This window comes from Neorhizobium puerariae (assembly GCF_042429745.1).
In the GTDB taxonomy this organism is placed as follows: domain Bacteria; phylum Pseudomonadota; class Alphaproteobacteria; order Rhizobiales; family Rhizobiaceae; genus Neorhizobium; species Neorhizobium puerariae.
Map to the genome: position 1 here is coordinate 114,254 of NZ_JBHMAA010000077.1, position 53,736 is coordinate 167,989.

A 53,736-nucleotide genomic window follows, 5' to 3' on the forward strand; every position below is an offset into this window, starting at 1 on the left:
GAATACGACGCCCGTACCTCCTACAAGGCATCCCGCGACATCTGTCACGCGGCTGGTGACTATGTCACGATGAAGCTTTTCGAAGAGCTGCTGGCCGATGAGGAAGGACATATCGACTTCCTCGAGACCCAGCTCGACCTCCTCGCCAAGATCGGCGAAGAGAAATATGGCCAGCTCAACGCGGCTTCCGCCGATGAGGCCGAATAACCGGCATCATGAGATCCGGTGCGCCGAGCGCACCGGATTGCTCCCGTTGCGGTGAGTTCCCTTTCATTTCCGCTGACTGAAATGAAACTGCAGGCGCGGCGAACAGGTTCTCAGTCTCCAGACAGGTGCGCAAATTCCGCTACGACCTGATCGTAGACGGCGCGCTTGAAGGGTACGATCAGGCCGGGGAGATCAACCATCCGCTTCCATTCCCAAGCGTCGAACTCGGGTGCATGACCTCCGGGCGGCGGGTTGATGGCAATCTCGTCGTCGCGACCTTCGAAACGGAAGGCGAACCAGCGCTGGGTCTGGCCGCGATATCTTCCCTTCAGCCCGATACCGATCAGATGTGGAGGCAGGTCGTAGTTGATCCAGCCGTGCGACTGCGCCAGCAGCGACACCGAGCGCATGCCGGTTTCCTCGTAGAGCTCGCGGTAGGCGGCGGGAAGCGGGTCCTCGCCCTTGTCGATGCCTCCCTGCGGCATCTGCCAGAGCTGCGGAGACCCATCGTATTCGCTGTTTCCCTCGCTGATCCGGCGGCCGGCCCAGACAAGACCATCCCGATTGAGCACCATGATGCCGACGCAGGGGCGGTAGGGAAGGTCCTCTGCCCTGACGGGGTGTTTATCCTTCTTGCTCATGCACAAATCCGATCCTTCAGGGCTCGACGCTTTCGTTTGCGAGCGCCGATACGCCGACGATCTCGATGCCGCGCTGCGACGTTTTCTCGCTCCATTGCCTTATCGCATCGATGCTTTCATCGAAAGCAGAAGCGACGCCGATGGCCATACCCTTGCGGCTGGCAATCCGTTCCAGTTCGTCGAGCTTCTTCAGGATGGCATCCGACTGCAATTGCCCATCGAGCGTCACGTCGCCGAAAACATGGGGCATCTCGACGGTCTTCGCGATGATCTCGGTTTTGGATTGAGCAGATGTACCATCGTCGAGAAACAGAAGGCCGCGTTTTGAAATCTCGCGGAAGACCGGCTCCAGCGCGTTCGCATCGGCAAGATAGCGGCCGCCGAGATAATTCATGATCCCGGTGTAGTTGGTGATCTTGCCCATGGCTTCGTGCAATCTGCGCAGGTTTTCCTTGCCGGAATTCCTGGTCAGCAAAGTCCCGGGGCCGGGGTCGTTTGCCGGATAGTCGAAAGGTTCCAGCGGCACCTGGATCAGGATTTCATGGCCGTTGCGGCGCGCCTCCTGCATCCAGCGCTGGAGGCTGTTCCCACTTGCGGCGAAGGCAAGGGTCACGGTCGGCGGCAATTCCCTGATCGCCCGCTGCGTACCGGTCTGGCTGAGGCCGAGGCCGCTCACGACGATGGCCACCCGGGTGCCGCGCGCGCCGGACCAGGGGCGGGCATATTGATCCATTGGCCGCAAGCCGTCCGGACCGACGATCGGCAGCCTGCCATAGGGGCTATCCTCGAGCAGGGCTTCGTTGGGTTGCGCGGCCATGTGCGGGTCCTGACCTATCCGCTGGGCATCGATCAGAACCGGTCCGCCGCCGTCACGGGGCCGCGGCGTATATTTCGTGACGACCGATCCGTCATCCGTCAGTGTCCGTTCGACATTCGCGCCGGAATTGGGGTTGGAACGTGGCATGCCAACGGATTGCCGGGCGGCGGCGTCATGCTTGTCAATCCCGGAAGGTTGGCCTGCTGCGGGGGGCTGAGGCGTGACGGGGGTATCGGATGCGATCTGTCGGAGGGCCTCGTCGCCGCGCAACGCGTAGATCGAAAGGCCAAGCATGCTCGCGACGGTAAAACAGGCGAAAGCGATCGCGGGGGAAAACCTGGGTATCCGTCGGCGGGCAGACGGCCGGTTCTGTCCGAGCGGTGCATGGAGATCCGTGCCCAAGTTCAAGTCCGCGTCATGTCTGCAAATAAGAAGAACCGGCCAGCAAGACGTCTTTGCGACGCGTCATGCTGGCCGGCTCGGTTATGGGATTACTTCTTGACCGCAGCCGCGGCCTTGTTCGGGTTGGCCGGGAAGGAGGGGTCCGTCTTCACGCCATGCAGCAGGTCCAGCGCATAATTGAGCTGGATGTCGTCCTTGGCTTCCGGCGGCACATAGGCTACCGAGCCTGAACCTTCCTCGGTCTCGGCTGCTCCCTGGATGTGTCCGCGCAGGCTCGATTCGCCTTCTGCGCGGACCCTGCCCTGCAGTTCCGGCGGCAGCGGCTGCTCGACCTTGATGTCGGGCTGGATGCCGGTGCCCTGGATCGACTTGCCCGACGGCGTGTAATAGAGCGCCGTCGTCAGGCGCAGCGCGCCGGCATCGCCGAGCGGGATGATCGTCTGGACGGAACCCTTGCCGAAGGAGCGGGTGCCGACAACGGTGGCCCGCTTCAGATCCTGCAGCGCTCCGGCGACGATTTCCGAAGCGGAAGCCGAACCGCCGTTGACGAGCACGATCACCGGTTTGCCGTCGGTCAGATCGCCTGGGCCGGCATTGAAGCGGCGGGTCTCGTCGGCGTTGCGGCCACGGGTGGAAACCACCTCGCCGCGTTCCAGGAAGGCGTCGGAGACGTTGATCGCCTGGTCGAGAAGGCCGCCCGGGTTCAGGCGCAGGTCGAGGACATACCCCTTGAGCTTGTCGGCGGGCACGTCGGCCTTGATCTTCTTGATCGCCTTTTCGAGGTCGTCATAGGTTTTCTCCGTGAAGGAGATGACGCGCACATAGCCGACATCGCCACCTTCGACGCGGGACTTCACGGCGCGGACGGCAATGATGTCGCGCACGACGGTGATGTCGAGCGGCTTGTCGGCGCCCTGGCGGATGACGGTGAGCTTGATCGGCGTATTGACGGCACCGCGCATCTTCTCGACGGCTTCCTCGAGTTTCAGGCCGCGTACCGGCTGACCATCGATCTCGGAGATAAAATCGCCAGCAAGGATACCGGCCTTGGAAGCGGGCGTATCATCGATGGGCGCGATGACCTTGACGAGTTCGTTCTCCATCGTGACTTCGATGCCGAGGCCGCCGAATTCGCCGCGCGTCTGGGTGCGCATGTCCTCGGCATCCTTGGAATTCATGAAGCTCGAATGGGGGTCAAGCGAGCTCAACATGCCGTTGATGGCGTTTTCGACGAGCTTTTCCTCGTCCGGCGGCGTAACATACTGGGCACGAACGCGCTCGAACACGTCGCCGAAAATCGATAATTCCTTGTAGGTCGAAGGGCCGGCGGCCTGCGCCGGCACACCGGCCGAATAAATCACGCTCATCGCAGTCGCACCCATGAGTGCGCCAACGATGACAAGAGAAGCCCTACGAATCATTTCGTGCCCTTCCAGTTTCTTTCGCGGTCCACCACGGCTTGGAATCGACCGGGGTGCCGTCCTTTCGGAATTCAATGTAAAGCGTTGGACGATCTGTTTCCAGCGCCAATGCTGTTGCGCTTGCCACTCTTTTCTCACCCATCACGGCAATGGGCTCGCCGGCGAAAACGAACTTGCCCTGCCGCGCATTCACTTCGTCCATGCCGGTCAGAACGAGATGGTATCCATCTCCGGCATTCAGGATGATCATCTGCCCGTAACTCCGGAAGGAACCGGCGAAAACGACGAGGCCATCCGCGGGTGCCGTCACCACCGCGCCGGAATTCGAAGCGATGGTCATGCCCCGTGCCGTGTGCCCCGTGCCGTCGGCGTCGCCGAACCAACGCAATACGTCTCCGGCGACCGGAAGCTCCAGTTTCTGCTTGAGGCTCGAAAATGCATATGCGGGCGCAATGCGGTTTTTGTCGGGCACGCCGCTTTCGGCAAGCTGCTTTGCCCGCTCGCGTGCGGCCTCGGAAAGCATGCGCTGCCGCTCCTCTTCGGCGCGGGCCAGATCGATGGCCTCACGTACCGAGGCTATCTCGCCTTCCAGCGACTGAATGAGGCCATCGAGCGTGTTGGCGCGGTTGGCGAGCTCCTCGGAACGCCGCCGTTCGGCGTCGAGGTCGGCGGCATTGCGCTTGTTCAATTTTTCGTTTTCAGCCAGAAGCAAGTCCATGCGCCGGTCCTCTTCGAGGCTTGCGGCGATGGTTCCGGAGACATTCGTCTTTTCAGTCAGGGCGGCTGCCTGGAGGTCGGCGAGGGACTGGAGGTCGGCGACCAGCTTGTCCGCCTCGTGGCGCATGCCGGGAACGACGGCGCCAAGCAGAATGGCGCTGCGCACGGATGCAAGCGCATCGTCCGGCGTCACCAGCAGTGCCGGAGGAGGGTTGCGGCCCATGCGCTGGAGTGCCGCAAGCACCTCGGCCAGCACGGCGCGGCGGGTGCGCAGCGAAGCGCGGATTCCGTCTTCCCTGACCTTGAATTCGGCGATTTTCTTTTCGCTTTCCAGGATTTTTGCCTCAAGACCCTTGCGGCGCGTGGCGGCGTCGATCAGGGCTTGGCGGATATCGGCGCTGTTCTTCCGGACATCCGCGATATTCTTTTCGATTGCGGCGACCTTGTCGGCCGCAAGCTTCATGTTCTTGGCCAGGACTTCCAGCTCGCCGCGCGTCTCGTTGCGCCGGCGCTGCAGATCGGCGGTGGGATCGACCATGGGAGCCTGCTCGGCCTGCGGCGATGCGGGCAGGCTTGCGTCCTGCGCACGGGCCGAAATGGAGGGTTCGAGAGGAGGTATCAGGGCAAGCCCGAAACCCGCTGCCAGAAGCAGCGCGTGCCGGCACGATGTCATCCCTGTCACCTTCATTCCCGCTCCGATACCTGGCTGGATCGAGAAAGCGTAAGCTGATTTGCCCGATGAGGCCAGAAACAACATCGTGTTTGAAGGTAAACGATCTTTTAAATCCTGTGATAAGGATGGCCGGAAAGAATGGTGACCGCACGATAAAGCTGCTCGGCGATCAGGATGCGCACGAGCTGGTGCGGCCATGTCATGGAGCCGAGATTGAGCACGATATCGGCGCGGGCGCGCAATTCCGGATCGAGCCCGTCGGCGCCGCCGATCGCCAGCATCAGGTCACGCTTGCCGTTGTCACGGTAACGGCCGATGAGGTCGGCGAAAGCTTCGCTGTCCAGCGCCTTGCCGCGTTCGTCGAGAAGGATGAGGATTGCTCCCTCGGGCAGCGTTTTTTCAAGCGCGCCGGCCTCTTCGCGTTTGCGTGTCTCGGCGTTGCCCGCACGGCTCTCCTGGATTTCGGCGAGTCTGGACAATTCCAGTCCCACCGCCGGGCCAGCCTTGGCGAAGCGGTCAAGATAACGGGACGCAAGCTCCTTTTCCGGCCCGGCTTTCAACCGTCCCACGGCAAAAAGAGTTATCCGCATGTCCTGATCCGTTGATTTTGGCGATCAAAATCCCTTTTGGGCAGCGAGCGTAAACCCGGCCCCTGGATTTCGAACCTTGCCAGACGGTTCAGGACGCACCCGAACCCGTCAGTGCAGCAGTGTACCTTCCTCGATATCCGGAGCGGCCCACATCTTTTCGATGTTGTAGAACGCACGGATTTCCGGGCGGAACACATGGATGATGATGTCGCCGGTGTCAATCAGCACCCAGTCTCCGGCTTCCTGCCCCTCGACGCGGGCCGTTCCGAGGCCTTCGTCCTTCAGGTCGGAAATCAGATGGTCGCAGATGGCCTGGACATGCCGGTTCGACCGTCCGGAGACAACGACCATGTAGTCTCCAAGCGCTGATTTTCCGGTGATGTTGATGGTGACGATATCTTCGGCTTTGGAGTCCTCGAGGCTTGCGAGGACCAGTTCGAGAGCGCGGGCGGCGGCATCGGCGCCACCTTCCAGGCTCTGCGGGAGGACGGGGACCGTCTTTCCCTTGGCGTGTACTGTTGTCAGGGTCTGTCCTTTCTTCCAGGTAACAGCAACATGCACTTTCAGCGAATCCGACAAAGACTCGGTCGCTTCAAGAAAGGTGGCATTGAATGGTTAATCTTTCAAGGGAGAGGTTGAAAAGGTGATGAAGGAGCGTAAAAACTTCATGATCCCGTCATTTTGAGGAGGATTGCCTGTTTTCCGGCGGGGTTTTCCGGCCATTGACGGCGCGGATAGCCGTGGAGCTCAGCGCCGAGCGGGGACCGTGGATGAAGGTCCATGCGGGCGCCCGATGTTTCCACAACGAGCCTGCATCGTCCTCATCGACGCGCGCGTAGTCGAAGGTCCTGGCCATTTTCGAAGAGAGAAAGGACAGCGTCGACCCCGGCCGGTCGATGACGGCGATCGGAAAGGTCTGCGCGATCTCCTGCCATTTCTGCCAGAGATGAAAGGTTTTCAGGCTGTCGGCGCCCATGACCCAGACGAAATGCACATGAGGGTTCCTTGCCTTGACGAAAGCCAGCGTGTCGGCGGTGTATGAACCGCCGAGTGTCTTCTCGAATGCCGTGATCTTGATGCGCGGATCGTGGATCAGCCTTTTGCTCATTGCGAGCCGGTCGGGCAGGGAGGCAAGCTCCTTGCGGCTTTTCAAGGGATTGCCGGGGGTCACCATCCACCAGAGCTGATCGAGTCCCAGGCGCCGAAGCGCGATTTCGGCGACCAGTAGATGTCCCTCATGCGGCGGGTTGAACGAGCCGCCGAACAAACCGACGGCCATGCCGCGCTCCACATGCGGCATGGCGAGATAGCGTTGATCGACGGTTTCCTCGTGCACGTCGGACCAGGCTCTAGGGGCGGGTCTGGCCGGTGCCGCGCACCCGGTATTTGAAGGATGTCAGCTGTTCGACGCCGACGGGACCGCGCGCATGCATCTTGCCGGTCGAGATGCCGATCTCGCCTCCCATGCCGAATTCCCCGCCGTCGGCGAACTGCGTCGACGCATTGTGCAGCAGGATCGCCGAATCGATCTCGTTGAAAAAGCGCGCCACGACCTGCGGGTCCTCGGCAATGACCGCTTCGGTATGGTTCGACGAATAGGTGTTGATATGGCGGATCGCTCCGGAAATACCGTCGACGATTGCGACCGAAATGACCGCATCGAGATATTCCGTGCGCCAATCCTCCTCCGTCGCCGGTTTGAATCCCGGAAAGACCTTCAGCACCGCGGCGGAGGCGCGGATTTCGCATCCGGCTTCCGTCAGCGCTTCGAGGATCGGCATCAGGTGCGTGCCGATCGCGGCGCTGTCGACAAGCAGCGTTTCGGCCGCGCCGCAGACGCCGGTGCGGCGCATCTTGGCGTTGACGACGATCTTCCTGGCCATTTCGAGATCGGCGGAGGCATCCACATAGATATGGCAGAGGCCTTCGAGATGGGCGAAGACCGGGACACGCGCCTCGCTCTGCACGCGGGCGACGAGGCTCTTGCCGCCGCGCGGCACGATGACGTCGATCGCACCGTCGAGGCCCGACAGCATGGCGCCGACAGCGGCGCGGTCGGTGGTGGGTACGATCTGGATAGCATGCTCTGGAAGGCCCGCGGCCTTCAATCCGGCGACGAGACAATCATGGATCGCCTGCGATGAATGGGCGGAATCGGAGCCGCCGCGCAGGATCACCGCATTGCCGGCCTTGAGGCAGAGCGCGCCGGCATCCGCCGTCACGTTCGGCCGGCTCTCATAGATCACGCCGATGACGCCAAGCGGTGTGCGGACACGCTCGATCTTCAGGCCGTTCGGACGATCCCAGGCGGCGATGACCTCGCCGACCGGGTCCTTGAATTCAGCGATTTCGCGCAGGGCGCCGGCCATTCCGGCAATGCCCTTTTCGGTCAGCGTCAGACGGTCGATGAAGGACGGCAGCAGGTCCTTGCCCTCGACGTTTTTCAGGTCGGCGGCATTGGCGGCAAGGATCTTGTCCCTGGCAGCCAGAATGGCATCTGCCATGGCATTCAGCGCCCTGTTCTTCGCTTCGGTGGACGCGGTCGCCAGTTCCCGGGCCGCGGCTTTGGCGTTGCGGCCGATTTCGTCCATGATGGCGGCGACATTACCCGCCTTTCCGCTCCGATCCCCGGCAACCTTGTCAAGCATGGTCGGCATCCTCCTTGCGATTCTCTTTTCTTGGCCTGCGCCGTGCAGTATCGGTCATCACGAGGTCGTCGCGATGGACCATCGCGGCGCGGCCCGCATAACCGAGGATCGCTTCGATTTCGCCGGACTTGCGGCCGGTGATCTGCCGGGCCTCTTCGGCATCGTAGCTCACCAGGCCGCGGGCGATCTCGCGTCCGCTCATGCCGATGATCGCGACCGTGTCGCCGCGGTGGAAATGGCCTTCGATGCGCCGCACGCCCGCAGGCAAAAGGCTCTTGCCCGTTCCAAGCGCATTTTCGGCCCCCTCGTCGACAAGAAGTTCGCCGGCCGGCTGCAATTGTCCCGCGATCCAGGTCTTTCGCGCCGTCACGGGCGTGCCGGAGGGCGCGAACCAGGAGGAGCGCGTGCCCTGCTCGATGGCGCGCAGGGGATGCTCGGTCTTTCCCGAGGCGATGATCATGGCGCAGCCCGCGCCGGTGGCGATCTTGCCGGCATCGATCTTGGTGCGCATGCCGCCGCGCGAAAGCTCCGAAGCGGCGCCGCCGGCCATGGCTTCGATCTCCGGGGTAATCGCCGGTATGATATCCAGAAACCGCGCGTCCGGGTCGAGATGCGGAGGCGCGGTGTAAAGCCCGTCGATATCCGAAAGCAGCACGAGCAGGTCGGCACTGGTCATCGTCGCGACGCGCGCCGCCAGCCGGTCATTGTCGCCGTAGCGGATCTCGGTCGTCGCAACCGTGTCGTTCTCGTTGATGATCGGCACGGCGCCGATCTTCAGAAGCTGGTTGATGGTGGCGCGGGCGTTCAGGTAACGGCGGCGCTCCTCGGTGTCGCCAAGCGTCAGCAGAATCTGGCCTGCCACGATTCCATCACGCGAAAGGCTTTCCGACCAGGCACGGGCAAGCGCAATCTGGCCGACGGCCGCTGCCGCCTGGCTTTCCTCCAGCTTTAATGCGCCGGCAGGAAGGTCGAGCACGGTACGGCCCATGGCGATCGCGCCGGAGGAAACCACCAGCACGTCGATGCCTCCAGCCTTGAGCGCAGCGATATCGGCGCAGATGGCATCGAGCCACTGGGACCTCAGGCCTGTCTTCCGATCGACGAGCAGGGCCGAGCCGATCTTGATGACGATGCGTCGGTGGCTTGCGAGCGGCTTGCGGCCGGCCGTCATTCTCCATCCTCCTCATCGAAATCCTGTATGGGCATCGAACGATCGGGAAGCGCCGTCTCTTCGCCTTCGCTCGCTTCGACAATGACATCGCGCAGGGCGCGCAGAACCTCGGTCATGCCCTTGCCAGTAACGGCCGAGATCAGGAACGGCGTCTGGCCGCAGGCTTTTTCCAGTTCCTTCGCCTTTTTCTTCAGCTCCTTTTCGTCGAGCACGTCGATCTGCGACAGCGCGACGATCTCGCTTTTGTCGGTCAGGCCTCCGCCATAGGCTTCCAGCTCGGTCTTCACCGTCCTGTAAGCCTTGCCCACCTTCTCCTCGACGGCGGAGACGAGATGGAGCAGCACGCGGGTGCGCTCCACATGGCCCAGAAACCGGTCGCCGATGCCGATGCCTTCATGGGCGCCTTCGATCAGGCCGGGAATGTCCGCAAGCACGAATTCACGGCCGTCGATGGTGGCGACGCCGAGATTGGGGTGCAGCGTCGTGAACGGATAGTTGGCGATCTTCGGCCGCGCGCGCGTGACACTGGCGAGGAAGGTCGATTTGCCGGCATTCGGCAGACCGACGAGGCCGGCATCCGCAATCAGCTTGAGGCGCAGCCATATGGTCTTTTCCTCGCCTTCGAGGCCTGGATTGGCCCAGTTGGGCGCCTGGTTGGTGGAGCTCTTGAAATGCGTATTGCCGAAGCCGCCATTGCCGCCCTTGGCAAGCCTGAACTTCTGGCCTTCCTTGGTGAGGTCCACGATCAGGGTTTCGCCATCCTCCTCGAAGATCTGGGTTCCGACCGGGACTTTCAGCGTCACGTCGTCGCCATTGGCGCCGGTCCGGTTCCGGCCCATGCCGTGCGTGCCGACCTTGGCCTTGAAATGCTGCTGGTAGCGGAAGTCGATCAGCGTGTTGAGGCCGTTGACGGCCTCAACCCAGACGTCGCCTCCGCGCCCGCCGTCTCCGCCGTCCGGTCCACCGAATTCGATGAACTTTTCCCGCCGGAACGAGACCGCGCCCGCGCCGCCGTCGCCGGAGCGTATGTAGACTTTTGCCTCGTCGAGAAATTTCATCTTACTGCCGTCAGTCCTGTGTTAGTCGGGGCGCCTTGTTTACATATCAGGCGGCCAGTGGGTTTCGATATCGCCGGTTGGGGCAGAGGTCAAAGATAATCATGAAGTTCGTCAGCTATAACATTCAATACGGGATCGGCATGGACGGCCGGTTCGATCCCGAGCGTATCGCCGCCAGCATCGACGGCGCGGACGTCATCGCACTGCAGGAAGTGACGCGCGGTTTTCCCAAGAACGATTACGTGGATCTCGTTGCGCGTTTCGCCGATCTCTTCCCCGCGCATTTCCATGTCTATGCCGCACCCTGCGATCTTCTGCTCGATGTATCGGTCGAGAACGGTCACCGTGTCGAGCGCCGTTTCCAGTTCGGCAACATGATCCTGTCTCGCTGGCCGATCCTGGCTACCCGCCATCTCCTGCTGCCGCGCAGCCGCACGGTCGAGAAGCTCAACCTGCAGCGCGGCGCACTGGAGGCCGTCATCGTCGCGCCGGGTGGGCCGCTGCGTGTCTATTCCGTCCATCTGGATCACGTCTCGCCTGACGAGCGGTTCGGCCAGATCCGCTATCTGAAGGAACGGGTGCTGAATTTCGTCGCCGAGGGTGGTGCGCTGACCGGCGCTGCGGAAGAGGGATTTCCCGACCCGCCGCTGCCGGAAGACTTCGTCGCGATGGGGGACTTCAACATGGAGCCGGAATCGACCGAATATATCGCCATGATCGGCCAGCGGGATCGCTACTATGGCCGCGTCCTGCGCGCCAACGAGCCCGTCGACGTGCTGGAGCGCCTCGGCGCGCTGACGCCGGAAAGCTATACTTGGGCGAAGCCACCGGGAGACGGGCCAATGAAGATGCATCTCGATCATTGTTTCGTGAATTCCGGCCTTGCGCCGCGACTGAGAAGCGCCTGGGTGGATAACGGGGCGCTGGGGTCCGACCACTTCCCGCTTTGGGTCGAGATCGATTGAGAAGAGGCCGGCGGAGTTGCCTCCGCCGGGTATTTCATCCGTGCGTCACGGTCGGGCCGGCCGCCGGAAGTCCTCGGGCAACAGCATGGTTTCGATATGCGGCACCATCCTGTTGCGCGACATGCTGAAGATCTGGTTCGCATCGATGATGCGGAAACCGAGCTTCTTCTGGACATTCAGCGAGGCCAGGTTGTCGGCGAAGGCCCCGGAAAACACCTGTGTTTCCGGCATGCGCCGGAAGAAGCGTTCCAGCGTTCCGGCCACGGCTTCCGTCATATAGCCGCGATCCCAGTAGATCCGGTTCAGCCAGTAGCCGAGACGCCACTGGCCGTTCCTCGGCTCCAGCCCGACGACGCCGATATGGATATCGTCGCCGGTGGTGATAGCCAGGGTCCAGTCCGGCAGCAGGCCGGATGCGTGCGGCACGAGCCAGTCGAACGCATCCTGCCGGTCGTAGGGCTGGGGCACGCGCGACAGCATGCGGCTTACCTTGAAGTCGCCAAGCGATTCGGCGATCGCCGAAGCGTCGCCGATCCGGTGCGGGCGCAGCATCAAGCGCTCGGTCGTGATGACCGGGCAGGGCCCGGGCGTGGTTGCGAGCGAGTTCGTCTTCTGGAGGACGGCGGCGTTCATCGCATTTCTCCCCAGCTTCTAAGCGACATCCAGGTCTTGCGGTCCAGCCGGAACCACTCGACCGCGACCATTCCGCCGAGCGCCATGCAATCGATCATGCCAGAGCCCTGGAACTGGAAGCCGCATTTCTGGATCACCCGCTTCGACGGGATGTTAGTTACCCGGCAACGCGCATCGATGTAGTCGACGTGATTGCGTGTCCGGAACGCCATGTCGATCAGCACATGTGCGGCCTCGGTCGCGTAACCCCGGTTCCAGTGGGGTTCGCCCAGCCAGTAACCGATCTCCAGCGTTCGCTCGTCCTGATGGGGTTCCAGCGCGCAACAACCGAGGAAAGCGCCGTTGTCACCTCGCGTGATGGCATAGACGCACTTGCCGATCTCGCCGATTTTCGCACGTCGTACGAAATCGGCTGCGTCTTTTGCCGTGTAGGGATGCGGCATACGCGACACCATGGTCGCGACATTCGCATTGTTGGCGAGATGGGCAAGGGCGTCGATGTCTTCTTCATGGGGGGCGCGGAGAACCAGTCTCTGCGACAGTAAGACAGGGCAATCGCTTCTCGACCGATCGGGCCGCAACCGTTCCTCTGGCGGCCGGGATTGGCTCGCCCTCAGTAATTCGCCTTGCATGGTCAGTCTCCTCTCTGAGGTTAAAGAAAAAGGGGAGGTGGGTGGCGTCCCATCTCCCCTTTTCTTCTGACTGAACCTTGCGCTTCAGCCGGGTCGATGAGACGCCGGCTGTTTTAGAGCGCTACCGGCTTATTCCGCTGCTTCCGCTTTCGGCATTACGGACACGTATACTCGGCCGTTCGCCTTCGTGCGGAAGGACACGTTACCGGCGGCGAGTGCGAAGATCGTGTGGTCCTTGCCGAGGCCAACGTTCTGGCCCGGATGCCACTGCGTGCCGCGCTGACGCACGATAATGTTGCCCGGAACGACGGTTTCGCCGCCGAACTTCTTCACGCCAAGGCGCTTGGACTCGGAATCGCGACCGTTACGCGACGAACCGCCAGCTTTCTTATGTGCCATTGGTGTTCTCCTTTACCCTTCGAAACCCTGATTAGCCGAGAATGTCCGTGATGCGGACAACCGTGTGATGCTGGCGATGGCCGCGAATCCGCTTGGAATTCTGACGACGGCGCTTCTTGAAGGAAAGAACCTTCTTGCCACGGTTATGCTCGACCACTTCGGCCTTGACCGTCGCACCCTTGACGAACGGGGCGCCGATCTTGGCATCGGCGCCTTCGCCGACGACCAGGACTTCGTTGAATTCGATGACTGCACCAGCATCGGCTTCCAGCTTTTCGATGGTAAGCACGTCGTTGGCTGCCACGCGGTACTGCTTACCGCCGGTCTTGATGACTGCGAACATTTTTTATCCTTTCATGTTCGTTCCGGCTCTATCCCCGGAAGGATGGCCGTCTTTTTGTCAGTCGGGCTCTGGCAGGGTTACGAAAGAGGGGGGCTTCTGAAACTTGTCTGCCGGTGAAATCTGCGCGAAGGCTGCAAGCCTCCTCACAAACAAAGAGGCATGGAATGCTTTTCCACGCCTAACCGCGTGCGGAGATACGCGAGAGACAAAAAACTGTCAAGACAAAAGGATATAAAGTCTTGATATTCGCCCCTTGCCAGCCCCACCTTTCGCCGCTATGAGAACGCCGCGCTCAACTGCGCCGACCAGGAACCGGAGAGGTGGCTGAGTGGTCGAAAGCACCGCACTCGAAATGCGGCATACGGGCAACCGTATCGTGGGTTCGAATCCCACCCTCTCCGCCATATCTGCTTGATTTTATTGATGAATTTTCGTATTTCTGGGCGTGACCCCACCACCAACCCCACCCCGAAACGTGTATAAAGGTGGACATCTATGGGCGCGCTTTGACGCGCCTCACGTATCCAGCATGTCCCAATCGTCGCCGAGCACCCATCGGAGCGCGGATAGTTTCCCGTTGAGCATGCCCCATTCGAAGTCGTCCCATGGGCCAAGGTTCTCAACGCCGACTTCGTCTTCGGTGCGCTTGGCGGCCGCCAAGGCGCTTGCCCACACGCCCTCTAGGGTCTGATCGTTCCGATACGGGTTCCGGGAATATTGAGCCTCCGGCACAACGAAGTGCGTACCGTTCTCGATTTCCGTTCGCAGGTTCCAATGCCGATTGTACCAAACTTGCCGGAAAAGCAGATGCTCAGCCTCCATGATTTCGGACAGCCGCCGGGGCTCGACGGCGAAGTTGAGTTCAAAATCGTGCTCATCCACCAATTCGGGATCAAGGTCTTTCAGGCAATCGACCAACGAGGTCCAGTACGATGAGCGACCTTCCGGAAATAGTGGCGCCAAGTCCGGATGGGGAAGCCGGCGGTCGCCGTCTGGCGCGCTGAAGTCCTTGACGTTGTGGCTGACAAATGCGGCGGCGTCATCGGCACCAAGAGACGCGAGCACGTCCGCGAAGGTCTCGATCAGAATGGCGTCACCGACGCTGTTCTTTGTGCGATGGTACGGCGCGTATCCGGCCAGGGCGCGGTCGGTGACCCGCATTTTGATGGCATCGGTCGTTGGGATAACGGGTGCCGATGTGATGAGCGCGGTCACGCGGCCGAAGGACGGGGTGACTACATCACCCGTCACCGCAATCTTGTGGTCCAACTCTTCTAGAGCTTTCAGCGCCCCGCCCTTTTCCGCTTCGTCCGCCAGCCTCCGGATCGCATCCCGCACAAGCCGGAAATGCGTTCGAAGACCTTTCCGTGTCTCTTCCGCGACTTGATCTTTTCGCCGCTCAAATTCGTCCAGCACGATTTGCGGCATGGCAAGGATGACTTCCCCGGCCTTAATCAGGTCCTCAAGCGCGGATATCACCGGCTCCGCCCGGTGGTCGCGGGCGAGGTCCAACCAAACTGAAGTATCAACCACCAACTTCAGCACGCGCCGGGCTTTCTGTTGAGGATGCGCCGCAACGCCTCTATCCCGGCGATGAGTCGCGGGTCCTCACCGCCGTCGAATGTCTTTTCGATGAGCGCCAGGACAGCCAAACCGTCGCCTTCGCCAGCGGCACGAAGGAACGCGATGTCTTTGGCGACATCCTCTTGCGCCGCCCGGTCTTCCGCCGCGAGGCTGTCTTTTGTGACTTTCATGTTTCCCTCAAGGATCAATGGATTTGCAAGGTGCAATGATCCTTTGGGAGCCGTTTGCAATTTGTCAACGGTGGGGAGGTGCAGGACCCCGAAGGGGCCGCCCGGTCATGGGTAGCAACTCGGCTTCCGGCACACCTTCGCCGCCCAGAACTCGCAAGGCATCATGAATTCACCCTGCCCCATCCCCCACACATGCCAGGTCGCTCGACCTTGCCGATGAGCACGGTGCGAAGACACGGAAATTGGTGACGGCAACCATTTGCGGCGCATGTTTCTCCGATCGTTCAAAGGAGAAACGAAATGGACATTCCTATCCTTGAGATTGGCTACGTCGGCGCCGAAGGTCGCGTCGGCTATCACTTCGTCGCTTGGACTTCACCGGAGTGGAGGTGCATTCTGGAGCGTTTTCGGACCGCAGCGGAAGCTACGGAATATACGGCTTCGTTCTATTCGGCGCTAGGCTACCCGCAACTGTATCGCGGTGTACCCTGATAATGGCACCGTGCATGCCAATGGCATCCGGGCTAGCCATCGAGAGGCCCCCGGCGCGCGCCTCGTGTGATCCGCGCGCCGGGCCTCATGCCGTAAGGCGATACGGCGCGCGTGAATTGCAATTTGCTAAATGAACGATTGCTGAACAATCAGCAGTTTGTGTGTCACGACACCGCTCCGCGCATGCCAAGCCGCTGCAGCCAGCCCATGAGGATCGGCCTTCCGGTTGCTTCGTGGGTAATACCTATCGGGCGATCATGCCAGACCGCGAGATTCTGCCTGACAGCACGCGCGGCCGTGATCTGGTTTTGCACTTCGAAGACACGTCCTGGCACTACGATGTGGGCGGCCTCGCCGCTGTCACCGATGATGACCGTTTGCATCTCGTCCTCTTCGTCGTCCGGCATCCTCGCCATAGGCGGGAGGTCAAGTTCGGACGCCGGGCCAATCGCGCCACGGTGCCACGGCCGACCGGTGTACGGGTTCACGTCGGTCATGGGCATAACCACTGCGATGAGGACGCCGGCTTTGGCGCGCTCTATCGCCGCTTCTACTTGCGAGACCTCGCCGCTCACGAGAAGATCAATCGCAACGGTCCCGCCGCCTTGAACAGACGTTTCGAGAGCCACCCACGCAAGCGGGCCGCCGTTTTCGTCTTTCGCCGGATGAACGGCTATCACCTTCGGAGAAACAAGTGGTAGATGCATCGTGAACTCAATCGCTAAGACTGTCTTTGACTGCGGCGGCATTCCGCCGTCCAGCGGCCTCGACCTCGCGCCGGGCAAGCACCGCCACCGCGTTTGCGTCGAGGCCCGGAGGAGCATTGATCGTTACGCTCACAGGTGAGTTGACCGTGATGTTCTGCGGCTCATGTGCGATGAGCGGTCCCGGAAAATTCAGCGATCCGGCTTCGATGCTGCCCGCCTTCATCGATTGCACATCGCCCGACGCAGCAGGTGCTGCTGGCGGTGTTGCCGTTGGCACCGAGATACGGCGGACACCGAAGCCGAGATCGTCCTTAGCCTTGCCCGGTTCGGTTTCTGTGGTGCCGCCTAGACCGAACCGCCGCGCGCCGATTGCGCGATCAAGTTGAAGCTGTGCCGCCACGTTCGGCATCGCCGGCACCGTTATGGAGGGGGCCGCCGGTGTCATCGAAGAGAAATCGGGAAGCGAGTTTTTGAGGCCTTGCCAAAGTTCGCCGGGAGTAATGCCGGTGTCCTTTGCCTCCAACCCCATCTTGTCGCGAAGCCAGTTGTCGATGGGCGTGGTCAAGCCGCCCAAGTTGCCCTTTGGATCAACGACCTGTAGCGCCTCCATCGCCGCCGCAGCGACTCCGGCGATGATGGCGACGCGGGCTGCCAGTGCGAATGCCGCGCCATAGGCTCGGCCCGCCGTTGTGCCCGCTGCACCAACCTTCGCCGCCAATCCCTTGCCGGCGAAGGTGGCGATGGCGTCGCCAATTCCAAACAGCGCCTTCACGGAGAAGCCGAGAATTGCAGCGCCGAGTTTGAGGAACGCTCCCGCCAACATCGTGACGGCGAGGATGGCAGGCGCCAACGCCCACAAGCCGACTACCGCCAATGCGGCCTTCGCGGGACCACCCAAAAAATCGATGAATGGTTTGATCGCGCCGTACGCGCTGGTAACCGAATTCGCGAACTCATCGATTCGCTTCCTGATATCCGACGTCGGATTCTGCAAGTCCCTGATGAATCCGGTGAGGTTTTGAATCCATTCGTCAATAGTTGAATTGATGATCTTTTGGTTCGCATCATACCACCCGGCGAGTTTATCAACGATGCGAGCGACGACGGGGATCAACTTGGCACCGATGCGAAGCTTGAGACCGTCCAACCGGGCACCAAGAGAATCCATGGAGTCGCCGAGCCCGTCCGCCGCGTCGATGGCATCGGCGCCCATGACGAAACCAAGGCGACGTGCTTCCTCGCGGGTTTTGCGGATGTCGTCTGCGCTCTGACCGAAGATTTTTCCAAGCTCTACGCCAGATTTTCCGAACAACTTGAAGGCGATTTGATTTCGCTTGATCGGGTCCTGAATCGATGTGAGCCGCCCGGCCACATCATCAAGAATGTCATCGACCGACCGCATCTGCCCCTTGGCACCTTTGACGCGGACGCCGAGGGCCTTGAAGGCGACGGCAAGCTGCTTGTTTCCCTTGGTCGCCTCGACCGCGTTGACGCCGAGCTTTCCTATGGCGCCATCGAAGACGGACGATTCGACGCCGGCTTGCTTCGCCACCCATCTCCATTCTTGCAACGCCTCGACGCCAATGCCGAGCTTGCGGGCGGTATCGCCGATTTCGGAGCCTACATCCGACGCGTTTTTCACGAGGCCCCAGAGTCCAGCCGCCGCCGCACCTGCCGAAACACCGACCAGTCCGGCAGCCCCGGCGATGCGGGTGGCCGATGCGGCGACGCCGGTCGCGAGACCTCGAAAAGCGTTACCGACGTTGGCGATTTGCCGGGTGACTTTATCGAAACCGATACGCTGAGAAAGAGCACTGAGACGCGCGGAGATGCGTTTGACCACGCCGGAGATGCGGTCGACTGCCGTAAGAACTACTTGAGCTTCAGCCTGTTTCGCCATCACGCCGCCCCCTGCTTCTTCGCATCAAGGAAGGCGATTACGTCGGCCTCATACCAGCGGCGTCGCGAACGCCCCTTGCCGACTCGGAGCGGTGTAGGAAAGCGGCCCTCAGAAATCCAGCGGTGCAAGGTCCGGGGCGTAATCTTGAATTCCGAAACAATATCTTCGGAAGTGAGAAGCTTCGGCATGACAATCTCCATGTAAATTGAGCATCGCATGTCCGATAATGTCCGGAAATTACATAAACTGCGAAGTATTCATCACGCGTATTCTTATTTGAGCTTTCGCCGCATGATGACATCGAAGCCGAGCGCATCAGCAACGAAGACAAGCTTGCCGATGGTGGGGTCGCGGTATCGGCGAAGCCAGCTATAAAAGCTGGACATCGAAACACCGGACCGCTCCCGCAATTCCGTGGTGAACATCCCGCTTTCCTCGCGCGCCTTGTTCAGCGCTTGCATCACCTCTGCCGTCCGCGAAAGATCAAAACAAACGGCGGGGTTGTCCTTCTTCCGCAACAGCGTTTCAAACCCAAGCGTTTGCGCTACCGCCACAAAGCAACTGAGGTGCGCGCTTCGGTGCCCGTTCAGCCATGCGTGGCCGGCATTAAAACTAACACCTGATCTGTCCTCTAGTTCGTAGACGCGCAAACCGGAAGCGCGCCGCGCTTCATATAAGGCCTCCATGGCGGCCGGAAGGTCGCGCAGGTCCCATTCCTCGGACAGTTCGGCGGCGGCTTCCTCGACATCATCATCGTCAACGGCAAGGGCGGCAAGGCCGATGCGGTAGAGATCGTCATAGCGGGGCGCCAATTGCGTCATCAATTCTCCTCCTCGTCCAGTATTGACGGCAGCTTCGACAACTCACGCGCGGCGGCAAGGTTTGACTTCCCGCTGACGACGATCTCGTGCAGGGCTTTGCGAAGATGCGTTTCCATGGCGGCAGCGAGACGCGGGAAATCGGCCTCCGCCTCCGCCGCGATATCGGCGCCGTACCGCGCCGGGATCAAAAGGGCCTGATCGCGAAAATATCGCATAGTCGAGCGGATCGCGGCGGAAGCTTCGGCGCGTGGCATAAGCTCGCCCCGCTGCACCTGTAACGCCATTTCGGCCTTCTCGGCTTTGGCGATGATGAGCCTCGTCCTGGCCGCAGTGAGATCGGCGGCATCACCTCCACCGCCGCCGCCCTCCACAGAGCCAACCGGTCGACCGGGGCCGCTGCGGATGTTTTTGCGAATCCAGGCGAGGGCTAGATCAACCGGAACCTGACCATCTGGCGCAACGGGCAACCCCTGCTTCACGAGGTTCGAGACATAGCCAGGAGAGACGTTCAATCGCCGCGCAAATGCGGCTTTGGTTTCGATCAATGCTTCGCTCATTCGGGCTGATCCCTGTTCACATTTTCAATTGATTTCGAAGGGTCAGACGCTACGGACGCGCCGCGCCTCGTCCGTCCCCGCAGGCCCCGGCGCCCGACCAAGGACCCGTAAAAGTTGTCGCAACTTTCTTTTGGTTGCGCCGCCGACCCGAAGGGCATGAGCCGGCGGCGCGGGGTGGGCCAGGGTCGCCCACCGAACTCATTCATTCTTCCTGCCCCGCGCGAATGGCATCTCGCCACGACGCTTTCACCCGCTCGGCTTTCTTCTGGTCTGGAGCGGACTGCTCACCTGCTACCGGCTCGTCACCATGGAGAGCCCTCCGCCATGCTTCCTTGCGATCGATGCCATCGCCATGTGCAGTCTTGGTGTTCTTACCCGCCTTTGCCGCTCGCGAGGCTCGCGCGACGGCGGCTCGGAATTCGGAAGGCGTCATCTTGTCATCCATTACGTCGTCCTTCCCGGTCGCAGATGAATTTCTCAATTGCATCAATGGGCGTGCCGTCAGCGATCATCTTCCAGATCTCGGCACCGATGCCTATGCGTGTGATGCGCCGCGCCAATGCAATCAATTCGTGCCAATCATCTACGGTCATAACGTCCAGCCGCTTGTCAGGGTTGTTCATCGTTGCTCCTTTCATCGCGCCAGGGGGCCGACGTCGGGCGCCAGCGCGGAATACTCGCGTGGTAAGGGATTGGGGCTGTCGACACGCCCGCGTGCGCGGCGACGCTTGCGAGGCTTCCTCTTGGCCGGCGCGACTTCAAGAACGCGGGCGCGAACTGCATCGGCGGAGAGACCTGATATGATGACCTCCGCGATATCGATGTCGACGCCGATGCGGGATGCCTGACGGGTGACTTCAAGCAGGTCCACGACCCGCACCCTGTCCCGCTGCAGCGCTTCGGCAACGTCGCCGGCAATCGATGCCTCATGGGCGCGGACGGCTGCGCGGCGGGCTTCGGGCGGTAGGTCAAGTTTGAGGATGTCACCGGCCATTGATGAATTCCTCCATGCCTGGGGCACCTTCAAAGCCCTGTGGGATTAAGCGGCTGCGTGCAGCACGCTCCTGGCGTTGTGCGAGCGTTGGGCCACACAGTGCGCGTGAGGGGTTGCGGGTGCGTCGCTTGCGTGGGGCCGCTGGCGTCTTCGGCCGGCAAAGATGGAGCCGGACGCCATGGGCGATGCCCGCCAGGGCGATAGCGAGAAGAGCGGCTTCACCGAACATGGACGGCCTCCGAGTTGATTTGCGCCAAGGCGATTACTGCGAGCGTTTGCGCGCGAATGGCTTTCGCGAGTAGATGACGAATGATGACGGGGCCGACCGGATGATGCCGAGCGTGCTGCAGCCCCTTCGTCTCAACATGCGCCAACCGGACGGCGCGCATCGCGCGGGCATGCGCTCCGATTGCTGAGGGCGAAGCGGCGGACGTCGGCATGTCAAAGCTCCTCGTCGGGCATAAGCAACACGCTTGGGTCAGCAAACTCGCTTCTCGGCACCGGGACGCCAACGGACTCGCTCTCGCGGGCGAACCGCTCGCGAATCCGTTCGAGCTTGTCGATTTCCGCAGTTAGGCGCTTGGTCTCGCGGTCGCGCTCTTCTTCGCTCATGGGCACGCCAGGAGCGCCGGCAATGGCAGCTTCAACAAGCTTGTCGCGTACGGCGCCGGCTCCGACGATGGCGATGAACGTCGCGAAACCGGTGCGCGGGCTGTTGAAGGCGCTTTCGATGTGGTTCGTTTGCGCTGGTGCAAAATCTGCCAAGGCGAACACGGCGGGAACCATATCCTGCCGGCCTTGGGCTTCGGCATGAGCAAGGAACCGGTCAACACGCTCTTCGATGACGGCACGCGGCACCGGTGCGCGGCGAACTTCGGCGAGTCTGTTCTGTGCCGTTATCAGTTCGAGTTCGACGGCGTCGATATCGGCGCGAAGTTCGGCTTCAAGGCGGGCCTTTTCGCTGAACAGCGAGCCGAGCCGGTCGAGGATATTCTTTGGTTTCGTGGCCATGGGTCAGTTCCCCTCTCTCAGGTCTGCAGGCAGTTGGCCGTGCTGGCGCGCATAGTCCGTTACCAGCGACCTGATGCGGCTGGCGTGCTCCCAAGCCAGCGCGAGTCTCTCTCTTTCAGCTTCGGCGATGGCGAGCCGCTGTTCCGCGACCTTCACACCGGCAACGACGGCGAATTCGTTTCGAGCCGTCATGTACTCGTCACGAGCGGCAGCGAACGCTTCGTGGCTGCGATAGTCCCCGCGCTTTGGCTCGACCGGCTCTGTTTGCTGAATCGCGCGCCGCGTGCCTTGAGGGGTGGTTTCGGCCTTGGCGAGTCGCTCTTTCGCTTGCGCCAGTTCAGCACGTGCGGTGCGAACGCGGTCCCAGCCGGCCATCAGCGCGGCGTGAGCGTCGTCGGCGTCCGAATGATATTTCCTGATTTTGTTTTGGTCGATGCTGACCATGGATTGCTTCCTTCAAATCGATGGAAGCAAGATAACGTCGTTCAGTGGGTAGAGTTTGCGGTTTCGTTACCCACTCGGAAAGATCAATTCACGGAATGTCTTTTCTTAGCGTTTCCCGCGATGGCATGTCGCCGCCGTTGATCTCACGGATGCGTTTCAACATCCGCTCTTTCTGTCCCGGATATGCTTCCGTCATCTTCAACCGCTTGCCATCGGCATGCATTTGCTCGGCAGCGGTGCGCTTCATGGAAGCACCAGCCGGTTTGTAGACGTTTTCAAAAAGCCATATCACCGCCTCCTTTCGAAGCTGCGCGCGGTTCGCCGTTTGCTTTGCAAGCCCGGTGTCTAATCCAGCGAGCGCCAGGGCGAGGCAGGAGGCGAGGTCGGGGCGGCTCTCCGCAAGCATGTAAATGATGCGGCGGGTTTCGTTCGCCGCATCATCGGTGACCAAGACCGGCGAAAGCGTCGTGCAACGACGCTGCCGTTGGCGTGAGAGGCGCATCTGTTCGCCGAACTCTGCTTCGGTCAATGGCAGGGCGTCATTCATTATCGTCGTCCCCTTCACCGGCGGCCAACAAAATTTCGCGAAACCCTGCGTCGGTAACGTTGGAACCTAAGCCCGTATCAAGACTAAACTTTTGCCATAGTACTCTTGCCCCCTTCGCCATGCTCTCTCCGCCATGACGGTGGGCAAGAAAACCAAATGTTCGAAAACCGTGCGATGGCCTCTCCATCGGAAAATTGCCGAGCCGGATTTCGCGGAGCGCTATCCGAAAGAAAGTACCAGATGGCAGGTGTTCTTTGGGCGCATTCTGCACCAAGAGCCACCTAGCGAAACCGGGCTTAAGATCGTCAATGTACGCATCAAACGGCAGGCGCCGGAGACTCGTGGAGAACGCGCTTCGGCCTTTCGCTTCGGCTTCAGCAAGTTCAAGAATGCCTTCCTCATTCTCGCCCAAGATGATGCGTGCGGCGATTTCTTTTGCCCTTGCCAGTGCATCTGCGTTTTTATGTAACGGCTCGCCATTGCCACCCAGAAAGCGGTCGGCGGTTTCGAACCATCTGACAACATCTCTCCATGGAGCGTGCTTCGACGTGCGCCTTTCTCTCAATCCGAGAATGCGGCAAAGGCCGTTCCAGCTTGTAGTTTCACGCGCGGCTGACGCCCGGCTTGTGAAGTCAGAATAGTCATGCATCGTTGATCCCCGACCAAGTTACTGAAGTCGGCTTTCCGACTTCAGTTAACTTCAGTGCCGACTTCAGTTGTTTCATCCTTATAATTCAATTGGATAAGAAGTTTACTGAAGTCACTGAAGTCGTTTTTGCGATTCCAGAATATATAAAAATAAAATACCCGTACCGCCGATTTTTATTTTTCTCCGCAATAATGGATAATCGACTTCAGTGACTTCAGTAGAATTGATAAGTGAATGATATTTCAATGCAACTTCACTGAAGTTGGCACTGAAGTTGGCGCAAGTTGAACACGACTTCAGTGAAATAATATGCTTGGTGCATTCTCTACTAGCCATTTTCATTACCGCGCTCGAACGTGAATGAGCCGGATTTTCCCGACCTTTTTCCCGGAACCCATCCGAGCGACCGAAGGATCTTCACGATCCGCCGCTGTGTGCCTTGCGTGATGTGTGATGACGGCAGATTGAGCGCCCCCTTAGCTACGTCGAAGGATGTCGCGGAAACCTCACCACGGAGCCATTCCTGAATTGGATCAGACCACGCGTCCTGTTCCCGGCGTTCCTCCTGCTTTGGGGTGAAAACTCTTTTTTCGAACTGGGAGTCGGGCCACCAGTGCACGCCAGAGCGATAGAGGCGGACGGCTTCAGCCCAAAGCTGATCGCGATCCCGCTTCAGCCTTTCAATATCCGCTCTTCCGACCTGCACAGGCCAAAAACGACGATTGCCTGTTTCGTCCTTCAAGTAACCGATGCCGTTTGGGTTGATCGTTCCGGCCAAGACGGACTGACGTGGCTCCTTTACGTCAAAGGTGCCAAAAGGGGGGCGGAACCGCTCTGTGCGTTTCGTTATCCACGCCTTCAGCACGTTGCTATCGGCGTTACTCATGGATGCCATTTCGGCGATTTCAACGATCCAAGCGCCGCGAAGGCCAATTGAGGTGTCCTTGCTGGACAAGTCGTGCGGCAGAGAGTCGGTGAAGAACTCGCCGCCAAGAACCCGAAGCGCTGATGACTTACCAAGACCTTGTGCGCCTTCGAGCACAATCATGTAGTCGGCCTGACACCCAGGCCGCATGACGCGGGCGACCGCACTCACGAGCCACATCATCCCGATGGTGTTTTCGTAGACAGCGCGCGGTGCGCAGAGATAGTCGGCCAGCCACCCACCAACGCGAGGCTTCCCGTCCCAGACGATACCGTCAAGGTAGGAGCGAACAGGATGGAAACGATTCTCCGCCGATGCGGCCACGATCCCTTCCTTGACCGCCCTCACCGTGAGTGCGGGCCACTTCGCTTCAACCTGCAGCCACTCCGTCAGTTGGACGGCGTCGATATCGTCAATGGTACGGCCTGATTGTCTCGCAGAAGCAGATTCAACCGTTGGAAGGGGGCGGAGGACTTCGATTTGGCCGGACATTTCGTTGAGCGCCAGCGCGCCCTTTAGATCAGGTGCGATGCGGAATGCTCGAACAATGTTGGCAAGGCAGTTGATCAGCTTGCCGCTTTCGCCGTCGACCATGAGGTCAGCAGACCAGTTGAAGCGAGGAGCCTCCTTCTTCTTCGGGCGACCACGCTTCCGCTTCTCGGTTTCGAGATCCACAATCTTATCATCGCCATCGCTCATGCTCGTGCCTCCTGGCGCTCAAGCCATCGGGACAAGCGGGCGACTTCCTCGGCGAGCGTGTTGTTGTTCAATGCATGGAGAAGCGAGGTCAGACCGGAATCGGCGCCGTTGTTGTCGCGGGTGCCATCGACGCTCATGACCCAATTGTCATTGGCGTCAACGCTCAAATAGACGCCGGCGTCGTCGTCTTCGACGGAGAAGACATCGCCATCCCATCGGTAGCGCCAGCGTTCAGCGTTGGCGCGCTTTTCGAGCAAGGTTCGGCGGATGGCGTGTAGGGCGGCATCAAGCTCATACATCGGCCGGTATGCGGCCAACGAAGCATGATCGGCGAGACCTCCGCGCATATCATCCAACACCGCCCCGGAGAGGTTACGCATGGCGTGGAGGGCCTTGACGTTCCGGCCTTCGGAGATGTCATCGGCGATGTCTTCAAGCGCGGCCACAACCGTAACCAAAGTGAGTTGATCGCGGAATTTTCGCGCTCGTGGCGACGTTGATGATTGATTTCCGTGATAACGTTTGATATTCATCGTTCGTACTTTCGAATACAGCCCCGTCTGTTGACTGCCAGGTCGGACGGGGCTTTTTCGTTTTCACCGCAGCCAGCCGCACGGATGCGGCTGACCTTCTCGATTGTGAGGCGGGAGCCTTCGATCAGGCCGCCGGGCTGATGCCGGCGAATGCGCGAAGATCTCCAAGCAGGTAAACGACGCGGCCGTTGCCTCGCTTATGGAAACGCGGACCAGGGCGATCTTCGCAGCGGGTTTTTGCGAGCATCTGCCGTCCCATTCGAATTCCCATCGCCTGCAAAACATTGGAGGCCCGCACGGGATCGAGCGGAAGATCATCCGGCAACGCGGCAAGCTCCGCATGGAGCCGAGCCAGTTCAGAAAGTGACGGGCTGGAGTGTTTCGCAGTCATTTTTCATTCCCTTCGATGTAACTGTGAGCAATGTGCGACCGAAAAATTCCGCCGTCATTCCACGATTCTGCGAAGCGCCACGGCTGATATTTGGTGCGAAGAGGTGACGCCTGATAATGCTAATTTTTTCGTTTGATGAGCCACCATGGGGCCTGTATCTTGCCGCGTCCGCCGGCAGACGGTGGAAAAATCCCGTGAGGCGAGTCATGAAAGCGCAAATCATCACCACGCCGAGCGGCGACGAAATGGTTGTTCTCGCCAAGGCGGACTATGAACGCCTTGTCGTCGCTGCAACGGAGGGCGCCGAAGATGCGGCGGACGTCGCCGCATACGATGCCGCCATGGCCGAGCTTCGGGCGCATGCCGGTGGCGGCGCGTGCCGCGATGAGTTCAGCTTCAGTCATGTCACCACCCGGTGTCATGCGGCAACCGCTTGGTCGACGGGAAGGGTTTCGAAGGTCTTGACCCACGCATCCAAGTCTTCCGCGAGGACAACGGTTCGACTGCCAGCCTTCCGCATCACGAGCCGGCCGCGTGCGTGTTCGTTATAAAAATGCTGACGGCTAAAGCCATACAGCTTAATCAATTGCTGCAGAGTGTAAAACCGCTGCCGTTCCATCTGACAATCCTTTGAAACTGATGGTCAGATATTCACGCGAATTTGCACCATTTTACATTCACAAAACTGCAAAGCGCTGAGAAAGCAATGGGTTACTAATCTCGCATCTAGCGGTGATACGAGATGATAAGAGGTGAAATGCGCTGCGAAGCTCTTCCGAAATGGATTTCTATTAATCGCCAGATGCGAGCCAAACAAAAACCCGCCAACACGATGCGACGGGCTTCATGTGCAGGTGACGCGGTTGATCTTATGCGCTGGCGCGCTCTTCGAACTGAACCACATTATCGGCGGGCTTCGTCGTGATGAACGAATCCCAATCATTCATTAGGGCACGGCGCTTTTCCAAGGCTGAGCCACGGCGATACGCGGCTTCGACACCTCGCAGTGTATGCGCCAACGCGGCTTCCGCTACCTCGCGCGGATGCGGCGTAGCATCGCCCGCCCAATCGCGGAAGGTCGACCGGAAGCCGTGGACTGTGATCCCCTTCTGAACACCTCGCAGGCACATGCTCAAGGCCATATCCGAAAGCGGCTTGCGGTCCCGGCTGGACGGAAATACAAGCTCGTCGGACTCCTCCGTCTGGCGTAATTTCTCCGCTTCATCCAGAACGGCCAAGGCTGCATCGGATAGCGGAACGATGTGTTCCTTGCCGGCCTTCATTCGTTCCTTGGGGACCGTCCATGTCGCGGCCATGCGGTCGATTTCCTCCCACCGGGCGCCGCGCGACTCGCCGGATCGAGCCGCCGTCAGGATGGTGAATTGCAGGCATAGCGCGGAAACACTGTCGAGCTTCCTAAGCTTCTGCCAGACTTCCGGAGCCTGCTTATAGGGAATCGCCGGATGATGGCCACGTTGCAGTGTCTGTCGTTTCGGCAACAGCGCGTCCAGATGACCGCGAAACAGTGCCGGGTTTGGTCCCTCCCGATGGCCGCCAGCGATGGCAGCGGCAAGTACACGCTCGATACGTCCACGGACCCGTGCGGCGGTCTCAGCCTTCGTCGTCCAAATCGGAGCCACGCACTTAAGGATGTGCGGCGTTTGAATTTCATCCAACCTCATTTTCCAGATTGGCGCAGCGTACTCGCGAAGAGTCGACTCCCATTGGGCGCGGTGTTTGGCGTTTCGATGATTGTCCACAATCCCAGGAACGCGGCGAACCTTGCCCTTGCCGTCGACTTCCTCGTACCCCTTCAGCAGCTTGATTGCGAAGGTGCCGAACGTCTCCTTAGCGGCTTCTGCCGCCGCTGCCGCTTTGGCTTCTTCATTGCGCTTCTCCGCCGCATCTCGCTCGCTGATAGGGTCTAGGCCCTGTCCAAGCTGCTCGCGGGCTTCGGTGGCCAACGCACGGGCGCGCTTCAGCGAGACGCGGTCGAATGAGCCTAAGCCCATCTCCTTCCGCTTCCCCTTCACCTTGTAGAAGAAAGCCCATGACTTCGACCCGTTGGGCGTGACGTTGAGGTAGAGACCTCCGCCATCGCTATATCGCCCCGCCGAAAGATTCCCCTCCGCCTTCCTCGCCGTCAGTAGTTCTGTATTTCGCGCCATTCGATTTCCTGTCCGTCCGCCATCCGCATTCAACCCCACCGATGACCCCACCCGGAGACGTGGATTTGGGTGAACACCAAATTACAGCCGTTGACAGAAGAATGCAATATCGTGAGTTATATCAGGCGGTTACGAAAAGTGCGATGTACATCACTAGATAGCCTTAGACACTATTTTGGCGGACACCCTCTCCGCCATTTGCCCCTGTAGACCTTGGCAGGCGACCGTTCGCGGAATATCGCCGCCGTCCGCGCCGGCATGTTCCTCCGGGCCTGATATCCGTCAGTCCCCGGCAGATGGTTGATCTGGTAAAATTTTCCGCACGTATTACAGCTTATGTACGAGCCTGCAGCAGGGAACCTTTGGCGCGGACCGGACATTTACGGTTTTCGGCCGGTATACGAGACGGGATATGCGACCAGTCAAAATGACCGAAGAGCTGTGGCAGCATCTGCTTTCGCTTCGCGAGCGGGCGGCCCGGCCGGTCGTACTTTCCGCGGATATCGATGCCGCCTGCCTTTCTCTCTACCAGCCTGTCGCGCAACGCGACCGGCCGTTCGTCCTGGCTCAGGTCGGCCAGTCGCTGGACGGCCGTGTCGCGACGCCCACGGGTGATGCCCAGGATGTCTCCGGATGCGATGGGATCGCCCACCTTCACCGCTCCCGCGCGCTCGCGGACGCGGTCGTCATCGGTGTCGGCACGGTGGTCGCCGACGATCCGAGCCTTTCCGTGCGTGCCGTTCGTGGCAAAAGCCCGGTTCGCGTCGTGGTGGATTGCAACGGCCGCATGCCGGAACAGGCGAAGTTGCTGCATGACGGCGGCATGCCCGTCCTGATCATGCAAGCGGATGACGTCCCGCGCCGCAAAAGCGCGCACGAGGTCGTCCGGCTGCCGCGTCAGGCGGATGGAGGACTCTCGCCGCGCGACATCCTGGCTGCGCTCGCCGCGCGCGACCTCGCCACGGTTCTGGTCGAAGGCGGCGCCAACACGATTTCCCGCTTCATGGATGCCGGGCTGGTCGACCGGCTGCATATATCGGTTTCGCCGATCATCATCGGCTCGGGACCATCCGGAATCCGGCTTGCGCCTATCGACCGGCTTTCCGAGGCGCGCCGCCCGGAAGTCCAGATCTACAATATCGGCACGGATATCGTGTTCGATTGCAACCTGCGTGTCGAGGCCGGGCGAAAGGCCATTTCACCGGAATGCGAGAATGTCCTGATGGCCGACACGGCATAGGCTGTTTTCCCGACCGACCATCCGGTATCGAAAATCGGTCCATTCGCAGATTTCGGTTTCGTCGAGCTGGCCGTATTCACGCACAGCGCGGATGATGCCTTCGATAAACAGCCGCTGCAGGTCACCGTCGGCGGCCGACAGGACCCATGGGGACTCGGCCACCCGTACGGCATAACCTTCCTTCCTCAGTGCCCGCTCCAGCATTTCCCACGCCTTCGGGCCAAGCGCCAATCCAAACCCCTTGTCGCTCTGCTGATGCGCATTGAAGCTTCCGACGACCGCCTTGTCCAAGGGGTGGGATTTCGACCAGTCCATCCTTCCGTCATAGGTCAGCGTTGCATAGAGGCCGATGCCGGCGCTGGAAATCAGCGTGGCGAACCGATCGATGAAGTGTTCCGAACAGAGGTCGAACAGGGCCGATGCCGTGACGAGGCCGACATCCGCCATCGGCAGGGTTTCCAGCCTGTCGAGGTCGCCTTGCACGAGTTCGACGTCATCGCCGTGACGGCGTTGGGCCTCTTCCAGCAACTGCCGGTCGTCGTCGAGCAGCCGCCAGCGGATCTGTCTCGCCATCTTGAGCTTTTTCATTCCGGGCGAGAGCATGCGAAAGATCGAGCCCGTTCCGCAACCGATATCGAGGATGGTGTCACCTGCGGCAGTCCCGATGACCTCGATCGCAGCGGCAAGCAGGCTCCTGTCGCGCGAGCGGGCATCGACCGGTTCCCGCAGCGTCAGCCACGTCTTGTCGAAGCCGCTCATGGCATCGCCTCCAGGGCATCGGAGACGACCAGGGCCGTGTCGCGCCAGGATGGCAGACTTGCGCCGGCAATCGCCGCGGCATCCGCCATGGCGATGCGGGTTTCCGGCGATTCGAGCAACCGGCGCAGAGCCGCAGCGATTGCCTCCGGATCGTCCGGAGGGACGAGAAGGCCCGCGCCTGCCGGCACGACGTCCGGCACCGCGCCCGTCGCACAGCCGACAATCGGCAGGCCTTGCGCCAGCGCTTCAGCAAAGACCATACCGTAGCCTTCGTAACGGCTGGCGAGCGCAAAAATATCGGCCTTTGAAAATTCCGTCCGCGGATCGTCGATCTGCCCGACGAGCTCGATCCGGCCGCCGAGCGATGACCGGGCAACCTGCCGCTCCAGCGCCGATGCCACGTCGGGATCGAGTGTCTTGCTGCCGACGATCCGGCAGGTCCAGGCAAGGTCGCGGAGTTTCTCCAGCGCGGCAATCAGGACGTCGTGGCCCTTGCGGTGCGTCAGTGTGCCGACGCTGAGGATCAGGGGCGGGTCGCCCCCGGCGATCGAAAGCGGCGCCGGGTCCATGCCGGGAATGGCGACTGCTATCTTCTCCGTCGGCACCGCGTAGTTTGCGGCAAGTTCCGCCGCGGTGGCATGCGACGTGACGATGACCCGGCGGGCCTGCGCCAGGGCTTTTGTCTCGCGCGCGGCCAAGGCTTTCCGCCGTTCGGGAGCAAGCCCCGTTTCCAGCGCCAGGGGATGATGCACAAGCGCCACGATTTTCAGCCGTCCGGATTCCTGCGCCGCCCATTCGTCCATGATGCCGAATGCGAGCCCGTCGATCAGCACGAGAGCGTTGTCCGGAAGTTCCGAGAGGATATGGCCGGCGTTTGCAAGTTGTGCCATCGAAGGGTCGGGAAAGCCCTCGCCGAGGGAGATCGGTTCGACGTTCCAGCCGAGATCGTGAAGGGCTGCAATCATCCGCCGGTCGTAACCATAGCCGCCCGTGCGGGTTTCGATGTCTCCCGGATAGGCGAAGAAGAGATCCCGGTTCACGGCTCCGCCTCATACCAGCCGCGTGCGATGTGGGATTCATGCAGCGTGATCCTGAGCTTGCGGATGCGCCGGCTGCCCGCGCCAAGCCGGTTGTCACGAATGGCCTCGGCCAGGCGATCAAAAATATGCTTGGCGAGGAATTCCGTCGTGGTCACCCTGCCGGCGAAGACATCCAGCGTATCGAGATTCTGGTAGTTCAATGGCGCCAGCGCCTGCTTCAGCGCCTGTGCCGCAAGGCCGATATCGACCACGAGGCCGTTCTCGTCGAGATCGCTGGCGAAGAAAGCGGCATCGACCACGAAGGTCGCCCCGTGCACCCCCTGGGCGGGACCGAAGACCGATCGGGGAAGGCTATGCGCGACCATGATGTGATCGCGGACTTCGACGGCGAACATGCGGGGATTCCTCAATAACGGATACGATGACAGAGCGTGTCGGGAGAGCCGATGATATCGGCATAGTCGACGGCGATCGTCCTGAACGCCGTTTCGCCCGAGATCAGATGGTCGAGCCGGTCGTCTGCGAGAAGCTCCAGTGCCTTGGCCATGCGGCGCGGCGCATTCCAGCGGGCGCGCCGCCCGGGCGGAAGGGTCGCGACCTGGGAACTGACGATCGAAAGCCGTTTGGCATGGAAGGCGCCGCCGAGCGGAATCTCCACATGCCGCTCGCCGTACCAGCTCGCTTCCACGATGCGGGCTTCGAACCCGGCGTGATCCAGCGCCGTGGCCAAGGCCTCGGAGGATGCCGATGCGTTGATCAGCACGTCGCAATCCTTCGGCGCCTTTTCTGGCCGGACGAAGCAAAGGCCGAGAGCCCGGGCCGCCCCGGCGCGTTCCGGCTCGATATCGGCAATTGCGACATCGGTGCCGATGATCCGCGATGCGAGATAGGCGGCCAGCAGCCCGACCACGCCGGCGCCGAAGACCGCGACCCGGTCGCCCGGCTGGATGCTGGCGTCCCAGACGACGTTGAGGGCGGTTTCCATGTTTGCGGCGAGTATCGCCCGCGCCGGGGGAAGGACCTCCGGCAGCGGATGCGCCATCGAAGCGGGCACGTGGAAACAGTCCTGGTGCGGATGCAGGCAGAAGACGGTCCTGCCGACGAGGGATTGCAGTCCTTCCTCCACCAGGCCAACGGCGGCATAACCGTATTTCACCGGAAACGGGAACTGCCCGACCTGGTGTGGGGCGCGCATGCGCCCATATTCGCTTTCCGGAACCCGGCCATTGAAGACGAGCGCTTCCGTGCCGCGGCTGATGCCGCTGAAAAGGGTGCGGACCAGGACCTCGCCATCGCATCCGGCGGGAAGGCGTTCATGACGAAGCGCGCAACGACCGGCATCCTCGAACCAGAGAGCCAGGCCCTCTTTCCTCGGCATGCGGTCTGGAACTGTTTCATGCCTCGTCACGCATCGGTCCTTCCGGTGTCCTTCCGGGCTGAATCAATTAGACGTAGTGGCCTGGGAGACGAGGACAAGGGGTGGGTTCCATTGCGGGGGCTTGAAGTATCACGTTTATTTGACGCAGTTTCCTGCAGTCCGGGGTCTTGGCGGCCCGGCATTGCCTCCACCATGTTGTCTTTCGTGAGGAGAGCGTCATGAGTGTCCCATATCCGTCCGGGGAAGAAGGCGGACGTATATTCGAAACGTTCCGTTGCGGCCTACCGGCGGTGGCGCCGGGAGGCGGTTTCCATGGCTGAATGGATCAATGCCGGCCGGATCGAGGAAACGGCGGCCCGCAAGGCCCGCCGTTCATTGTCGACGGATGCCTGCGCGGTGACGGTGTCCGTGGCCGCGGTCTTCCTTGCATCGATGTTCGCTTTCGGCGACCGCTTCGGGATCGACCTGGTTGCGGCAGGTGCGGCTGCCGTCATCTATGCTGTTGTCTCGGTCATCGCATTGCGCAACCTGCATGCGCATGGGCATGGCCGCTTCGGAGCGGCGAACGTCGTCACGACGGTACGGGCCGCCATTACCGCTGCCCTGGGCGGGCTGGTTCTGGCATCCGACCAATTCGGCGATGTTTCGCAGGCAGGAGCCTTGTGGTCGACCGGCACCGTGATCGGCTTCGTGCTCGCCCTTGACGGGATCGATGGCTATCTTGCCCGGCGGAGCGGCACCACATCGCGTTTCGGCGCGCGTTTCGACATGGAAGTCGATGCCCTGCTGATCCTTTTCCTGTCGTTGGCGGCCTTCCTGCTTAACAAGGCGGGTGCCTGGGTGCTTTTGATCGGGCTGATGCGTTACGCCTTCGTTGCCGCACAGGCGATCTTCCCGGCCCTGCGCGGCGAATTGCATCCCTCGTTGCGGCGCAAGGCGATCTGCGTGGTACAGGGTGCCACGCTCTGTCTGATGCTGTTTCCTGTCGTCATGTCGCCTCTTTCGGATGTGCTTGCGGCGGGGGCGCTGGTTTTCCTGGGCTATTCGTTCGCCGCGGACGTAGTTTTCCTTTTGAAAGCCGACAGGGGCAGCCATGCGGCCTGATCTTTCCACCTCGCTTGGGCTTGCCCGCTCGCTGCTCATCTACTACGGCCAGCCCTGGCGCCGGTCGTCCCTGAAAACCTTTTATGCAGGGCTCATCGAGCCGGGCGATCTCGTCTTCGATATCGGGGCGCATGCGGGCAGCCGCAGCCGCACGCTTCTTTCGCTCGGCGCCAAGGTCGTTGCGCTGGAGCCCCAGCCGGTATTCGCCGATTTCATCATGCGATCGTTTGCCGGTGAAGAGCTGACCTTGCTGCGCAAGGCGGCAGGCAGGAAATCCGGAAGCGTCGATCTGCATATTTCAAGCCGGCATCCGACGGTGACGAGCATCTCGTCCCCCTGGATTTCCAAGGTCGGAAAGACGCCGGGGTTCCGCACTGTCGTCTGGGACCGGATCGAGCGCGTGGAGATGACAACGCTCGATGCGCTGATCGGAGACTTTGGCCTTCCGGCCTTCTGCAAGATCGATGTGGAAGGCGCCGAGGCGGATATCCTTGCCGGGTTGCACCATGCCATCCCGCTCATCGCTTTCGAATATATTCCGGCAGCCATGGAAATTGCAGAGGAGGCGATCGGCCATCTGCAGATACTGGGGGCCTATCGCTTCAACCGGGTCGAAGGCGAGCGGCATCGTTTCGTCCATGACGACTGGATCGCTGCCGACGCCCTGCTGGCCGAACTTCCGGAACTGGCGGGCGGGGCGCTCTCCGGTGATATCTATGCCAAGCTCGATGCGTGAGGGGAAATGTGACGCATGAACGAGCCCGGGCCTTCTCGCAAGGAAAATGCAGTCGGCACCGCACATGCGCGACATCGCGAAACGGCCGCCCGGCCGGTGCTGCGGGCGGCGATTTCCCTGGCGATCGCGGCGGCGATCCTTGCGCTTCCTTCCAACCCCGCCGCGTTTGCCGATTTCTCCGCGGTTCGGTTCCCGCTGGAGGTGATCGGGCTCGCCCTGCTGGCATGCCTGTCGGCCGGTGCCGGTTTTGCTCTGCTCAGATGGACCGCCACCCTGTTTCTCGCGGCGATGCTGTTCCTGAAGCTTGCCGATATCGGTACGGGCATGGCTTTCCAGCGGCCGTTCAATCCTTATCTCGATGCGAAAATCCTGACCGACGGCTGGAATCTGCTGAGTGGCGCCGTGGGAGCGGGAGAAGCGGCCGGCATCATATGCGCCGGCCTGTTTGCATGGCTTCTGGTGGTTGTCATGTTCTACCGGTCGCTGGGAGGCTTCCGGCATCTCCCGACCGAAATGCGGCGGAAGTCCGCGCTTGCGGCGAGCATTCTCCTGATCGGTCTGGGGGCCTTCGTCATCCAGGATCGTGACCGGCGCAATCTGGGCATCGAAGCGACCGCCGGTCCCTATTTCGTCCATCGCGTCGCCATGGTGAAGGATTCCATCGCCGATCTCACCCGTTTCGAGAGCGAGCTGGAGCAGGACCCCGTCCCCGCCGGTCCACATTTCCAGGCGCTCGCCGGAACGGATGTCGTGCTGATCTTCATCGAATCCTATGGTCGCAGCGCGATCGAGGACCCGCGTTATACCGGCCGCATCACCGGCCGCCTTGCCTTGGTGGAGCGGGATATCGCGGCGGCGGGGCTGGAGGCGCGCAGCGGCTGGCTGACCTCGCCGACCGTCGGCGGCATAAGCTGGCTGGCGCACGGAACGCTGCTTTCCGGGCTCCGGATCGATAGCCAGGCGCGCTATGACCGGATGATCGCCAGCCGTCGGCGAAGCCTCAACAGCCTGTTCCACGCTGCCGGCTGGCGCACGACGGTGGTCATGCCGGCGATCACCATGGATTGGCCCGAAGCGGGTTATTTCGGTTATGACAGCGTGCACGATGCCCATGGGCTCGGTTATCGGGGCAAGCCGTTCAACTGGGTGACGATGCCCGACCAATACACGCTTTCCGCCTTCGAGCGGCTGGAGCGCCGGGGAGGTGGCGGAAGCGAAGGCCGGCCGGTCATGGCGGAGATGGCGCTGATTTCCAGCCACGCGCCCTGGACGCCGGTCCCTTCGCTGATCGACTGGGACAAGGTCGGCGACGGCACCGCATTCGATATCCAGGCCGGGAGCGGTGATCCGCCCTCCGTCGTCTGGACCGAGCCGGAGCGTGTCCGGGCACAATATGCAGCCTCCATCGACTACGTGCTGGAAACGCTCGGCTCTTACATGGCCCGTTATGGCAGGAACACGCTGTTCATCCTGCTGGGCGACCACCAGCCCGCCTCGATCATCACGGGGGAAGGCGCGTCGCGCGATGTGCCGGTGCATATCGTCACGGGTAATCCGGAACTTATGAGGCGTCTCGATCGCTGGAACTGGCGAGGGGGCATGGTTCCCCTCGCGGATACCCCGGTCTATCGGATGGACGAATTCCGCCGGAAATTCGTCGAGAGTTTCGATTGACAGCTGTCAACCGTGCCCGCCCAGATAGCTCTCCATAAGTGCCGGATCGACGGCGAGTTCAGCCGCCGGGCCGGACCGCCGCACCTCCCCGAGTTCCACCAGATAACCTTCGTCGGCGATCTCCAGCGCGGCCCGGGCATTCTGCTCCACGAGCAGGATGGAGACGCCGGTATTTCTGAGCTCCGAGACGATATTGAGAATGTCCGCGACGATCCTGGGGGCAAGGCCCAGGCTCGGCTCGTCGAGAAGAAGCAGCCGCGGCCGGCTCATCAGCGCCCGGGCGAGCGCCAGCATCTGCCGCTCGCCGCCGGAGAGCGTGCCGGCAAGTTGCCTGCGCCGTTCGGCAAGGCGCGGGAAGCGCGCATAGAGGTCCTCGCGCGTTTCGGCACGTTCCGAAGCGCTGCGCAGGAAGCCGCCCAGTTCGATATTGTCCTCCACCGTCATGCTGGAAAAGAGTTCACGTTTTTCCGGCACCAGGCAAAGGCCTGCGGCGACCCGGGCCTCGACCGACCGCGGCACCGGCGCGCCGTCGTAGAGGATCGAGCCCTTTGACGGGACAACCCCCATGACGGCGTTGAGCAGCGTCGTCTTGCCGGCGCCGTTCGCGCCGATCACCGTCACGATGCTGCCGGCCTTCATGGCGAGCGAGATGCCGTGCAGCACTTCGGCGCGCCCGTAGGAAACGTGGATATCGGAGAGTTCGAGCAGGTTCCGGCTCATGCCGTGCCTCCGAGATAAGCGGCGATGACGGCGGGATGCTTGCGCACGTCGGCGGGGTTTCCGTCGGCGATCAGCGTGCCGAAATCGAGCACCACGAGATGGTCGACGAGGCCCATGACGAACCCCATGTCGTGTTCCACGAGAAGCACGCCGACGCCCTCCTCGTGGAGCTTGCGCAGAAGCACCGAAAGCTCCTGCTTCTCGCCGTGCCTCAGGCCGGCGGCCGGTTCGTCCAGCAGGAGCACGGTCGGATCGGCGGCCAGCGCACGGGCTATTTCGAGAATGCGGATCTGGCCGAGCGCGAGGTCGCCGGCCGGCCGGTCACGATACTGGCCGAGGCCGACGCGGTCGAGCTGGTATGCGGCCTCTGCCAGCAGCGTCGCCTCTTCGTCCCGTTCCAGCCGGAAAAAGCTGCGGAAGACGCCCGCCGAACCGCGCAGATGCGCGCCGAGCGCGACATTTTCCAGCACCGACATGTCGGGAAGGATCTTGGCGTGCTGGAAGGTCCGGGCGATGCCGTGCCTGGCGATCTGACGCGGGCTGTCGCCGGTGAGCGGTTGCCCCTGGTAGAAGACCGAGCCGCCTGTCAGCGAGGCGATGCCGGTGATCAGGTTGAAGGTGGTGCTTTTTCCGGCGCCGTTCGGGCCGATCAGCCCGACGATCTGGCCAGCCCTGACCTCGAAGCTGACGTCGTTGACCGCAACCAGCCCGCCGAAAGCCTTGCGCGCCTTCTCGACCTTGATGAGCGGTGAGCCGGCGGGCGCGAGCGTGCGCTTTGCCAGCTTGTGCCCGGAGGCCGGGATGACCCGCTCCCGCCGTTCCGGCATGAGCCGGAGCACGAAAGGCCAGAGGCCGTCGCGGGCCAATTGCAGGATGACGACGAGCAGGCAGCCGAAGACGATCATTTCGAAATTGGCCGTCGTGCCGATGATGTCCGGCAGGAAACGCTGGAGCAGTTCCTTGAGGACGAGCACGATGCTGGCGCCGAAGATCGCGCCCCAGACGTAGCCGGCTCCGCCGACCACCGCCATCAGCAGATATTCGATCCCCATGCCGAGGCCGAAGGGTGTCGGGTTCACCGAGCGCTGCATATGGGCATAAAGCCAGCCGGAAAGCGCGGCGACGACACCGGCCAGGACGAAGACGGTCAGCTTGGCGCGGACGATATTGACGCCGAAGGCTTCGGCCGCCTGTCCGCCGCCGCGCAGGGCCCGGATGCCGCGGCCGATGCGCGAATCGAGCAGGTTGCGGGCGCCGATCGCCACCGCGATGACGAAAAACCAGATCAGATAGTAGATCGAGCCGTCGCTCAGGAAACGGTAGCCGGCGAATTCCACCGGCGGAATGCCGGAAATCCCGTCGTAACGGCCGAGCAGGTCGATCTTGCCGAAGAGGTAGTAAAGCGCCAGCCCCCAGGCGATCGTTCCAAGCGGCAGGAAGTGTCCCGAGAGGCGCACCGTGATCAGCCCGAGCGGCAGGGCGACCACGGCGCCGACGATCAGCGAAAGCGGCAGGGTGAGCCAGGGCGAGATGCCGTAACCGGTGCTCAGCACGGCGGTGGTATAGGCGCCGAAGCCGCAGAAGGCCGCCTGGCCGAAGGAGGTGAGCCCGCCGAGGCCGGTCAGAAGCACGAGGCCGATCGTTACCAGGGAGGCCAGGCCGATATTGTTCAGGAGCGTGATCCAGAACGGTGGAACCGGAAGGACCGGGATCAGGGCAAGGACGATGATGCCGGCAAGTCCCGGGAGCATGCGCTGGAAATTCATCGCTTACTCCTCCTCATGGAAAGCGTGGCTCAGGGATAGCCAGACCAGCACCGGGATGATCAGCCCGAAGACGATGACCTCCTTGTAGGAGCTGGCGAAAAAGGACGCGAAGGCTTCGATCAGCCCGACGCCGATCGCCGCCGCCGCCGTGATCGGGAAGCTGGCAAGCCCACCGATGATCGCCGCCACGAACCCCTTGAGGCCGATCAGGAAGCCGGTGTCGTAATAGATGGTCGTGATCGGGCCGATCAGGACGCCGGAAATGGCGCCGATCGTCGCCGCCAGCATGAAGGCGGTGATCCCCGTCAACTGGGTCCGCACGCCGACCAGCCGGGCGCCGAGCCGGTTGACGGCGGTGGCGCGCAAGGCCTTTCCGAGCAGGGTCCGTTCGAAAAAGGCGTAGAGGGCGACGATGATGGCGATCGTCGCGCCATAGATCCACAGGCTCTGGGCCGGCACCATCAGCAAACCGATCGTGTAGTTAGCATCCGAAAGCGGCTGGGCGCGCAGGCCTTCGGCGCCGAAGAAGACGAGGCCGAGGCCCATCATGGCGAGATGCACGCCGACCGAGCAGATCAGGAGCACGAGCACCGAGGCATCCGCGAGCGGCCGGTAGGCGATGCGGTAGATATAGTAGCCCATGGGCGCGATGATGAGGATCGTGATCAGCGCCTTGGCGAAGGAGGGCAGCCCGACAGGAGCGAGCACCGAGGTGATGCCATAGATCGCGGCGGGCAGGACGAGATTGACCGCCAGGCTGCGGAGGAACGTCCTCACGTCCGCGCCGCGCCGCATCGTCCAGAGGTCGAGCAGGAAAGCGATCGCCCCGAAGCAGACGAGCAGCATGGTCGTGGCTGGAACCCGGCCGGCGTCGAGAAGCGCCAGCGTCAGCGCGCCATAGGCGACGAACTCACCCTGGGGAATGAAGATCACCCGGGTCACCGAAAAGACCAGGACCAGCGCCAGGCCGAGCAGTGCGTAGATCGCACCGCTGGTGACACCGTCCTGGATCAGGAAGGTCGCAATCATCGCGTCCAAAGAAATTCCCCCGATTGCCGATCCCGGTGTCCGAACGCACCAGCGATCGCATGTGCCGTCATCCCGAAACGTTCCGCCCTCGGGCAGGCATGTCTCGAGGCCCGGCATGCGGCCGGGCCTCGTTTACCCGGTGGCTACTTCACGAGTTCGAACTTGCCGTCCTTGGCGGTCAGGAGCACGACGGCGCGATCGTCTAGACCGAGATGATCGTCAGGCTTGTATTCGAAGACACCCTGGCTGGCCGGGAAAGGGCCACCGGTCTCGATCGCATCCCGGAGCGCTGCGCGGAATTCCGGCGAACCGGGCTTGGCTTTCTGCAGCGCGATCGGGATCGCCTTCTTGAGGATGGCCATGGCATCATTGACATGGGCGCCGAACTGGGTGCGGGTGCCCGCGCCGAATTTCTTCTCATAGGCCGTGACGTAGGCGAGGCCCTCCTGCTTGGTCTGTGCGCTGTCCGGCTGGGCTTCCGCAACCATGACCGGGCCTGACGCGAAGACGGTGTTGTCGGCCGCCTTGCCGGCGATGCGCAGGAAGTCGAAGGTCACGGCGCCATGCGTCTGGTAGATCTTGCCGGTAAAGCCCCGTTCGCGGAGCGCGATCTGCGGCAGGGCCGCACCCGTGCCGGAGGCGCCCACGAACATCGCGTCCGGGCGGGCGGCGACAAGTTTCAGGACCTGGCCGGAAACGGAGGTATCGGGGCGGGCATAACGTTCCTCGGCAACGATCTTCACGCCATATTGCTCGCCGAGCGCCTTGAACTGGTTGACCCAGAGGTCGCCATAGGAGTCCGAGAAACCGATGTAACCGACCGTCTTGACACCGTCGGCCTTCATCTTCGCAAAAAGGTTCCTGGCGATCAGGCCGGCATCCTGCGGCAAAATGAACGTCCACTTGCCCTTGGAAATGTTCGGCGGCACCGGCGAAGCGGCGAGGTGCGGCGTGCTGGTTTCGGCGGCGACGCTGGCGACGGCGATCGAAGCAGGGGTCAGCGCCGAACCGACGATCACGTCGGCCTTGTCGTCATTGACGAAGCGGCGGGCATTGGTCGTCGCGACGGACGGGTCTCCGGCATCGTCCAGGACGATGACCTTGAGCTTCTCGCCACCGACTTCGGCCGGCCACAATTCGACGGAATTCTTGAGCGGTATGCCAAGCGCGGCGCCAGGCCCCGTCGAAGAGACGGTGACGCCGATGGTCACGTCGGCCAGCGCCGGAACTGCACTCAAGGGAAGGGACAGGGCGGCAATCGCCGTCATCCCAGCCAAAAACCGGTTCTTCATAAAATCCTCCCAGGACCAGAAGCGGGCTATCTCCTCCCCGCCCGCTATTTGTTTACAGGGAGATTGTTTCTTTGTAAACAATCTCGACAGGCACGAGCCGATGACGATGGCCGGCAGCATCCGCAGCCCATGGGCTCAGGCGGAGGTCAGATCGCGTTCCGTCCCAGCAGGCGCGCAAGGCCCGCTTCCCCGCCCAGTTCGACCGCCTCCCGGACCTGTCTGGTGCGCCGCTCCACCAGCCCCAGCATGTCCATGAATTCATCGAGTTTCCCGGCCGGCAGATCGCCGACCAGGCGTTTCTGGAGAGCATCCATGTCGGCCGCCATCCTAGCATGGACGACCGCTCCCTCGGTCGTCAGCCCTATCTGGGCCCAGCGGGCATCGCGCTCATCGGTCCGGCGATCGACCAGGCCGCGATCGACGAGTTCCCGCAGCGCCCGCGAAACCATGGCCTTGTCGATGGTCGTATGCCGGCAGATTTCCATCGCCGAGATCGGCTGGTAGCTGCCGATCGCCGAGAGCACACGCCAGATATTGAGCTTGAAGCCGTTGGCCTCGCACAGAAGGCTGACGAGCTTCACCATTTCGGCATTGCTGCGCGCCAGCCTGTAGGGGACGACTTTGGAAAGTTTTCTGGTGGAAACGGGGCGTTCATCGGTCATCGTTCAGGTCACCAATGCCCGTTGCCTGTATTCGGGAACATCCCAAAGCCGGTTGGCCATGATGTCATCGAGAATGTCGACTGCCTTCAGTACGTCGCGCTCGCCGATGTAAAGCGGCGTGAAGCCGAAGCGGATGGCATCGGGGGCACGGAAATCACCGATCACGCCGCGGGCGATCAGCGCCTGCATGATCGCGTAGCCTTCTTCATGCAGGAAGGAGATCTGGCTGCCGCGTTTCCCTCCGTCACGCGGAGAGCCGAGCCTCAGCGCCGGGCAGCGCTTCTCGACCTCCGCGACGAAGAGATCGCACAGCCTGATCGACTGGCGGCGCACCTCCGTCATGTCGACGCCCTCCCAGGCGTCCAGCGCCGCATCGAGCGCGGCGAGCCCGAGGATCGGCGGCGTGCCGACCCGCATGCGGTCGATGCCGCCGCCGGGACGGTAGCCGAGGTCGAAGGTGAAAGGCGCTTGGTGGCCGAGCCAGCCGGAGAGGGCCGGGCGAACGTTGTCCGCATGATGCGGCGCGACATAGATGAAGGCCGGAGCGCCCGGCCCGCCATTCAGGTATTTGTAGGTGCAGCCGACCGCAAAATCCGCTCCCGCGCCGGCAAGATCGACCGGCAGCGCGCCGGCGGAATGGGCAAGGTCCCAGACGGTGACCGCGCCGGCGGCATGAGCTTTCCCTGTCAGCGCCTTCATGTCGTGCAGGCGCCCGGTCCGGTAGTCCACTTCCGTCAGCATCAGCACGGCCACGGTCGCGTCGATCGCGGTCTCCACCTCTTCCGGCTCGACGATCCTCAGCTCATGGCCGTTGCCGAGCGAGCCGATGAGGCCCTGCGCCATATAGAGATCGGACGGGAAATTACCGCTGTCGGAGAGGATGATCTTGCGGTCCGGGACGAGTTCAAGGGCAGATGCGAGCGCCTGGTAAACCTTGATCGAGAGCGTGTCGCCCATCACGACCGTGCCTTCTGCCGCGCCGATCAGCTTGCCCACCCGGTCGCCGATCCGGCGCGGCATCGTCATCCAGCCGGCCTTGTTCCAGCCCTTGATGAGAAGCCCGCCCCATTCGTCGGTCATCAGCCTGGCGACGCGCTCCCTGGCCGCCAGCGGCAGCGGCCCCAGCGAGTTGCCGTCGAGATAGATGACGCCTTCCGGCAGATAGAAGAGCGAGCGGGTCCTCGAAAAATCCGTCACGGCATGCCCCTTCAAACCAGTGCAACGAAGCAACGCAGACTAGAAGCTCGCGCTTCGCATGCAAGGCGCATTCTCATCCTCGATGGACGGGTCCCGTGCATTTCCAGCTTGTGGGCCGTCATCGGCCGGCCTAACCTTGGCCTTCCTGTTCGATGCATAGGATTTTCAAGATCATGAGCGAGCCGGCGCCAGTCACAGGACCGTTTCCCCAAGAGAGCGGCATCCTGGAGTTCCTGAAAATCTGCGATGGCTTCTACCCGCCGGATGCAGTGAATGCCTCCATCGGGCAGCAAAGGGCCTGGTATGACGCGCTGTGCGCCTGTTTCGATCGGCACCTGCCGGAAGGCCTCGTTTTCCGGGACGAGATGCTGTTCGTGCCGATCCGGCGCTACCGGCCCGCCACGATCCGCACGGGAACGGTGCTGCTTTATCTGCATGGCGGCGGCTTCGTGGTCGGCTCGCTTCAAAGCCATCACGCGATCTGCGCCGAGATTGCGGACCATGTCGGGGCGGAACTGGTGTCGGTCGATTATCGGCTCGCGCCCGAACATGTGTGGCCTGCCCAGACCAACGACTGTTTCGCCTTGCTGAAACAGCTTGCCGGCCAGGGAAGGAAGATCGTGGTGGTGGGCGACAGCGCCGGCGGCAATCTTGCCGCGGGACTGGCGTTGCGCGCCCGCGACGAAAACCTGTCGGGCGTCGTCGGGCAGGTGCTGATCTATCCCGCGCTGGGCGGCGATCTGGTTTCCGGTTCCTACAAGGAGATGGAACATGCACCGGGCCTGACGACCTCGGATGTCGCCTATTACCGGGCGATCCTGAAGGCGCCGGCCGATGAGCCCGTTGCACAACCATTGCTGGCTATGGATTTCTCCGGCCTGCCTCCCGCCTATATCACGGTCGCGCATTTCGATCCGCTGAGGGACGACGGCCGGCTTTATGCGGAACGGCTGCGGCAAGCGGGGGTGGACGTAAACTTCCGCGAGGAGCCGCAGATGGTGCACGCGTGGCTGCGGGCGCGGCACATGAGCGACGGCGCCCGCGAGGGATTCCGTGCCTTGTGCGGGGCCGTCACCCGGCTCGTTACATCAGATCGCGCGGAATGACCTTTCCGAAGGTCTTCTCGAACACCTGCTTCTCGCCGTCATAGGCGAGCACGGAAGCGCTGATCAGCCAATCCCGGGCCGTGCAGGAGATGCGCGAGGTCGAAATCGTCCGCACCGACCAGCCCTTCCGCCGCATGTCGCAGGTCCAGGTCGACACTCCCGTCATGGAGAGCGGATCGTCCGGCCGGATGGACCAGAGTTCCTCGCGCCGCTGCCGGGTGGCGAGCCCGGTGTCCGGATGTTCGAAAAGCCCGGTGTCTTCAAGAATATGATAGTCGGTGCGATTGCCCGAGAGATCGCGGGTGACGTCGCGCCCCGTTTCGGCCGGTGCATGCTGGATATAGGCGGGCAGCGGGTCGGGATTGTCCGGCTGCCTCATCTCGAAGACGTTGTGTTCCCCGAGCTTCGGCATGGCGAGACCCAGCGATGCGATATCGACGGTCAGGCCGGGATCGACCGGCGGCGGCAGGACGGTCGGCCAATAGGCGGTCGACAACGATAGCCGGATTCGATGGCCTTTGCCGAAACGGTAGCCGCAGGCATCCAGCACCAGGCGGATTCCGATCGATTCCCCCGGAGCGAGTGCCTTCGGCTCGGCATTGCCGTCGCAGTGGGCGAGATTGATGACGCCGAAGGAGACGCGGGTCGCGGAGCCGTCCGGATGCACGTCGACGATCCGAGCGCAGAGATTGGCAAGCTCCGCATCGCAGCGGAGCGTTACCGTCAGTTCCGGGCGGCCGAGGAAGGATTGATCATCGGCGAGCGGCAGGGTTTCGAAAGTCAGCGAGCCGGCATCGTCGATCCGCTGGTCGCCGGCAAGTTCGGCATCCGGCTTCAGCGTGAACCATTCGCCGGCCGTCGTGCCGGTATCGAGAGGGGATCTGAGATAGACCTCGTGGGCGGGGGCATGGGGTATCGGCAGGCCTTCCACGAGCGTGCCGAATTGCTCGACATAGAAGCACTGCATCTCCGGTCTGTTCCATTCCCGCTTGGAAATCCAGAAACCGGGGTCGGTGTCGCGGCGTGGGGCCGGTTTTGGCCCGTCGAGGATATAGGCGCGCACCTGCGGCAGGTTTTCGATCCCGTTTTTCTCGCCGCGCAGCCAGCGGTTCCAGAAGGCGATCGCCTCGCCATGGAAATCGGCGCGGGGTTTCGGCCAGGCGAAATGCGGATACTTGTGCACCCAGGGGCCGATCAGCGCCCGGGATTTTTCCCCGAGTCCTTCCACCGCCAGCAATGGCGTGTTGCGGTAGCCGTCCGCCCAGCCTGCGATGACCAGCGTCGGAATCTCGACGGCCGGGAAGTCTTCCGAGATCGAACCATGCTGCCAGAAGGCGTCACGGCGCTGGTGCGAGAGCCATTCCTCCATGAAGAACGGTTCGTTCTCCAGCCGCTCCATCCACATTTCCATCCAGTGACTGCCGACGATTTCCGGGTCCGGCGGTCGGGACTGGTAGGCGAGCATGGTCGCGGCCCAGGAGAGCTGCGCGGAGAGATGGCAGCCGTTCTTGTAATGGATGTCGTCATTGTAGCGGTCGGTCGTGGAGGCGATCGAGATCACCGCCTTCAGCGCTGGCGGGCGCAACGCCGCCACCTGCAGGCTGTTGAAGCCGCCCCAGGAAATGCCCATCATGCCGACACTGCCGTTGGACCAGGGCTGCGCGGCGATCCAGGCGATCAGTTCGCAGGCATTCGCCAGTTCCAGTTCGGTATATTCGCCGTCGATCACCCCGTCCGATTCGCCGGAGCCGCGGATATCCACCCGCACGCCGGCGATGCCGGCGGCCGCGAAGACGGGATAGGTGGATTCGTCACGGGCGCTTGTTCCGTCGCGCTTGCGGTAGGGCAGGAATTCGAAGACGGCCGGCACCGGGTCCGCCTCGGCGCCGGCCGGCATCCAGATGCGGGCCGCCAGCCGCGTCCCGTCCTTCAGCGTGATCCACTGGTTTTCGATGACGGTGAAGGAGCGTTCGGTCATGTCTGCATCGCCCGATAATCCACGTCTTCAGTTCCGGCGCTTTCCATGCGCCGTGTCTTCAGCACCCGCTCCAGCCAGCCGATCTCCATTTCGGGGACGGATTTCAGGAGAAGGTCGGTGTAGTCGTCGAAAGGCGGCGAAAGCACCCGCGATTTCGGGCCGAAGCGCAGCAGCCGGCCGCGATGCATGACCGCGACGGAATCGGCGATCGCCCTGACGATGGCTATGTCATGGGTAATGAAGACGTAGGAAAGCTGTTGCTCCTCCTGCAGCTTCATCAGCAGCTTGAGGATGCCCCCCGCCACCAGCGAGTCGAGCGCCGAGGTCGGTTCGTCGCAGAGGATGAGCTCCGGTCTCGCGGCCAGCGCCCGGGCGATCGCGACACGCTGTTTCTGGCCGCCGGAAAGCTCGGCCGGATAGCGGTCGATGAAGCCGTTGCCCATCTCGATCTGTTCGAGCAGTTCCCTGACGCGGGCGGTCTTCGCCGCGCCGCGCAGGCCGTAATAGAAGGTCAGCGGCCGGCCGATGATGTCGCGCACCGTCTGGCGCGGGTTCATGGCGGTGTCCGCCGTCTGATAGATGAGCTGGATGCGGCGGAGATCGTCACGCGGCCGGTTCTTCAAGGCCGGGGTGAGCGGTCTGTCCTCAAAGGTGATCCTGCCTTCGTTCGGCGGCAGCAGGCCGGTGATGACGCGCGCAAGCGTCGACTTGCCGGAACCGGATTCACCGACGATCGCCAGCGTTTGGCCCTTGCAGAGATGCAGGGAGACGCCATGCAGCACCTTGAAGCCGTTGGAATACTGGGCGCTCACATCGTCCACCCTGAGGAGCGGCTTCGACTGGTCCGCCGCCTCGTGACGGATCTCCTGGCGGACATTCACGAGTGCCCGCGTATAATCCTGCGCCGGCGTCTCGATGATCTGCTGAACGGGGCCGTATTCCACCGTCCTGCCGTGGCGGAGCACCATGATGTCGTCGGAAATCTGCGCCACGACGGCGAGGTCGTGAGTGATGTAGAGCGCGGCGGTGCCGGTCTCCTCGATCGCATGCTTGATCGCGGCGAGAACGTCGATCTGGGTGGTCACGTCGAGCGCCGTGGTCGGTTCGTCGAAGACGATCAGTTCCGGGTTGGAGCAGAGCGCCATGGCGGTCATGGCGCGCTGCAACTGGCCGCCGGAAACCTGGTGCGGAAAGCGGTCGCCGAACGTGTCCGGGTTCGGCAGGCCGAGAACGCGGAAGAGATGGAGCGCCCGCTGGCGTGCATCTTCCCTGCTCATCAGGCCGTGCATCACGGAGGCCTCGATCACCTGGCCGCCGAGCCGGTGGGCGGGATTGAAGGCCGCCGCCGCCGACTGGGCGACATAACAGACGCGCGCGCCGCGCACCTTGCGGATGCCGTTCTTGCCGAGCGCGAGGATGTCGGTGCCGTTCAGCGTCACTTCGCCGCCGGTGATTTCCGCGCCGCCGCGACCATAGGCGAGGGCGGAAAGGCCGATCGTCGACTTGCCGGCGCCGGATTCGCCGATCAGGCCGAGCACCTTGCCCTTCTGCAGGTCGAAGGAAACGCCGTCGACGATGGTGATCCGTTTCGGCGGCTCGCCGGGCGGATGGCTCGTTGCCTCGATCTTCAGGTTGCGAACGGAAAGAAGTTCAGGCATCGCCACGGCCTCCCTTGAGGCTGGAGGTTCGTTTGAGCAGCCAGTCGACCACCAGATTGACGCAGACGGCAAGCGCCGCGATCGCCGTGCCGGGCACCAGTGCCGCGGAAATGCCGAAGATGATGCCGTCCTTGTTGTCCTTCACCATGCCGCCCCAATCCGCTGCCGGCGGCTGAATGCCGAGGCCGAGGAAGGAAAGCGTCGAGAGGAACAGGATCGAGAAGGCGAAGCGCAATCCGAACTCGGCAAGCAGCGGCGAAAGCGTGTTCGGCAGGATTTCGCGGAAGATGATCCAGGCCCTGCCTTCGCCGCGGAGTCTTGCCGCCTCGACGAATTCCATGACGGCGACATCGAGCGCCACGGCCCGGCCAAGGCGGTAGACGCGGGTGGAGTCGAGGATCGCCATGACGAGGATCAGCACGATCAGGTGCTGGGGCAGGACGGCGAGCACGACGAGCGCGAAGATCAGCGTCGGGATCGACATCATCAGGTCGTTGAAGCGGGAGAAGACCGTATCGATAAGTCCGCCGGAGACGGCGGCGACAAAGCTCAGAAGAATGCCGAGCGAGAAGGAGATGACGGTCGCCGCGAGCGCCACGAAGAGTGTCGTCCGGGTGCCGTAGATCAGCCGCGAGAGGATGTCGCGGCCGAGATTGTCCAAGCCGAAGATGAATTGCGCATCCGCCTCCTGCCAGACACCACCGACCACCTCGGTCTCTCCGAAGGGCGCGATCAGGGGAGCGAATACGGCACAGAAAAGGGCAAGCGCGATGCCGAGCATGCCGATCCAGGCGGTGATGGGGATATCTCTCAGCCTCATCGCGGATGCCTCAGGCGCGGGTTGGCGACGATCGCGAGGATATCGGCCAGCATGTTGAGGAAGATGTAGACGGCGGCGAAGATCAGCCCGCAGGCTTGCACCACGGGCATGTCGCGCACAGTCACGGCATCGACCATGTACTGGCCCATGCCGGGATAGACGAAGACGACCTCCACCACCACCACGCCGACGACGAGATAGGCGAGGTTGAGCGCCACGACGTTGATGATCGGCGCCAGCGCATTCGGCGCCGCGTGCCTGACGATCGCCCGCCAGGCGGAAAGTCCCTTGAGTTCGGCTGTTTCCATGTAGGCCGAGGACATGACGGAGAGGATCGCGGCCCGGGTCATGCGCATCATGTGGGCGAGTACGACGAGCACCAGCGTCGCGGTGGGCAGCGCGATCGCCTCGACCCGCTTCAGGAGGCCCATGCCTTCGTAAACGGTGGCCGGAAAGGTCGCGATGCCGAAATTCACCGCGAAATAGAGGATCAGCAGGTAACCGATGAAGAATTCCGGCAGCGAGATCGCCGCGAGCGATATGACGTTGATGATCTTGTCCGGCAGGCGGTTGCGGAAATGCACCGACAGCATGCCGAGCCCGACGGCGAGCGGTACGGCGATGATCGCGGCAAAACCGGCAAGGAAGAGCGAATTGCCGAGCCGGTTGCCGACCTGTTCGGAGACGGAGTTCCGGCTCGCCCAGGACGTGCCGAAATCCCCCTGCACGGCGCCGCCCAGCCATTCGAAGTAGCGGGTGACGAGAGGTCGGTCGAGGCCGAGTTCGGCGCGGATATTGGCGACCGCCTGCGGCGTCGCCGACTGGCCGAGATAGGTGGTGGCGAAATCGCCCGGCAGCGCCTCGACGCCGCCGAAGATCAGCACGGAGACGGCAAAGAGCAGCAGGAGCGACAGCAGCATGCGCTCGACGATCAGGGCGAGAAGCGGGAAACGCTCCCTGAAACGCAGGCCGGGCAGGCTTTCGGTTCCCTGGGAATTGGACATCGGCAAGGACCTCTTCTGAAACGGAAGGAGGATCGCGGTTTTTGCCCGCGATCCCGCAGTCGAGCGGCGAACCGCCTTTCAGAATTCAGGCATCCAGCCAGACGCGGGTGGCGACATAGCCGTTCGACATGTCGTTGCCGATGTCGTGGACGTAGCCCTTCACCTTCTTGCTGGCGGCGTTCACGAAGTCGTTGAACATCGGCAGGATGAGGCCGCCCTCGTCGCGCACCATCAGCGCCATGGCGCGGTACATGTCCTTGCGCTTGCCTTCGTCGAGTTCGGACCGCGCCTCGAGCAGCAGCCTGTCGAAGTCCGGCCGTTTGAAGCGCGTGTCGTTCCAGTCGGCGGTGGAAAGATAGGCGGTGGAATACATCTGGTCCTGGGTCGGGCGGCCGCCCCAATAGGATGTGGAGAAAGGCTGTACGTTCCAGACATTCGTCCAGTAGCCGTCGCCCGGCTCTCGCTTCACCTCGATGTTGATGCCGGCCTTCCTGGCGCTCTGCTGGTAGAGCACGGCGGCATCGACCGCGCCGGGAAAGGCCACTTCCGAGGTGCGCAGCAGCACCGAACCGCTATGGCCCGACTTCTTGTAGTGGAAGGAGGCCTTGTCGGGATCGTAGGCGCGCTGCTCGATCCCTTCCGGGAAGAGCGCGTAGGTGCTGTTGATCGGGAAGTCGTTGCCCACCTTGCCATAACCGCCGAGAATGGTCTTCACCATGTTTTCGCGGTCCATGGCGTATTTGAGCGCGAGCCGCAGGTCGCTGTTGTCGAACGGCGCCTTGTCGCAATGCATGATGAAGACATAGTGGCCGCGCCCCGAAGTCGAGAGGACTTCGACGGTCGGCGCGCGCTTCAGCAGCGCCACCGTCTTCGGGTCCACGCGGTTGATATAATGAACCTGGCCCGAGGAGAGCGCCGCGATGCGTGCCGTTGCGTCGTTCATGGCGATGATTTCGACGGAATCGACAAAACCGCGATCGGAGCGCCAGTCGTCCTTGTTCTTCTCGAAGGTGGCGCGCACGCCGGGCTCGAAGCTTGCGACCTTGTAGGGGCCGGTGCCGATCATGGCGTTCGGATCGTCGGTGCCGCCGTTCGGCTGGATGATCAGATGGTAGTCGGTCAGGAGCAGGGGCAGGTCGGCATTGCCCTCCGTCAGCGTCAGCACGAGGTTGCCGCCGTCCGCCTTGATCTCCTTGATGGATTTCATCACGCCGAGCGCACCCGATTCCGCCTTTTCGTCCGTGTGGCGCTTCAGCGTCGCGACGATATCGTCGATCGTCAGGGTCTTGCCGTTGTGGAATTTCACGCCGGAGCGGATCTTGAAGGTCCAGGTCACGGCATCGGCGGAAGGTTCCCAGCTTTCGGCCAGCGCGGGAACGGGCTTGCCGGTCAACGGCTCGGATTCCACCAGCATGTCGCCCCAGCAACGGCCGGCGGCGAACATGAATTGGGAAAGCGCCTTGGCCGGGTCCCTGGAATCGGTCGCCGCGGCGCCCTCCAGGCCCAGCTTCAGATGCCCGCCCTTCCTGGGCTGCTGTGCCTCGGCGCTTTCGATGAAGAGCTGGCTTGCGGCCGTCAGCGTCAGTCCGGCTGCCATGGCGCGGCCCATGAATTCGCGGCGATTCATGCCGCCCGCGGTCACGCGGCCGGCCAGATATTTCATGAAGTCGTTCATTCCCCTGTTCCTTTTATCGTTGAGCGTTGGAAATGCGTTCTTCGGGCGCATCCTGCGGTTTCCTCCTCCGCGTGCCGGATGCGTCCGTTATCGATGCCGGGAAATGTTCCGGTTGCCGCCGGTCTTTCCGTCCTCATGAGAAGGGTGGATCGCGGCTGTTCTCCGCCGTTCGATCGCACCGGATTCCGTTTCTTGCCGTTGGCGAGGTCTTGCAGGGGATTAAGGTTCGGATCGCGCCCATGCGCTGCATCCTGAGCGACATAAAGTGCCGCCTATGCGACGGTTCGTGCCACATGTGGCTTTTGTTCACGCGATGGGCGGTCGTTCACCCGCGAGCGATCGCATGGAAGAATGTGCCGCTGACAAGGTCGCGACGTCCCCCCGACGGCCCGATTTCCCTGGCCGTACCGTCGGCGATCGTCGCGACGGGCTCATCGGTGCCCCGTGACACCACGCTGGCATAATGAAACTCATGGCCGCGGATGGTTTCGTCCGTTTGCCCGATCGGGCAGGCGGCCAGCAATTTCGCCTGGCGATAGCCGAGGTTCATCCTGCGCTTGGCGAAGCTGGTGCGATGGGAGAGCAGCCCGGCCATGACATGGGTGATGCCGTCGGCATCCTCCAGCGTTTCGCCGAGCACCATGTAGCCGCCGCATTCGCCATGGACGGGCTTCGCGGCGGCGAAGCGCGCGAGGCCCGCCTTGAAATTTTCCGCCGCTGCCAGTTTTCCGGCATGCAGTTCGGGATAACCGCCGGGCAGCCAGCAGACGTCGCAATCGCGTGGCGGCGCCTCGTCCGCGAGCGGTGAGAAGGGAACGATTTCCGCGCCGCTGGCGCGCCATTCCCGCTGGATATGCGGATAAAGGAAAGTGAAGGCGGCATCCCATGCCAGCGCGATCCTCTGGCCCGGCGGCGGCAAAGCCCTGTCCGGAGAACCCGGCGGGAGATCGAAGGGCTTTGCGGCCGCCAGGATCGCATCGAGGTCGAGCGAGCGTTCCATCGCATCCGCCAGCCGCTCGATATGGGCGTCCATTTCCGGATGTTCACTCGCCTGCACCAGGCCGAGATGCCGTTCGGGCAGGATCAGCGTCGGATCGCGCAGGACGGTGCCGACGACGGGGAGGCCGAGCGCCTCGATCGCATCGCCGGAAAGCTTCCTGTGCCGCTCGCTGCCGGCGCGGTTGAGGATGCAGGCCGCGATCTTCACCGCCGGATCGTAGTGTATAAAGCCGCAGGCGACGGCGGCGGCCGTCTGGCTTTGGCCGGACACGTCCAGCACCAGCAGGACCGGCAGGCCGAAGAGACGTGCGAGATCGGATGCCGCGCCGGACCGGTTCGGTTCGGTGACGATGCCGTCGAACAGGCCCATGGCGCTTTCGATCAGCAGGAGTTCCGCATCCTCCGCCTGTTCCCGCGCCAGGTGACGAAGCAGGTCCGGCGCCATCGCCCAGCTATCGAGATTGAGGCCGGGCAGGCGGGTTGCCGCCTCGTGGAAGCCGGAGTCGATATAGTCGGGGCCTGTCTTGATGCCGCGCACCTTCACCCCGCGGCGGGCGAAGGCACGCAGGAGCCCGATCGTGACGCTGGTCTTGCCGGAGCCGGAGCGCGGCGCGCCGATGATGAGGGCGCGGGCCGTCATTCGGCGCGTCCCGAAAGGACCGCCTGCATGGAGACGATCTTGCCGATGACGATCAGCGCCGGAGCCGCGAAGTTCTGGCGTTCGACCTCCGCCTCGACCGTCGCAAGGGTGGCGATCAGGGAGCGCTCCTGCGGCGTCGTGGCCGACATCAGCACCGCGACGGGTGTTTGCGCCGGCATCCCGCCTTCCATCAGAAGCCTGGCGATCGTGCCGATGGTGCCGACGCCCATATAGACGACGATCGGTTCGCCGGTCCTTGCGAGCGCCTTCCAGTCGAGGTCGCCGGAACTGCCGGCTGCATGGCCGGTCGCCAGCGTGATCGCCCGGCTCATCCCGCGCATGGTGGCGGGAATATTGGCCGCCGCCAATGCCGCAAGGGCGGATGTCATGCCCGGCAGGATGCGGAAAGGAATGTTCTCCCGTGCGAGCGCCTCGGCCTCCTCACCGCCCCGGCCAAAGACGAAGGGATCGCCGCCCTTCAGCCGCAGCACGCGTTTTCCCTTGCGGGCGAGATCGATCAGCAGCCCGGTTATCTCCTCCTGGGAGATCGAAGGCCTGCCCCCGCGTTTTCCCACGAAGACCATTTCCGCCTTCCCGGCGAGTGAGAGCACCGCATCCGAGACGAGCGCATCGTGGACGACGACATCCGCCTTGCCGAGCGCGTCCACCACTTCGAGCGTCAGATGGCGCGGATGGCCCGGGCCCGCGCCCGCGAGCCAGACATGGCCGGGCTGGAAGGCAGGCGCCTCCAGAAGGGTTTCGATGCTTTCGCTCAGATGCATGTGCAAACCTTTTGCCGGCATTCGCCGGCCGGGATATAGAAACGGCCATGGAAGCGGCCAAGGAAACAGACAACAAGAACCTGCGTCGTGGCTGGACCACGGGGACCTGCGCGGCGGCGGCCAGCAAGGCAGCCTGCCTTGCGCTCGTTTCTGGCGGATTTCCGGATATGGTGGAGGTGACGCTGCCCGGCGGCCAGCGGCCGAGCTTCGCCCTCGCCATGGAAGAGGCCGGCGACGGTTTTGCCAGGGCGGGGATCGTCAAGGACGCGGGCGACGATCCGGACGTGACGCACGGCGCGCTGATCATGAGCACGGTGCGGCGTGGGGCTGCCGGCAGCGGCATCACGTTCAGGGCCGGCAAGGGCGTCGGTACGGTCACCCGGCCCGGCCTGCCCCTGCCGCCGGGTGAACCGTCGATCAATCCCGTTCCAAGGAAGATGATCGCCGAGGCGATTGCCGAAGTGGCGGGCGGCGAAAGCGATTTCGAAGTCGAGATTTCCGTCGCCGACGGCGAGAAGATCGCCGAAAGGACGCTGAACGGCCGGCTCGGCATCCTTGGCGGCATATC

61 protein-coding genes and 1 tRNA gene (2 of these 62 only partly in view) are annotated in these 53,736 nt (G+C 62.4%); 10 read left to right on the top strand and 52 right to left on the bottom strand.

Going from position 1 to position 53,736, the window contains the following annotated elements:
* Positions 1-207, top strand: the final stretch of a protein-coding gene (gene bfr / locus ACFFP0_RS31525; protein ID WP_377266182.1) for a bacterioferritin. Its footprint begins 279 nt before the window's first position; 207 of the gene's 486 nt are visible here — the last part of the coding sequence; its start codon lies off the left edge, out of view; its stop codon occupies positions 205-207.
* A gap of 110 nt (positions 208-317) precedes the next feature.
* Here the strand turns inward: bfr and ACFFP0_RS31530 are convergent, their stop codons facing one another.
* The 10 genes from ACFFP0_RS31530 to obgE form a co-directional block, all read right to left on the bottom strand.
* Complete coding sequence (locus ACFFP0_RS31530) at positions 318-848, bottom strand: RNA pyrophosphohydrolase (protein WP_377266183.1); 531 nt, start codon at positions 846-848, stop codon at positions 318-320.
* Between the two features lie 16 nt (positions 849-864).
* Positions 865-2,067 (bottom strand): divergent polysaccharide deacetylase family protein, encoded by a 1,203-nt coding sequence (locus tag ACFFP0_RS31535; RefSeq protein WP_377266184.1) that lies wholly within the window; start codon positions 2,065-2,067, stop codon positions 865-867.
* Positions 2,068-2,156: 89 nt separating this feature from the next.
* Positions 2,157-3,488 carry a S41 family peptidase gene (locus ACFFP0_RS31540; RefSeq protein ID WP_377266185.1) on the bottom strand — a complete coding sequence of 444 codons (1,332 nt, stop codon included), beginning with the start codon at positions 3,486-3,488 and terminating at the stop codon, positions 2,157-2,159.
* A complete protein-coding gene (locus ACFFP0_RS31545) occupies positions 3,478-4,878 on the bottom strand; it encodes a murein hydrolase activator EnvC family protein (RefSeq protein ID WP_377266186.1) in 1,401 nt (466 codons plus the stop codon). Before ACFFP0_RS31545 ends, ACFFP0_RS31540 begins: the two co-directional genes overlap by 11 nt.
* A 107-nt stretch (positions 4,879-4,985) precedes the next feature.
* A complete protein-coding gene (gene rlmH, locus ACFFP0_RS31550) occupies positions 4,986-5,468 on the bottom strand; it encodes a 23S rRNA (pseudouridine(1915)-N(3))-methyltransferase RlmH (protein ID WP_377266187.1) in 483 nt (160 codons plus the stop codon).
* A 108-nt stretch (positions 5,469-5,576) separates the two neighbouring features.
* Complete coding sequence (gene rsfS / locus ACFFP0_RS31555) at positions 5,577-6,029, bottom strand: ribosome silencing factor (protein WP_377266188.1); 453 nt, start codon at positions 6,027-6,029, stop codon at positions 5,577-5,579.
* Positions 6,030-6,144: 115 nt separating this feature from the next.
* The gene (locus tag ACFFP0_RS31560) at positions 6,145-6,768 is read right to left on the bottom strand and encodes a nicotinate-nucleotide adenylyltransferase (RefSeq protein ID WP_377266290.1); all 624 of its coding nucleotides are present in this window, start codon (positions 6,766-6,768) and stop codon (positions 6,145-6,147) included.
* Positions 6,769-6,817: 49 nt separating this feature from the next.
* Positions 6,818-8,116, bottom strand: coding sequence for a glutamate-5-semialdehyde dehydrogenase (locus tag ACFFP0_RS31565; RefSeq protein ID WP_377266189.1), 1,299 nt, complete (start codon positions 8,114-8,116; stop codon positions 6,818-6,820).
* Complete coding sequence (gene proB, locus ACFFP0_RS31570) at positions 8,109-9,287, bottom strand: glutamate 5-kinase (RefSeq protein WP_377266190.1); 1,179 nt, start codon at positions 9,285-9,287, stop codon at positions 8,109-8,111. Before proB ends, ACFFP0_RS31565 begins: the two co-directional genes overlap by 8 nt.
* Complete coding sequence (obgE, locus tag ACFFP0_RS31575; RefSeq protein WP_377266191.1) at positions 9,284-10,345, bottom strand: GTPase ObgE; 1,062 nt, start codon at positions 10,343-10,345, stop codon at positions 9,284-9,286. The genes proB and obgE overlap by 4 nt, the downstream gene beginning before the upstream one ends.
* A 101-nt stretch (positions 10,346-10,446) precedes the next feature.
* Between obgE and ACFFP0_RS31580 the strand changes: the two genes are divergently transcribed.
* A complete protein-coding gene (locus tag ACFFP0_RS31580) occupies positions 10,447-11,310 on the top strand; it encodes an endonuclease/exonuclease/phosphatase family protein (protein WP_377266192.1) in 864 nt (287 codons plus the stop codon).
* A 45-nt stretch (positions 11,311-11,355) separates the two neighbouring features.
* On the opposite strand, the gene ACFFP0_RS31585 is transcribed toward ACFFP0_RS31580, so the two are convergent.
* The 4 genes from ACFFP0_RS31585 to rplU form a co-directional block, all read right to left on the bottom strand.
* Entirely contained in the window at positions 11,356-11,943 is a 588-nt protein-coding gene (locus ACFFP0_RS31585) for a GNAT family N-acetyltransferase (RefSeq protein ID WP_377266193.1), read from the bottom strand.
* Entirely contained in the window at positions 11,940-12,575 is a 636-nt protein-coding gene (locus tag ACFFP0_RS31590; protein ID WP_377266194.1) for a GNAT family N-acetyltransferase, read from the bottom strand. The genes ACFFP0_RS31585 and ACFFP0_RS31590 overlap by 4 nt, the downstream gene beginning before the upstream one ends.
* Before the next feature lie 129 nt (positions 12,576-12,704).
* The gene (gene rpmA / locus ACFFP0_RS31595; RefSeq protein WP_377266195.1) at positions 12,705-12,974 is read right to left on the bottom strand and encodes a 50S ribosomal protein L27; all 270 of its coding nucleotides are present in this window, start codon (positions 12,972-12,974) and stop codon (positions 12,705-12,707) included.
* A gap of 31 nt (positions 12,975-13,005) precedes the next feature.
* Complete coding sequence (rplU, locus tag ACFFP0_RS31600) at positions 13,006-13,317, bottom strand: 50S ribosomal protein L21 (protein ID WP_377266196.1); 312 nt, start codon at positions 13,315-13,317, stop codon at positions 13,006-13,008.
* Between the two features lie 314 nt (positions 13,318-13,631).
* On the opposite strand from rplU, the gene ACFFP0_RS31605 reads away from it, so the two are divergent.
* Positions 13,632-13,721: transfer RNA gene (locus tag ACFFP0_RS31605), tRNA-Ser, on the top strand.
* A 112-nt stretch (positions 13,722-13,833) separates the two neighbouring features.
* Here ACFFP0_RS31605 and ACFFP0_RS31610 read toward each other — a convergent pair.
* Positions 13,834-14,862 carry a PIN domain-containing protein gene (locus ACFFP0_RS31610; protein WP_377266197.1) on the bottom strand — a complete coding sequence of 343 codons (1,029 nt, stop codon included), beginning with the start codon at positions 14,860-14,862 and terminating at the stop codon, positions 13,834-13,836.
* Positions 14,856-15,089, bottom strand: coding sequence for a hypothetical protein (locus ACFFP0_RS31615; RefSeq protein WP_377266198.1), 234 nt, complete (start codon positions 15,087-15,089; stop codon positions 14,856-14,858). Before ACFFP0_RS31615 ends, ACFFP0_RS31610 begins: the two co-directional genes overlap by 7 nt.
* 282 nt (positions 15,090-15,371) lie before the next feature.
* Here ACFFP0_RS31615 and ACFFP0_RS31620 point away from each other — a divergent pair, with 282 nt between their 5' ends.
* A complete protein-coding gene (locus ACFFP0_RS31620; protein ID WP_377266199.1) occupies positions 15,372-15,563 on the top strand; it encodes a hypothetical protein in 192 nt (63 codons plus the stop codon).
* Between the two features lie 164 nt (positions 15,564-15,727).
* Here the strand turns inward: ACFFP0_RS31620 and ACFFP0_RS31625 are convergent, their stop codons facing one another.
* From ACFFP0_RS31625 to ACFFP0_RS31715, 19 genes are all read right to left on the bottom strand, one after another.
* A complete protein-coding gene (locus ACFFP0_RS31625) occupies positions 15,728-16,312 on the bottom strand; it encodes a hypothetical protein (RefSeq protein WP_377266200.1) in 585 nt (194 codons plus the stop codon).
* Positions 16,278-18,170 (bottom strand): phage tail tape measure protein, encoded by a 1,893-nt coding sequence (locus ACFFP0_RS31630; RefSeq protein ID WP_377266201.1) that lies wholly within the window; start codon positions 18,168-18,170, stop codon positions 16,278-16,280. Before ACFFP0_RS31630 ends, ACFFP0_RS31625 begins: the two co-directional genes overlap by 35 nt.
* Positions 18,170-18,358 carry a helix-turn-helix transcriptional regulator gene (locus ACFFP0_RS31635; protein WP_377266202.1) on the bottom strand — a complete coding sequence of 63 codons (189 nt, stop codon included), beginning with the start codon at positions 18,356-18,358 and terminating at the stop codon, positions 18,170-18,172. Before ACFFP0_RS31635 ends, ACFFP0_RS31630 begins: the two co-directional genes overlap by 1 nt.
* A gap of 84 nt (positions 18,359-18,442) precedes the next feature.
* The gene (locus ACFFP0_RS31640) at positions 18,443-18,991 is read right to left on the bottom strand and encodes a helix-turn-helix domain-containing protein (protein ID WP_377266203.1); all 549 of its coding nucleotides are present in this window, start codon (positions 18,989-18,991) and stop codon (positions 18,443-18,445) included.
* Entirely contained in the window at positions 18,991-19,548 is a 558-nt protein-coding gene (locus tag ACFFP0_RS31645) for a hypothetical protein (protein WP_377266204.1), read from the bottom strand. Before ACFFP0_RS31645 ends, ACFFP0_RS31640 begins: the two co-directional genes overlap by 1 nt.
* A gap of 202 nt (positions 19,549-19,750) precedes the next feature.
* Complete coding sequence (locus tag ACFFP0_RS31650; RefSeq protein ID WP_377266205.1) at positions 19,751-19,993, bottom strand: hypothetical protein; 243 nt, start codon at positions 19,991-19,993, stop codon at positions 19,751-19,753.
* Positions 19,986-20,171, bottom strand: a complete 186-nt coding sequence (locus ACFFP0_RS31655) for a hypothetical protein (protein ID WP_377266206.1) — start codon at positions 20,169-20,171, stop codon at positions 19,986-19,988. Before ACFFP0_RS31655 ends, ACFFP0_RS31650 begins: the two co-directional genes overlap by 8 nt.
* An 11-nt stretch (positions 20,172-20,182) precedes the next feature.
* Entirely contained in the window at positions 20,183-20,542 is a 360-nt protein-coding gene (locus tag ACFFP0_RS31660; protein WP_377266207.1) for a hypothetical protein, read from the bottom strand.
* A gap of 218 nt (positions 20,543-20,760) precedes the next feature.
* A complete protein-coding gene (locus ACFFP0_RS31665; RefSeq protein WP_377266208.1) occupies positions 20,761-20,982 on the bottom strand; it encodes a hypothetical protein in 222 nt (73 codons plus the stop codon).
* Position 20,983: 1 nt separating this feature from the next.
* Positions 20,984-21,553, bottom strand: coding sequence for a hypothetical protein (locus ACFFP0_RS31670; RefSeq protein ID WP_377266209.1), 570 nt, complete (start codon positions 21,551-21,553; stop codon positions 20,984-20,986).
* Between the two features lie 3 nt (positions 21,554-21,556).
* Positions 21,557-21,997, bottom strand: coding sequence for a hypothetical protein (locus tag ACFFP0_RS31675; protein ID WP_377266210.1), 441 nt, complete (start codon positions 21,995-21,997; stop codon positions 21,557-21,559).
* A gap of 88 nt (positions 21,998-22,085) precedes the next feature.
* Positions 22,086-22,544, bottom strand: coding sequence for a hypothetical protein (locus ACFFP0_RS31680; RefSeq protein ID WP_377266211.1), 459 nt, complete (start codon positions 22,542-22,544; stop codon positions 22,086-22,088).
* Positions 22,537-23,193 carry a hypothetical protein gene (locus tag ACFFP0_RS31685; RefSeq protein ID WP_377266212.1) on the bottom strand — a complete coding sequence of 219 codons (657 nt, stop codon included), beginning with the start codon at positions 23,191-23,193 and terminating at the stop codon, positions 22,537-22,539. The genes ACFFP0_RS31680 and ACFFP0_RS31685 overlap by 8 nt, the downstream gene beginning before the upstream one ends.
* A gap of 328 nt (positions 23,194-23,521) precedes the next feature.
* A complete protein-coding gene (locus ACFFP0_RS31690; protein ID WP_377266213.1) occupies positions 23,522-24,817 on the bottom strand; it encodes a virulence-associated E family protein in 1,296 nt (431 codons plus the stop codon).
* A complete protein-coding gene (locus ACFFP0_RS31695; protein ID WP_377266214.1) occupies positions 24,814-25,350 on the bottom strand; it encodes a hypothetical protein in 537 nt (178 codons plus the stop codon). Before ACFFP0_RS31695 ends, ACFFP0_RS31690 begins: the two co-directional genes overlap by 4 nt.
* Before the next feature lie 124 nt (positions 25,351-25,474).
* A complete protein-coding gene (locus tag ACFFP0_RS31700) occupies positions 25,475-25,741 on the bottom strand; it encodes a hypothetical protein (RefSeq protein ID WP_377266215.1) in 267 nt (88 codons plus the stop codon).
* Between the two features lie 119 nt (positions 25,742-25,860).
* Positions 25,861-26,145: a hypothetical protein gene (locus ACFFP0_RS31705; protein ID WP_377266216.1), complete on the bottom strand. Its 285-nt coding sequence runs from the start codon at positions 26,143-26,145 to the stop codon at positions 25,861-25,863.
* A 14-nt stretch (positions 26,146-26,159) separates the two neighbouring features.
* Positions 26,160-26,360, bottom strand: coding sequence for a helix-turn-helix transcriptional regulator (locus ACFFP0_RS31710; protein WP_377266217.1), 201 nt, complete (start codon positions 26,358-26,360; stop codon positions 26,160-26,162).
* Between the two features lie 250 nt (positions 26,361-26,610).
* Positions 26,611-27,909 carry a tyrosine-type recombinase/integrase gene (locus tag ACFFP0_RS31715; RefSeq protein WP_377266218.1) on the bottom strand — a complete coding sequence of 433 codons (1,299 nt, stop codon included), beginning with the start codon at positions 27,907-27,909 and terminating at the stop codon, positions 26,611-26,613.
* A 412-nt stretch (positions 27,910-28,321) separates the two neighbouring features.
* On the opposite strand from ACFFP0_RS31715, the gene ACFFP0_RS31720 reads away from it, so the two are divergent.
* Positions 28,322-29,149 carry a RibD family protein gene (locus ACFFP0_RS31720; RefSeq protein WP_377266219.1) on the top strand — a complete coding sequence of 276 codons (828 nt, stop codon included), beginning with the start codon at positions 28,322-28,324 and terminating at the stop codon, positions 29,147-29,149.
* Here the strand turns inward: ACFFP0_RS31720 and ACFFP0_RS31725 are convergent.
* The 4 genes from ACFFP0_RS31725 to ACFFP0_RS31740 are packed head-to-tail and all read right to left on the bottom strand — an operon-like array spanning position 29,108 to position 32,356.
* Positions 29,108-29,908: a class I SAM-dependent methyltransferase gene (locus tag ACFFP0_RS31725; protein ID WP_377266220.1), complete on the bottom strand. Its 801-nt coding sequence runs from the start codon at positions 29,906-29,908 to the stop codon at positions 29,108-29,110. The two genes, ACFFP0_RS31720 and ACFFP0_RS31725, sit on opposite strands and share 42 nt — an antisense overlap.
* Positions 29,905-30,948, bottom strand: coding sequence for a glycosyltransferase family 4 protein (locus tag ACFFP0_RS31730; RefSeq protein WP_377266221.1), 1,044 nt, complete (start codon positions 30,946-30,948; stop codon positions 29,905-29,907). The genes ACFFP0_RS31725 and ACFFP0_RS31730 overlap by 4 nt, the downstream gene beginning before the upstream one ends.
* Positions 30,945-31,343 (bottom strand): 6-pyruvoyl trahydropterin synthase family protein, encoded by a 399-nt coding sequence (locus ACFFP0_RS31735; RefSeq protein ID WP_377266222.1) that lies wholly within the window; start codon positions 31,341-31,343, stop codon positions 30,945-30,947. Before ACFFP0_RS31735 ends, ACFFP0_RS31730 begins: the two co-directional genes overlap by 4 nt.
* An 11-nt stretch (positions 31,344-31,354) precedes the next feature.
* Positions 31,355-32,356 carry a zinc-dependent alcohol dehydrogenase gene (locus tag ACFFP0_RS31740; protein WP_377266223.1) on the bottom strand — a complete coding sequence of 334 codons (1,002 nt, stop codon included), beginning with the start codon at positions 32,354-32,356 and terminating at the stop codon, positions 31,355-31,357.
* Positions 32,357-32,638: 282 nt separating this feature from the next.
* Between ACFFP0_RS31740 and ACFFP0_RS31745 the strand changes: the two genes are divergently transcribed.
* From ACFFP0_RS31745 to ACFFP0_RS31755, 3 genes are read left to right on the top strand one after another with little or no spacing between them, the layout of a single operon-like run.
* A complete protein-coding gene (locus tag ACFFP0_RS31745) occupies positions 32,639-33,430 on the top strand; it encodes a CDP-alcohol phosphatidyltransferase family protein (RefSeq protein ID WP_377266224.1) in 792 nt (263 codons plus the stop codon).
* Complete coding sequence (locus ACFFP0_RS31750) at positions 33,420-34,166, top strand: FkbM family methyltransferase (RefSeq protein WP_377266225.1); 747 nt, start codon at positions 33,420-33,422, stop codon at positions 34,164-34,166. Before ACFFP0_RS31745 ends, ACFFP0_RS31750 begins: the two co-directional genes overlap by 11 nt.
* A 15-nt stretch (positions 34,167-34,181) precedes the next feature.
* The gene (locus ACFFP0_RS31755) at positions 34,182-35,840 is read left to right on the top strand and encodes an alkaline phosphatase family protein (protein WP_377266226.1); all 1,659 of its coding nucleotides are present in this window, start codon (positions 34,182-34,184) and stop codon (positions 35,838-35,840) included.
* 6 nt (positions 35,841-35,846) lie between these two features.
* Here the strand turns inward: ACFFP0_RS31755 and ACFFP0_RS31760 are convergent, their stop codons facing one another.
* From ACFFP0_RS31760 to kynU, 6 genes are all read right to left on the bottom strand, one after another.
* The gene (locus ACFFP0_RS31760) at positions 35,847-36,560 is read right to left on the bottom strand and encodes an ABC transporter ATP-binding protein (RefSeq protein ID WP_377266227.1); all 714 of its coding nucleotides are present in this window, start codon (positions 36,558-36,560) and stop codon (positions 35,847-35,849) included.
* Positions 36,557-38,326 carry a branched-chain amino acid ABC transporter ATP-binding protein/permease gene (locus ACFFP0_RS31765; protein WP_377266228.1) on the bottom strand — a complete coding sequence of 590 codons (1,770 nt, stop codon included), beginning with the start codon at positions 38,324-38,326 and terminating at the stop codon, positions 36,557-36,559. Before ACFFP0_RS31765 ends, ACFFP0_RS31760 begins: the two co-directional genes overlap by 4 nt.
* A 3-nt stretch (positions 38,327-38,329) precedes the next feature.
* On the bottom strand, positions 38,330-39,364 hold the full coding sequence (locus ACFFP0_RS31770) for a branched-chain amino acid ABC transporter permease (RefSeq protein WP_377266229.1): 1,035 nt from the start codon (positions 39,362-39,364) through the stop codon (positions 38,330-38,332).
* A gap of 134 nt (positions 39,365-39,498) precedes the next feature.
* A complete protein-coding gene (locus ACFFP0_RS31775) occupies positions 39,499-40,647 on the bottom strand; it encodes an ABC transporter substrate-binding protein (RefSeq protein WP_377266230.1) in 1,149 nt (382 codons plus the stop codon).
* Between the two features lie 146 nt (positions 40,648-40,793).
* Positions 40,794-41,309, bottom strand: a complete 516-nt coding sequence (locus ACFFP0_RS31780) for a MarR family winged helix-turn-helix transcriptional regulator (RefSeq protein WP_377266231.1) — start codon at positions 41,307-41,309, stop codon at positions 40,794-40,796.
* A gap of 3 nt (positions 41,310-41,312) precedes the next feature.
* On the bottom strand, positions 41,313-42,506 hold the full coding sequence (kynU, locus tag ACFFP0_RS31785) for a kynureninase (protein WP_377266232.1): 1,194 nt from the start codon (positions 42,504-42,506) through the stop codon (positions 41,313-41,315).
* Between the two features lie 173 nt (positions 42,507-42,679).
* On the opposite strand from kynU, the gene ACFFP0_RS31790 reads away from it, so the two are divergent.
* On the top strand, positions 42,680-43,612 hold the full coding sequence (locus tag ACFFP0_RS31790; protein ID WP_377266233.1) for an alpha/beta hydrolase: 933 nt from the start codon (positions 42,680-42,682) through the stop codon (positions 43,610-43,612).
* Here the strand turns inward: ACFFP0_RS31790 and ACFFP0_RS31795 are convergent.
* The 7 genes from ACFFP0_RS31795 to cobA form a co-directional block, all read right to left on the bottom strand.
* Positions 43,590-45,590 (bottom strand): CocE/NonD family hydrolase, encoded by a 2,001-nt coding sequence (locus ACFFP0_RS31795; RefSeq protein ID WP_377266234.1) that lies wholly within the window; start codon positions 45,588-45,590, stop codon positions 43,590-43,592. The two genes, ACFFP0_RS31790 and ACFFP0_RS31795, sit on opposite strands and share 23 nt — an antisense overlap.
* On the bottom strand, positions 45,587-47,248 hold the full coding sequence (locus ACFFP0_RS31800) for an ABC transporter ATP-binding protein (protein WP_377266235.1): 1,662 nt from the start codon (positions 47,246-47,248) through the stop codon (positions 45,587-45,589). The genes ACFFP0_RS31795 and ACFFP0_RS31800 overlap by 4 nt, the downstream gene beginning before the upstream one ends.
* Complete coding sequence (locus ACFFP0_RS31805) at positions 47,241-48,068, bottom strand: ABC transporter permease (RefSeq protein WP_377266236.1); 828 nt, start codon at positions 48,066-48,068, stop codon at positions 47,241-47,243. The genes ACFFP0_RS31800 and ACFFP0_RS31805 overlap by 8 nt, the downstream gene beginning before the upstream one ends.
* A complete protein-coding gene (locus ACFFP0_RS31810; RefSeq protein WP_377266237.1) occupies positions 48,065-49,072 on the bottom strand; it encodes an ABC transporter permease in 1,008 nt (335 codons plus the stop codon). The genes ACFFP0_RS31805 and ACFFP0_RS31810 overlap by 4 nt, the downstream gene beginning before the upstream one ends.
* An 85-nt stretch (positions 49,073-49,157) precedes the next feature.
* Complete coding sequence (locus tag ACFFP0_RS31815) at positions 49,158-50,747, bottom strand: ABC transporter substrate-binding protein (protein WP_377266238.1); 1,590 nt, start codon at positions 50,745-50,747, stop codon at positions 49,158-49,160.
* A 325-nt stretch (positions 50,748-51,072) separates the two neighbouring features.
* Positions 51,073-52,386, bottom strand: coding sequence for a cobyrinic acid a,c-diamide synthase CobB (locus tag ACFFP0_RS31820; RefSeq protein ID WP_377266239.1), 1,314 nt, complete (start codon positions 52,384-52,386; stop codon positions 51,073-51,075).
* Positions 52,383-53,168, bottom strand: a complete 786-nt coding sequence (cobA, locus tag ACFFP0_RS31825) for a uroporphyrinogen-III C-methyltransferase (protein WP_377266240.1) — start codon at positions 53,166-53,168, stop codon at positions 52,383-52,385. Before cobA ends, ACFFP0_RS31820 begins: the two co-directional genes overlap by 4 nt.
* A 47-nt stretch (positions 53,169-53,215) precedes the next feature.
* On the opposite strand from cobA, the gene ACFFP0_RS31830 reads away from it, so the two are divergent.
* On the top strand, positions 53,216-53,736 hold the 5' portion of the coding sequence (locus tag ACFFP0_RS31830) for a cobalt-precorrin-5B (C(1))-methyltransferase (protein WP_377266241.1). It continues 601 nt past the right edge of the window; the window shows 521 of its 1,122 coding nt (coding positions 1-521); it begins with the start codon at positions 53,216-53,218; its stop codon lies off the right edge, out of view.

What these genes read in the sequence shown, in the direction of transcription:
- proB (WP_377266190.1), bottom strand. Translation starts at nt 9,287, where the DNA reads ATGACGGCCGGCCGCAAGCCGCTCGCAAGCCACCGACGCATCGTCATC.
- ACFFP0_RS31760 (WP_377266227.1), bottom strand. Translation starts at nt 36,560, where the DNA reads ATGAGCCGGAACCTGCTCGAACTCTCCGATATCCACGTTTCCTACGGG.
- ACFFP0_RS31585 (WP_377266193.1), bottom strand. Translation starts at nt 11,943, where the DNA reads ATGAACGCCGCCGTCCTCCAGAAGACGAACTCGCTCGCAACCACGCCC.
- ACFFP0_RS31640 (WP_377266203.1), bottom strand. Translation starts at nt 18,991, where the DNA reads ATGACGCAATTGGCGCCCCGCTATGACGATCTCTACCGCATCGGCCTT.
- obgE (WP_377266191.1), bottom strand. Translation starts at nt 10,345, where the DNA reads ATGAAATTTCTCGACGAGGCAAAAGTCTACATACGCTCCGGCGACGGC.
- ACFFP0_RS31765 (WP_377266228.1), bottom strand. Translation starts at nt 38,326, where the DNA reads ATGAATTTCCAGCGCATGCTCCCGGGACTTGCCGGCATCATCGTCCTT.
- ACFFP0_RS31795 (WP_377266234.1), bottom strand. Translation starts at nt 45,590, where the DNA reads ATGACCGAACGCTCCTTCACCGTCATCGAAAACCAGTGGATCACGCTG.
- ACFFP0_RS31715 (WP_377266218.1), bottom strand. Translation starts at nt 27,909, where the DNA reads ATGGCGCGAAATACAGAACTACTGACGGCGAGGAAGGCGGAGGGGAAT.
- rplU (WP_377266196.1), bottom strand. Translation starts at nt 13,317, where the DNA reads ATGTTCGCAGTCATCAAGACCGGCGGTAAGCAGTACCGCGTGGCAGCC.
- ACFFP0_RS31675 (WP_377266210.1), bottom strand. Translation starts at nt 21,997, where the DNA reads ATGGTCAGCATCGACCAAAACAAAATCAGGAAATATCATTCGGACGCC.
- ACFFP0_RS31750 (WP_377266225.1), top strand. Translation starts at nt 33,420, where the DNA reads ATGCGGCCTGATCTTTCCACCTCGCTTGGGCTTGCCCGCTCGCTGCTC.
- ACFFP0_RS31670 (WP_377266209.1), bottom strand. Translation starts at nt 21,553, where the DNA reads ATGGCCACGAAACCAAAGAATATCCTCGACCGGCTCGGCTCGCTGTTC.
- ACFFP0_RS31690 (WP_377266213.1), bottom strand. Translation starts at nt 24,817, where the DNA reads ATGAGCGATGGCGATGATAAGATTGTGGATCTCGAAACCGAGAAGCGG.
- ACFFP0_RS31755 (WP_377266226.1), top strand. Translation starts at nt 34,182, where the DNA reads ATGAACGAGCCCGGGCCTTCTCGCAAGGAAAATGCAGTCGGCACCGCA.
- ACFFP0_RS31745 (WP_377266224.1), top strand. Translation starts at nt 32,639, where the DNA reads ATGGCTGAATGGATCAATGCCGGCCGGATCGAGGAAACGGCGGCCCGC.
- cobA (WP_377266240.1), bottom strand. Translation starts at nt 53,168, where the DNA reads ATGCATCTGAGCGAAAGCATCGAAACCCTTCTGGAGGCGCCTGCCTTC.
- ACFFP0_RS31710 (WP_377266217.1), bottom strand. Translation starts at nt 26,360, where the DNA reads ATGGAACGGCAGCGGTTTTACACTCTGCAGCAATTGATTAAGCTGTAT.
- ACFFP0_RS31635 (WP_377266202.1), bottom strand. Translation starts at nt 18,358, where the DNA reads ATGCCGAAGCTTCTCACTTCCGAAGATATTGTTTCGGAATTCAAGATT.
- ACFFP0_RS31805 (WP_377266236.1), bottom strand. Translation starts at nt 48,068, where the DNA reads ATGAGGCTGAGAGATATCCCCATCACCGCCTGGATCGGCATGCTCGGC.
- ACFFP0_RS31810 (WP_377266237.1), bottom strand. Translation starts at nt 49,072, where the DNA reads ATGTCCAATTCCCAGGGAACCGAAAGCCTGCCCGGCCTGCGTTTCAGG.
- ACFFP0_RS31780 (WP_377266231.1), bottom strand. Translation starts at nt 41,309, where the DNA reads ATGACCGATGAACGCCCCGTTTCCACCAGAAAACTTTCCAAAGTCGTC.
- ACFFP0_RS31685 (WP_377266212.1), bottom strand. Translation starts at nt 23,193, where the DNA reads ATGCATGACTATTCTGACTTCACAAGCCGGGCGTCAGCCGCGCGTGAA.
- ACFFP0_RS31680 (WP_377266211.1), bottom strand. Translation starts at nt 22,544, where the DNA reads ATGAATGACGCCCTGCCATTGACCGAAGCAGAGTTCGGCGAACAGATG.
- ACFFP0_RS31655 (WP_377266206.1), bottom strand. Translation starts at nt 20,171, where the DNA reads ATGAACAACCCTGACAAGCGGCTGGACGTTATGACCGTAGATGATTGG.
- ACFFP0_RS31540 (WP_377266185.1), bottom strand. Translation starts at nt 3,488, where the DNA reads ATGATTCGTAGGGCTTCTCTTGTCATCGTTGGCGCACTCATGGGTGCG.
- ACFFP0_RS31705 (WP_377266216.1), bottom strand. Translation starts at nt 26,145, where the DNA reads ATGACTGAAGCTGAACTCATCGCGGCACGCGCCGCCACCGGCATGCGC.
- rpmA (WP_377266195.1), bottom strand. Translation starts at nt 12,974, where the DNA reads ATGGCACATAAGAAAGCTGGCGGTTCGTCGCGTAACGGTCGCGATTCC.
- ACFFP0_RS31530 (WP_377266183.1), bottom strand. Translation starts at nt 848, where the DNA reads ATGAGCAAGAAGGATAAACACCCCGTCAGGGCAGAGGACCTTCCCTAC.
- ACFFP0_RS31565 (WP_377266189.1), bottom strand. Translation starts at nt 8,116, where the DNA reads ATGCTTGACAAGGTTGCCGGGGATCGGAGCGGAAAGGCGGGTAATGTC.
- ACFFP0_RS31580 (WP_377266192.1), top strand. Translation starts at nt 10,447, where the DNA reads ATGAAGTTCGTCAGCTATAACATTCAATACGGGATCGGCATGGACGGC.
- ACFFP0_RS31815 (WP_377266238.1), bottom strand. Translation starts at nt 50,747, where the DNA reads ATGAACGACTTCATGAAATATCTGGCCGGCCGCGTGACCGCGGGCGGC.
- ACFFP0_RS31650 (WP_377266205.1), bottom strand. Translation starts at nt 19,993, where the DNA reads ATGGATGACAAGATGACGCCTTCCGAATTCCGAGCCGCCGTCGCGCGA.
- ACFFP0_RS31800 (WP_377266235.1), bottom strand. Translation starts at nt 47,248, where the DNA reads ATGCCTGAACTTCTTTCCGTTCGCAACCTGAAGATCGAGGCAACGAGC.
- ACFFP0_RS31645 (WP_377266204.1), bottom strand. Translation starts at nt 19,548, where the DNA reads ATGAGCGAAGCATTGATCGAAACCAAAGCCGCATTTGCGCGGCGATTG.
- ACFFP0_RS31590 (WP_377266194.1), bottom strand. Translation starts at nt 12,575, where the DNA reads ATGCAAGGCGAATTACTGAGGGCGAGCCAATCCCGGCCGCCAGAGGAA.
- ACFFP0_RS31560 (WP_377266290.1), bottom strand. Translation starts at nt 6,768, where the DNA reads ATGCCGCATGTGGAGCGCGGCATGGCCGTCGGTTTGTTCGGCGGCTCG.
- rlmH (WP_377266187.1), bottom strand. Translation starts at nt 5,468, where the DNA reads ATGCGGATAACTCTTTTTGCCGTGGGACGGTTGAAAGCCGGGCCGGAA.
- ACFFP0_RS31630 (WP_377266201.1), bottom strand. Translation starts at nt 18,170, where the DNA reads ATGGCGAAACAGGCTGAAGCTCAAGTAGTTCTTACGGCAGTCGACCGC.
- ACFFP0_RS31620 (WP_377266199.1), top strand. Translation starts at nt 15,372, where the DNA reads ATGGACATTCCTATCCTTGAGATTGGCTACGTCGGCGCCGAAGGTCGC.
- ACFFP0_RS31625 (WP_377266200.1), bottom strand. Translation starts at nt 16,312, where the DNA reads ATGCCGCCGCAGTCAAAGACAGTCTTAGCGATTGAGTTCACGATGCAT.
- ACFFP0_RS31665 (WP_377266208.1), bottom strand. Translation starts at nt 20,982, where the DNA reads ATGCCGACGTCCGCCGCTTCGCCCTCAGCAATCGGAGCGCATGCCCGC.
- ACFFP0_RS31790 (WP_377266233.1), top strand. Translation starts at nt 42,680, where the DNA reads ATGAGCGAGCCGGCGCCAGTCACAGGACCGTTTCCCCAAGAGAGCGGC.
- ACFFP0_RS31820 (WP_377266239.1), bottom strand. Translation starts at nt 52,386, where the DNA reads ATGACGGCCCGCGCCCTCATCATCGGCGCGCCGCGCTCCGGCTCCGGC.
- ACFFP0_RS31695 (WP_377266214.1), bottom strand. Translation starts at nt 25,350, where the DNA reads ATGAATATCAAACGTTATCACGGAAATCAATCATCAACGTCGCCACGA.
- ACFFP0_RS31720 (WP_377266219.1), top strand. Translation starts at nt 28,322, where the DNA reads ATGCGACCAGTCAAAATGACCGAAGAGCTGTGGCAGCATCTGCTTTCG.
- ACFFP0_RS31735 (WP_377266222.1), bottom strand. Translation starts at nt 31,343, where the DNA reads ATGTTCGCCGTCGAAGTCCGCGATCACATCATGGTCGCGCATAGCCTT.
- ACFFP0_RS31700 (WP_377266215.1), bottom strand. Translation starts at nt 25,741, where the DNA reads ATGACTGCGAAACACTCCAGCCCGTCACTTTCTGAACTGGCTCGGCTC.
- ACFFP0_RS31775 (WP_377266230.1), bottom strand. Translation starts at nt 40,647, where the DNA reads ATGAAGAACCGGTTTTTGGCTGGGATGACGGCGATTGCCGCCCTGTCC.
- ACFFP0_RS31545 (WP_377266186.1), bottom strand. Translation starts at nt 4,878, where the DNA reads ATGACATCGTGCCGGCACGCGCTGCTTCTGGCAGCGGGTTTCGGGCTT.
- ACFFP0_RS31725 (WP_377266220.1), bottom strand. Translation starts at nt 29,908, where the DNA reads ATGAGCGGCTTCGACAAGACGTGGCTGACGCTGCGGGAACCGGTCGAT.
- ACFFP0_RS31660 (WP_377266207.1), bottom strand. Translation starts at nt 20,542, where the DNA reads ATGGCCGGTGACATCCTCAAACTTGACCTACCGCCCGAAGCCCGCCGC.